This window comes from Pseudomonas indica NBRC 103045 (genome assembly GCF_002091635.1).
Classification (GTDB): Bacteria; Pseudomonadota; Gammaproteobacteria; order Pseudomonadales; family Pseudomonadaceae; genus Pseudomonas_M; species Pseudomonas_M indica.
On record NZ_BDAC01000003.1, the window covers coordinates 112,827 to 170,497 of the forward strand.

The 57,671-nt window shown below is 66.8% G+C and carries 41 protein-coding genes (2 of these 41 cut by a window edge); 27 read left to right on the top strand and 14 right to left on the bottom strand.

The annotated features are described in order from the left end of the window. Nucleotides 1–2,575, top strand: the 3' portion of a protein-coding gene (locus tag PIN01S_RS05245) for an HD domain-containing phosphohydrolase (protein ID WP_084334095.1). 425 nt of this gene lie to the left of the window's left edge; the window shows 2,575 of its 3,000 coding nt (coding positions 426–3,000); its start codon lies off the left edge, out of view; it ends in the stop codon at nucleotides 2,573–2,575. Between the two features lie 210 nt (nucleotides 2,576–2,785). On the opposite strand, the gene PIN01S_RS05250 is transcribed toward PIN01S_RS05245, so the two are convergent. Continuing rightward, the gene (locus tag PIN01S_RS05250) at nucleotides 2,786–3,130 is read right to left on the bottom strand and encodes a YggL 50S ribosome-binding family protein (protein WP_084334097.1); all 345 of its coding nucleotides are present in this window, start codon (nucleotides 3,128–3,130) and stop codon (nucleotides 2,786–2,788) included. Between the two features lie 210 nt (nucleotides 3,131–3,340). On the opposite strand from PIN01S_RS05250, the gene dacB reads away from it, so the two are divergent. Beyond that, nucleotides 3,341–4,801: a D-alanyl-D-alanine carboxypeptidase/D-alanyl-D-alanine endopeptidase gene (dacB, locus tag PIN01S_RS05255; RefSeq protein ID WP_084334099.1), complete on the top strand. Its 1,461-nt coding sequence runs from the start codon at nucleotides 3,341–3,343 to the stop codon at nucleotides 4,799–4,801. A 101-nt stretch (nucleotides 4,802–4,902) separates the two neighbouring features. Here the strand turns inward: dacB and PIN01S_RS05260 are convergent, their stop codons facing one another. Next, the gene (locus tag PIN01S_RS05260; protein WP_084334101.1) at nucleotides 4,903–7,719 is read right to left on the bottom strand and encodes a diguanylate cyclase; all 2,817 of its coding nucleotides are present in this window, start codon (nucleotides 7,717–7,719) and stop codon (nucleotides 4,903–4,905) included. Between the two features lie 117 nt (nucleotides 7,720–7,836). After that, nucleotides 7,837–10,020, bottom strand: coding sequence for a bifunctional 23S rRNA (guanine(2069)-N(7))-methyltransferase RlmK/23S rRNA (guanine(2445)-N(2))-methyltransferase RlmL (rlmKL, locus tag PIN01S_RS05265; RefSeq protein WP_084334103.1), 2,184 nt, complete (start codon nucleotides 10,018–10,020; stop codon nucleotides 7,837–7,839). Between the two features lie 421 nt (nucleotides 10,021–10,441). Between rlmKL and rmf the strand changes: the two genes are divergently transcribed. Continuing rightward, nucleotides 10,442–10,657 carry a ribosome modulation factor gene (gene rmf / locus PIN01S_RS05270; protein ID WP_084334105.1) on the top strand — a complete coding sequence of 72 codons (216 nt, stop codon included), beginning with the start codon at nucleotides 10,442–10,444 and terminating at the stop codon, nucleotides 10,655–10,657. A 103-nt stretch (nucleotides 10,658–10,760) separates the two neighbouring features. Here rmf and PIN01S_RS05275 read toward each other — a convergent pair whose 3' ends face one another. Both PIN01S_RS05275 and PIN01S_RS05280 read right to left on the bottom strand, forming a co-directional pair. Then, a complete protein-coding gene (locus tag PIN01S_RS05275) occupies nucleotides 10,761–11,786 on the bottom strand; it encodes a quinone-dependent dihydroorotate dehydrogenase (protein ID WP_084334107.1) in 1,026 nt (341 codons plus the stop codon). Nucleotides 11,787–11,838: 52 nt separating this feature from the next. Then, nucleotides 11,839–12,060 (bottom strand): DUF2835 domain-containing protein, encoded by a 222-nt coding sequence (locus PIN01S_RS05280; protein ID WP_084334108.1) that lies wholly within the window; start codon nucleotides 12,058–12,060, stop codon nucleotides 11,839–11,841. A gap of 145 nt (nucleotides 12,061–12,205) precedes the next feature. Here PIN01S_RS05280 and PIN01S_RS05285 point away from each other — a divergent pair, with 145 nt between their 5' ends. Next, nucleotides 12,206–13,081 (top strand): DUF6685 family protein, encoded by an 876-nt coding sequence (locus PIN01S_RS05285; protein ID WP_084334110.1) that lies wholly within the window; start codon nucleotides 12,206–12,208, stop codon nucleotides 13,079–13,081. A 61-nt stretch (nucleotides 13,082–13,142) separates the two neighbouring features. Here the strand turns inward: PIN01S_RS05285 and PIN01S_RS05290 are convergent, their stop codons facing one another. Next, a complete protein-coding gene (locus PIN01S_RS05290; RefSeq protein WP_084334112.1) occupies nucleotides 13,143–13,658 on the bottom strand; it encodes a helix-turn-helix domain-containing protein in 516 nt (171 codons plus the stop codon). 121 nt (nucleotides 13,659–13,779) lie between these two features. Between PIN01S_RS05290 and PIN01S_RS05295 the strand changes: the two genes are divergently transcribed. The 3 genes from PIN01S_RS05295 to PIN01S_RS05305 all read left to right on the top strand — a co-directional run bounded on the left by PIN01S_RS05295 (nucleotide 13,780) and on the right by PIN01S_RS05305 (nucleotide 15,351). Next, on the top strand, nucleotides 13,780–13,986 hold the full coding sequence (locus tag PIN01S_RS05295) for a helix-turn-helix domain-containing protein (RefSeq protein WP_084334114.1): 207 nt from the start codon (nucleotides 13,780–13,782) through the stop codon (nucleotides 13,984–13,986). Beyond that, the gene (locus PIN01S_RS05300) at nucleotides 13,983–14,240 is read left to right on the top strand and encodes a hypothetical protein (protein ID WP_084334116.1); all 258 of its coding nucleotides are present in this window, start codon (nucleotides 13,983–13,985) and stop codon (nucleotides 14,238–14,240) included. Before PIN01S_RS05295 ends, PIN01S_RS05300 begins: the two co-directional genes overlap by 4 nt. Nucleotides 14,241–14,337: 97 nt before the next feature. Continuing rightward, on the top strand, nucleotides 14,338–15,351 hold the full coding sequence (locus PIN01S_RS05305; RefSeq protein ID WP_084334118.1) for an alpha/beta fold hydrolase: 1,014 nt from the start codon (nucleotides 14,338–14,340) through the stop codon (nucleotides 15,349–15,351). Between the two features lie 71 nt (nucleotides 15,352–15,422). On the opposite strand, the gene PIN01S_RS05310 is transcribed toward PIN01S_RS05305, so the two are convergent. Further along, the gene (locus tag PIN01S_RS05310) at nucleotides 15,423–20,285 is read right to left on the bottom strand and encodes an NAD-glutamate dehydrogenase (RefSeq protein ID WP_084334120.1); all 4,863 of its coding nucleotides are present in this window, start codon (nucleotides 20,283–20,285) and stop codon (nucleotides 15,423–15,425) included. Nucleotides 20,286–20,728: 443 nt separating this feature from the next. Here PIN01S_RS05310 and PIN01S_RS05315 point away from each other — a divergent pair, with 443 nt between their 5' ends. Next, the gene (locus tag PIN01S_RS05315; protein WP_084334122.1) at nucleotides 20,729–21,925 is read left to right on the top strand and encodes an expansin EXLX1 family cellulose-binding protein; all 1,197 of its coding nucleotides are present in this window, start codon (nucleotides 20,729–20,731) and stop codon (nucleotides 21,923–21,925) included. Nucleotides 21,926–21,967: 42 nt separating this feature from the next. Here PIN01S_RS05315 and PIN01S_RS05320 read toward each other — a convergent pair whose 3' ends face one another. Continuing rightward, nucleotides 21,968–22,525 (bottom strand): Tll0287-like domain-containing protein, encoded by a 558-nt coding sequence (locus tag PIN01S_RS05320; protein ID WP_084334124.1) that lies wholly within the window; start codon nucleotides 22,523–22,525, stop codon nucleotides 21,968–21,970. 367 nt (nucleotides 22,526–22,892) lie between these two features. Between PIN01S_RS05320 and PIN01S_RS05325 the strand changes: the two genes are divergently transcribed. Genes PIN01S_RS05325 through PIN01S_RS05350 form a run of 6 tightly spaced genes read left to right on the top strand, consistent with a single transcriptional unit; the run spans nucleotide 22,893 to nucleotide 29,724 of the window. Further along, nucleotides 22,893–23,852, top strand: a complete 960-nt coding sequence (locus tag PIN01S_RS05325) for an AAA family ATPase (RefSeq protein ID WP_084334126.1) — start codon at nucleotides 22,893–22,895, stop codon at nucleotides 23,850–23,852. Between the two features lie 39 nt (nucleotides 23,853–23,891). Beyond that, the gene (locus PIN01S_RS05330) at nucleotides 23,892–24,833 is read left to right on the top strand and encodes a DUF58 domain-containing protein (protein ID WP_084334128.1); all 942 of its coding nucleotides are present in this window, start codon (nucleotides 23,892–23,894) and stop codon (nucleotides 24,831–24,833) included. Then, nucleotides 24,830–25,324: a DUF4381 domain-containing protein gene (locus PIN01S_RS05335; protein ID WP_084334130.1), complete on the top strand. Its 495-nt coding sequence runs from the start codon at nucleotides 24,830–24,832 to the stop codon at nucleotides 25,322–25,324. Before PIN01S_RS05330 ends, PIN01S_RS05335 begins: the two co-directional genes overlap by 4 nt. Further along, on the top strand, nucleotides 25,317–26,336 hold the full coding sequence (locus tag PIN01S_RS05340) for a vWA domain-containing protein (protein WP_084334131.1): 1,020 nt from the start codon (nucleotides 25,317–25,319) through the stop codon (nucleotides 26,334–26,336). Before PIN01S_RS05335 ends, PIN01S_RS05340 begins: the two co-directional genes overlap by 8 nt. Next, nucleotides 26,333–28,093 carry a VWA domain-containing protein gene (locus PIN01S_RS05345; RefSeq protein ID WP_084334133.1) on the top strand — a complete coding sequence of 587 codons (1,761 nt, stop codon included), beginning with the start codon at nucleotides 26,333–26,335 and terminating at the stop codon, nucleotides 28,091–28,093. The genes PIN01S_RS05340 and PIN01S_RS05345 overlap by 4 nt, the downstream gene beginning before the upstream one ends. Then, nucleotides 28,090–29,724: a BatD family protein gene (locus PIN01S_RS05350; protein ID WP_084334135.1), complete on the top strand. Its 1,635-nt coding sequence runs from the start codon at nucleotides 28,090–28,092 to the stop codon at nucleotides 29,722–29,724. Before PIN01S_RS05345 ends, PIN01S_RS05350 begins: the two co-directional genes overlap by 4 nt. A 22-nt stretch (nucleotides 29,725–29,746) precedes the next feature. Here PIN01S_RS05350 and PIN01S_RS05355 read toward each other — a convergent pair whose 3' ends face one another. The 4 genes from PIN01S_RS05355 to norR form a co-directional block, all read right to left on the bottom strand. Beyond that, nucleotides 29,747–30,928: an MFS transporter gene (locus PIN01S_RS05355; protein ID WP_084334136.1), complete on the bottom strand. Its 1,182-nt coding sequence runs from the start codon at nucleotides 30,926–30,928 to the stop codon at nucleotides 29,747–29,749. Between the two features lie 281 nt (nucleotides 30,929–31,209). After that, nucleotides 31,210–32,448 carry a molybdopterin molybdotransferase MoeA gene (locus PIN01S_RS05360; protein WP_084334138.1) on the bottom strand — a complete coding sequence of 413 codons (1,239 nt, stop codon included), beginning with the start codon at nucleotides 32,446–32,448 and terminating at the stop codon, nucleotides 31,210–31,212. Beyond that, the gene (gene moaB / locus PIN01S_RS05365) at nucleotides 32,445–32,999 is read right to left on the bottom strand and encodes a molybdenum cofactor biosynthesis protein B (RefSeq protein ID WP_084334140.1); all 555 of its coding nucleotides are present in this window, start codon (nucleotides 32,997–32,999) and stop codon (nucleotides 32,445–32,447) included. Before moaB ends, PIN01S_RS05360 begins: the two co-directional genes overlap by 4 nt. A 218-nt stretch (nucleotides 33,000–33,217) precedes the next feature. After that, the gene (norR, locus tag PIN01S_RS05370) at nucleotides 33,218–34,753 is read right to left on the bottom strand and encodes a nitric oxide reductase transcriptional regulator NorR (protein WP_084334142.1); all 1,536 of its coding nucleotides are present in this window, start codon (nucleotides 34,751–34,753) and stop codon (nucleotides 33,218–33,220) included. Between the two features lie 152 nt (nucleotides 34,754–34,905). Here norR and ytfE point away from each other — a divergent pair, with 152 nt between their 5' ends. The 4 genes from ytfE to PIN01S_RS05390 all read left to right on the top strand — a co-directional run bounded on the left by ytfE (nucleotide 34,906) and on the right by PIN01S_RS05390 (nucleotide 40,013). After that, nucleotides 34,906–35,592: an iron-sulfur cluster repair protein YtfE gene (gene ytfE / locus PIN01S_RS05375; RefSeq protein ID WP_084334144.1), complete on the top strand. Its 687-nt coding sequence runs from the start codon at nucleotides 34,906–34,908 to the stop codon at nucleotides 35,590–35,592. Then, nucleotides 35,585–37,861 carry a nitric-oxide reductase large subunit gene (locus PIN01S_RS05380; RefSeq protein WP_084334146.1) on the top strand — a complete coding sequence of 759 codons (2,277 nt, stop codon included), beginning with the start codon at nucleotides 35,585–35,587 and terminating at the stop codon, nucleotides 37,859–37,861. Before ytfE ends, PIN01S_RS05380 begins: the two co-directional genes overlap by 8 nt. Before the next feature lie 394 nt (nucleotides 37,862–38,255). Beyond that, on the top strand, nucleotides 38,256–39,200 hold the full coding sequence (locus tag PIN01S_RS05385; RefSeq protein ID WP_084334148.1) for an ABC transporter substrate-binding protein: 945 nt from the start codon (nucleotides 38,256–38,258) through the stop codon (nucleotides 39,198–39,200). 24 nt (nucleotides 39,201–39,224) lie between these two features. Then, complete coding sequence (locus tag PIN01S_RS05390; RefSeq protein ID WP_084334150.1) at nucleotides 39,225–40,013, top strand: exodeoxyribonuclease III; 789 nt, start codon at nucleotides 39,225–39,227, stop codon at nucleotides 40,011–40,013. Nucleotides 40,014–40,409: 396 nt separating this feature from the next. Here the strand turns inward: PIN01S_RS05390 and PIN01S_RS05395 are convergent, their stop codons facing one another. Continuing rightward, nucleotides 40,410–45,008, bottom strand: a complete 4,599-nt coding sequence (locus PIN01S_RS05395; RefSeq protein ID WP_084334152.1) for a DEAD/DEAH box helicase — start codon at nucleotides 45,006–45,008, stop codon at nucleotides 40,410–40,412. Nucleotides 45,009–45,360: 352 nt separating this feature from the next. Here PIN01S_RS05395 and PIN01S_RS05400 point away from each other — a divergent pair, with 352 nt between their 5' ends. The 8 genes from PIN01S_RS05400 (at nucleotide 45,361) to egtD (ending at nucleotide 55,253) form a co-directional block, all read left to right on the top strand. Next, nucleotides 45,361–48,330: an aminotransferase class III-fold pyridoxal phosphate-dependent enzyme gene (locus PIN01S_RS05400; RefSeq protein ID WP_084334154.1), complete on the top strand. Its 2,970-nt coding sequence runs from the start codon at nucleotides 45,361–45,363 to the stop codon at nucleotides 48,328–48,330. Nucleotides 48,331–48,355: 25 nt separating this feature from the next. Further along, a complete protein-coding gene (locus PIN01S_RS05405) occupies nucleotides 48,356–49,291 on the top strand; it encodes a fatty acid desaturase family protein (protein ID WP_084334156.1) in 936 nt (311 codons plus the stop codon). Between the two features lie 16 nt (nucleotides 49,292–49,307). Further along, complete coding sequence (locus PIN01S_RS05410) at nucleotides 49,308–50,141, top strand: metal-dependent hydrolase (RefSeq protein WP_084334158.1); 834 nt, start codon at nucleotides 49,308–49,310, stop codon at nucleotides 50,139–50,141. Then, nucleotides 50,138–51,181 (top strand): DUF2156 domain-containing protein, encoded by a 1,044-nt coding sequence (locus PIN01S_RS05415; protein ID WP_084334160.1) that lies wholly within the window; start codon nucleotides 50,138–50,140, stop codon nucleotides 51,179–51,181. The genes PIN01S_RS05410 and PIN01S_RS05415 overlap by 4 nt, the downstream gene beginning before the upstream one ends. 2 nt (nucleotides 51,182–51,183) lie before the next feature. Next, on the top strand, nucleotides 51,184–52,194 hold the full coding sequence (locus PIN01S_RS05420) for a fatty acid desaturase family protein (protein ID WP_084334162.1): 1,011 nt from the start codon (nucleotides 51,184–51,186) through the stop codon (nucleotides 52,192–52,194). Nucleotides 52,195–52,272: 78 nt separating this feature from the next. After that, nucleotides 52,273–52,581 (top strand): hypothetical protein, encoded by a 309-nt coding sequence (locus PIN01S_RS05425; protein ID WP_084334164.1) that lies wholly within the window; start codon nucleotides 52,273–52,275, stop codon nucleotides 52,579–52,581. Nucleotides 52,582–52,995: 414 nt separating this feature from the next. Then, nucleotides 52,996–54,291 carry an ergothioneine biosynthesis protein EgtB gene (gene egtB, locus PIN01S_RS05430; RefSeq protein ID WP_084334166.1) on the top strand — a complete coding sequence of 432 codons (1,296 nt, stop codon included), beginning with the start codon at nucleotides 52,996–52,998 and terminating at the stop codon, nucleotides 54,289–54,291. Next, complete coding sequence (gene egtD, locus PIN01S_RS05435) at nucleotides 54,288–55,253, top strand: L-histidine N(alpha)-methyltransferase (RefSeq protein WP_084334168.1); 966 nt, start codon at nucleotides 54,288–54,290, stop codon at nucleotides 55,251–55,253. Before egtB ends, egtD begins: the two co-directional genes overlap by 4 nt. A 247-nt stretch (nucleotides 55,254–55,500) precedes the next feature. On the opposite strand, the gene PIN01S_RS05440 is transcribed toward egtD, so the two are convergent. Further along, nucleotides 55,501–55,893: a transcriptional regulator gene (locus PIN01S_RS05440; RefSeq protein ID WP_084334170.1), complete on the bottom strand. Its 393-nt coding sequence runs from the start codon at nucleotides 55,891–55,893 to the stop codon at nucleotides 55,501–55,503. A gap of 151 nt (nucleotides 55,894–56,044) precedes the next feature. Here PIN01S_RS05440 and PIN01S_RS05445 point away from each other — a divergent pair, with 151 nt between their 5' ends. Then, nucleotides 56,045–57,671: the 5' portion of a S8/S53 family peptidase gene (locus PIN01S_RS05445; protein ID WP_084334172.1), read on the top strand. It continues 143 nt past the right edge of the window; 1,627 of the gene's 1,770 nt are visible here — the first part of the coding sequence; it begins with the start codon at nucleotides 56,045–56,047; its stop codon lies beyond the right edge, outside the window.

Genomic DNA, 57,671 nt, shown 5'->3' on the forward strand with positions numbered 1-57,671 from the left:
GGCGTTCCAGGTCTGGTCGATCGAGCGCAGCGGCGACGTCGTCGAGGCCTCGTACCTGTTCTTCGATGGCTCGCTGAACCTGCTCGCGCGGCGCCCACGCCTGCAGGAGACCTTCGACCCGCGCACCCGCCCCTGGTACCGCAACGCCCGTGACGACGGCGGACAGATCACCACCGCACCCTACGTGTTCTTCTCCACCGGCGATGTCGGCACCACCCTGGCCCGGCGTGCCGGCATGCGCGGAGTGATCGCCGCCGACCTGACCCTGGCCGATCTATCCGCCACCCTGGCCCGGCACCGGGTCACTCCGTCCACGGAGGTCGTGCTGTTCGACCCCCAGGGCAACGCCGTGGCCTATCCAGACGGCAGCCGGCTGGTGGTAGAGAATGGCTCCGTGCACCTGGCACGGGCGGAAGCCTTGAGCCCGGCGCTGACGGCCTTGCTGGCCAGCGACCTGCAGGGGCGCCGCCAAGGGGTGATGACCCTGGCCAAGCGTCGCTGGGTGGTCTCCCGCAGCCACTTGCAGGAAGGCGGTCCGCAGGGCCTGCATTTGGCGCTTCTGGTACCGGAGGACGAACTGCTGGCCGACGCCTACCGCATCCGCTGGCAGGGCGCGATGATCACCCTGCTGATCCTGCTCCTCTGCCTGCCCCTGGGCTGGCTGGCCTCGCGGCTGGTGGTCGGCCCCCTGGTCGCGCTGATGCGCGAAGCCGAAGCCATCCGCAGCTTCGATTTCAGCTACCCGGCCAGCGGCCGCTCGCCGGTGCTGGAGATCGACCGGCTGGCCGTGGCCATGGGGCGGATGAAGGAAACCCTCTCCAGCTTCCTCGAGATCACCGCCAGCCTGTCCGCCGAAACCCGCTTCGATGCCCTGCTCACCCGCGTCCTGCAGGAGACCCTGGACATTAGCGAAGCCAATGGCGGCCTGCTTTACCTGATCGACGACGATGGTCGGCTGGAGCCCCATGGCTTGTTCCTCGACGGCCGTGCCCATGCGCTGGAGACCCACGGCATTCCCGGCTACGCCAGGAACGCCCCCGACCTGCCCCACTGGCTCGGCCAGCCCGCCAGCGGAGGCGACACCGCGGTGGTCTCCCTCGGCTACGACAAGGCCGACGCCTTCCGCAGCCTGCTCAGTAGCCTCGACAGCCCGCGCGTGCACCTGGTCGGCGCCGGCCTGCACAACCGCCAGGGCGATACGGTGGGCGTGCTCGTCCTCCTGCATCGCGACACCGGCAACGAAGCCGACCTGGCAATGCTGCGCCCGGAGCGGATCGCTTTCGTCGAAGCGGTCTCCAGCGTCGCCGCCCTGTGCATCGAGAGCCAGCGCCTGCTGCGTAAACAGAAAGCGCTGCTGGACGCCTTCATCCAGTTGATCGCAGGGGCCATCGACGCCAAGAGCCCCTACACCGGCGGCCACTGCCAGCGCGTGCCGGAACTCACCCTGATGCTCGCCCGCGCCGCGGCGTCCAGCGACGAAGCGCCGTTCCGCCACTACCGGCCCAGCGAAGAGGAATGGGAGGCCCTGCACATCGCCGCCTGGCTGCACGACTGCGGCAAGGTCACCACCCCGGAATACGTGGTAGACAAGGCGACCAAGCTGGAGACGCTGTACGACCGTATCCACGAGATTCGCACCCGCTTCGAAGTGCTCAAGCGCGACGCCTGGATCAGCTACTGGAAAGGCCGCGCCGAAGGCGGCGACGCCGAACGGCTCGGCCAGTGGCGTGACGAACTGCTGGCCACACTGGACGACGAATTCGTCTTCGTCGCCCGCTGCAACCTGGGCGGCGAGGCGATGGACGAGGCGGATCTGCAACGGCTGCGGCAGGTCGCCCAACGCACCTGGACGCGCACGCTCGACGATCGCCTCGGGGTGTCCTGGGAAGAGGCCCGCCGCCTTGCGCGGACGCCGGCCAAGCCGTTGCCGGTGGAGGAGCCATTGCTGGCCGACCGGGAGGATCACCTGATCGAACGGCCCGACAGCGAGCGCATGCCGGACGGCAATCCCTGGGGTTTCAAACTGGATGTGCCGGCGTTCAAGTTCAATCGCGGGGAGCTGTACAACCTGTCCGTCGAGCGCGGCACCCTGACGGCGGAAGAGCGCTACATCATCAACCACCACATCGTGCAGACCATCCTGATGCTCGATCGCCTGCCCTTCCCGCCGCACCTGGCGAACGTGGCGGAAATCGCCGGTGGGCATCACGAGAAAATGGATGGCACGGGCTACCCGAAACGCCTGACCCGCGAGCAGATGAGCCTGCCGGCGCGGATGATGGCCATCGCCGACATCTTCGAAGCCCTGACCGCGGCGGACCGCCCGTACAAGAAGGGCAAGACGCTTTCCGAAGCCCTCGGCATCATGGCCGGCATGTGCCGCGGCGCACACATCGACCCGGAGCTGTTCGGCCTGTTCCTACGCTCGGGTATCCACGCCGACTATGCGCGACGCTTCCTCAAGAGCGAACAGATCGATGCGGTGGACGTTGCCGCCATCCTGGCCAAGGCTGGCCTGGGCGACGGCCAGCAGATAGGCGCGGCAACGGGTAGGGATGTGCCGACGCATCTGTAGCCCGGATTGCGCCAAGGCTTATTCGGGCTACGGGACTGGCTTTTCGTAGGAGCCAGCTCTGCTGGCGAAATTTCTACGTAGCCATTCGCGAGCAGCGCTCGCTCCCACAAGTCGCCGTCGCGGCAGACTCGTTGGGCGAATTCATTCGCCCAACGAAGCCCCGCCGGAACTACGCCGTTCCCGCCAAACGACGGAAGCGGCGGCTCGGACTCACGCCGGCTTGTTGATCGGATTTTCCGGGTACCACACATCCATCAGCGGGCTGACGGTGAAATCGGCCAATTCGCTGCGGCCCTTCAACCAGGCCTCGACCTGGCCCCGCTGCTCTTCGCTGACCGAACCACGCTTGCCCAGGCAGACGAAGCCATAGTCTTCACCGCCGACATAGCCCAGCCCGTTGCCTTCGATGGCCTGGCGCAGGAACGCTTCGAGGAAAGCCTCCAGGTCGGCGGGCGCCATCCCGTCCTTGTAATTCAGGGTCAACTCGAAACCCAGTTCCTGGAATTCGTCGACACAAAGCTTCTTGCGCAGGCGGCGGGAGCGGTTGGTGGCCATGGGGCTATCCTCTAGATGATGAACGCGCGGCACTCTAGCAGGTTGACCGGCGAGACGCCCGTTTCTTCGTCCGGTATCGACGTTACGCCGGTCGCAGAGCGGTCCCGTCGCCCTTGCGCTTGAGGCATAATGCTGCGCATTTCCCGAACCCTAGTGGGAACCCCTGATGCCTGCTGTTCTGTTTTACCCTCGCCTGGAGGGTGTCTGCCCATGATCAAGTCGCTCCGTCCCCTCGTCCTCGCCTGCCTGCTCCCACTGGCCCTGCCGGCCGCCGCCGCGCCGACCACCAGCGCCCTGCCGGCCAACGTGCAGAAGGCCCTGCAAGCCAACAAGCTGACCGCCGATGCGATCTCCGTGGTCATGCTGCCACTGAATGGTCCCGGTACGGCGACCATCCACAATGCCGACGTGTCGGTGAACCCGGCGTCGACCATGAAGCTGGTCACCACCTATGCCGCGCTGGAACTGCTGGGGCCCACCTACCAGTGGCAGACCGAGTTCTATGCCGACGGCCCGCTGCAGAACGGTGTGCTGAACGGCAATCTCTACCTCAAGGGTGGTGGCGATCCCAAGCTGAACATGGAGAAGCTCTGGCTGATGATGCGCGACCTGCGCGCCAACGGCGTGCAGAAGGTCACCGGCGACCTGGTGCTCGACCGCAGCCACTTCGTCCAACCGCAGTTGCCGGTCTTCGACGACGACGGCGGCGACGAGAACAAACCCTTCCTGGTGACCCCCGACTCGCTGCTGGTCAATCTCAAGGCGCTACGCTTCATCGCCCGTTCCGAAGGCGGCAAGGTGAACATCGCCGTGGAGCCGCCGATCGCCACGGTCAAGATCGACAACCGGGTCAAGGCCACCGCCGCGGCGAAATGCCCGAGCTGGCCCGACGTCCGCTACAACCCGGTGCAGGAGTTCGACGGCGTCACGGTGATCGCCACCGGCAAGCTGCCGGCCGGCTGCAGCGCCCAGACCTACCTGTCGCTGCTCGACCACCCGGCCTACGCCGCCGGCGCGGTGCGTGCCATCTGGCAGGAACTCGGCGGCAGCATCCTCGGCAAGGACCGTGTCAGCAACGTGCCGAAGAGCGCCCGCCTGCTGTCCCGCGCCTATTCGCCGGACCTGGTGGAAATCATCCGCGACATCAACAAGTACAGTAACAACACCATGGCGCGCCAACTGTTCCTCAGCCTCGGCGCGCAGTTCCGCACCTCGGCCGACCCGGACGACGCCAAGGCCGCGCAGCGGGTGATCCGCCAATGGCTGGCGCGCAAGGGCATCACCGCCCCGCACCTGGTGATGGAGAACGGCTCGGGCCTGTCCCGCGACGAACGGGTCAGCGCACGCGAGATGGCGATCCTGTTGAAGGACGCCTGGAACAGCCCCTACGCCGCCGAGTTCATCTCCTCGATGCCGCTGGCGGCAATGGACGGCACCATGCGCAAACGCCTGCGGCGTACTGCGCTGGTCGGCGAGGCGCACATCAAGACCGGCACGCTGAACAACGTGCGCGCCATTGCCGGCTACAGCCGCGACATCAACGGCAACACCTGGGCGGTGGTGGCCATCCTCAACCACCCGCGGCCCTGGGGCGCCTCGGCGATCCTCGACCAGGTCCTGGTGGATCTATACCGCCAGCCGAAGATCTCCAGCAACACCGCCCAGCGCTGACCCCGAAGGATCGCTAATGCTCCCCTCTCCCGTTCACGGGAGAGGGGCTGGGGGAGAGAGCCGAAAACACCACAAAACTGTCGAATCCCCCTTCAACGCCCTCAGAGCAGCTCCAGGCTCTCCTGCTCGATACGGTCACGGCCCTTCTGCTTCGCCCGGTACACCGCCACATCCACGCGCCGGAGCAAGGCATCCGCACCTTCTCCCTCATGCCAGTTGGCGATGCCGAAACTGGCGGTCACGATGCCGATGCCCTCGACCGGTTCGCGCCGCAGCGACTGCCACAATGCCTCGGCGAGCACACCGGCCTGCTCGGAGCCGGTATCGGGGCAGAGCACGATGAACTCCTCCCCGCCCAACCGGCAGAACACGTCGATCCGCCGTAGACGCTGGCTGATTCGCCGGCAGACTTCCCGCAGCACACGGTCGCCGGCTTCATGCCCATGGCGGTCGTTGATCTGCTTGAAGTGATCGATGTCCAGCATGATCAGCGCCAGCGGCCCTTCCTGACGCTCGGCGCGGGCGATTTCCGTTTCCAGTCGCTCTTGGAAATAGCGCCGGTTGTAGGTACCGGTGAGCGCATCGGTGATGGAGAGCGCCCGTAACTCTTCTTCCACCAGCTTGAGCCCGGTGATGTCGGAGATGTAGCCATACCAGAGCGTGGAGCCGTCCGGTTGGCGCTCCGGCACCGATTCGCCACGCACCCAGCGCAAGCCCTGGCGAGGCAGCAGCAACCGGTAGTCCTCGCGCCAGGGGGTCAGGTCGCGGGCCGAGCGCAGGATCGAGGTATAGACCCGTTCCTGATCCTCGGGATGGACACGCCGGAACATCGCCTGCACGTTCTGCCGCGCGTGTTCGGGCTCCAGCTCGTAGACGGTACGGACCGCCGCGCTGACATAGGGCATCCTGTCGCGGCCGTCCGGAAAGCGCTGATATTGGTAGATGACGCCGGGAACCCGCGAGGTGAGTTTCTCCAGCAAACGGTCCCGCGCCTCCAGCGCCTCGCGTACCCGCTTGCGCTCGGTGGTATCCAGCGCGATGGCCAGATAGCCGACCAAGCGGCCCTGCGCATCGTGCACACCGGTGACGATGAGGTTGACCGCCAGCCGGCTGCCGTCGCGCCGCAGCCAGGTCCATTCGCGCTCCTCGTGACTCCCCTCCTCGACGGCTTCCGCCACCAGGATTTCGAACCCCACCACCGTGCGGCCGTAGCGCTGGCTCAGCTCCAGACCACGGGCCTGCAACTCATCGGCGAGGAACAGCCGCTCCGGCGTCCACTGGCCGATCATTTCCAGCGCCCGATACCCCAGCATGCGCTCGGCGCCGACATTGAAGGTGAGGATCACGCCCTCCAGATCGGTCGCGATGATCGCCACCTGGGTCGCGGCGTTGAGCACGCCGCGCAACTGCGCGTTGGCGCGGGCGAGTTCCAGTTCGGCAGTCTTGCGCGCGCTGATATCGGTCTGGGTGCCGATCAGCCGACGCACCGCGCCCTCCTCGTCGCGCTCCACCGCCTTGCCGCGCTCCTGGACCCAAAGCCAGCGGCCATCCCGGGTGAGCATGCGGTGCTCGTCCTGATAGAACGCAGTCTCGCCGGAAAAGTAACGCGCCAGGCTGGCTTCGCAGTTCGACGCATCCTCGGGATGCAGCAGGCGCAGGTAGGCCTGGCGATTGTTTTCCACCTCACCCTCGGCATAGCCAAGCATCGCCCCCCAGGCGCGCGAGAAGAACACTTCGCCGCTGTCCAGGTTCCAATCCCAGACACCATGTCCGGCACCGTCCAGGGCGAAGCTCCAGCGCTCCTCGCTGACCGCCAGCTCTTCCTCGCGCAGCCGCAGATCGGCGGTGCGTTCGTCCACCAGCGCCAGGGCCCGCTGGCGCTGGCTCACCAGGCTGTAGCAAAAAGCACTGAACAGCAGGCTCAGCAGGGCCCCCAGCGTCGCGAGCAGCCCCAGGCCGGACGCCTGGTTCGCCAACAGGTAGCGCTGTGTAGGCCGCAGATTCAGTTCGTAGTAATGGTCAGCCAGGCGCAACGTCCGGCTGATCCGCAGCGGGCTGTCGGCAGGCTCTTGCAACGAGCGGTAGAGCGCCTTTCGTGACGAAGCCCCGTTCATGTCGGTCAATTCCGCGGCCAGGTGCAGGCTGCTCTCCTCGGTCAGCCCTTCCTCCATCAGTTGCTCCAGACTGATGCTCGCCATGACGAAACCGCGCAACTGTTCGCGACGCTGTTCGGCCGTCGCTGGCGCTATCGGCCCCGGGTATAGGGCAACCAACATGATCAGTCCCGAGCGGTCGTCACCCGTCGATTGCGCCAGGTGAACCGGATCGGATACCACCATCTCGCCGCTCGTCACCGCCCGTTCCAGAACGGCGCGCCGCGCGGCTTCCGAGGCCATGTCGACACCGATGAGTGGAAGAGCCCTCCGCCGGGCGGTATTGAACAGAACCGGGAAATACTCCGCTCGCTCCGGCATGGCATAGCGGGCGCCCGCTTCGTCCAGCCCCTCGATGGCGAACCCGACAATCCCCTCGTCGCGCACCTGCTTCTCGAACGCGGCGCGCTCGCCAGCGAGGACACGCGGCCCCCAGGAATAGGACAGCGTGCCGTTGAGCAACGGCCTGGCGTAACCGGTGAAATCCGCACGGACGATCCCGCCCGCGTACAACATGAAGCGCCGCAGGCTATCCAGCTTCAAGATCTGATCGTCGAAACGCTCCTGGGTACGACTGAAGCGTTCGCTGGCCACCAGTTCGAAACGCTGGCGAATCTGGCGTTGATGGATGTCTAGGGTGACGACGATGACGCTGGCGGTCAGCAGAGCGCCCCCCAGCAAGGCAACACTGGCCACCAGCCAGGCAGCGCGGGGCCGTCGAATGAAACGCTGGTTTTTTTCACCAACGGCCGGAAGGACAGGCATGGGACAGACTCGCGACAGGCCTGTCCGTGGCAACTACTTGTTAAAAGACTTTCCGTTCTTATAGCCAATTGCCAGCATTTTGCCTAGATTCCGAGTCGCGTAATCCCCGCCGTTCGTCTAGCGCGCCGTGAAACGCCAGGCGCGATGGATTTTCGGGTTACGGGCGAAATCCGGGTCCAGCGTGGACGCGCTGATTTCCTCCACCGCGTAGCGGGCCACCAAACCTTCGTCCAGCTCGAACTTGCGGAAGTTGTTGGAGAAATACAGCACTCCGCCACGGGCCAGGCGAGCCATGGCCAGATCGAGCAGTGCCACGTGGTCGCGCTGCACGTCGAACACGCCTTCCATGCGTTTGGAGTTCGAAAAGGTCGGCGGATCGATGAAGATCAGGTCGTACTCGCCGCGGTCCTCCGCCAGCCAGGCCATGACATCGCCCTGCTCCAGCCGCTGCCTGTCGGAAAAACCGTTCAGCGACAAATTGCGTCGCGCCCAGTCGAGGTAGGTCTTCGACAGGTCGACGCTGGTAGTGCTGCGCGCGCCGCCCTTGGCCGCATGCACCGTGGCCGTGGCGGTGTAGCAGAACAGGTTGAGGAAGCGCTTGCCCGCCGCTTCGCGCTGGATGCGCAGACGCAGGGGGCGATGGTCGAGGAACAGGCCGGTGTCGAGGTAATCGGTGAGGTTGACCAGCAGCTTCACGCCGCCCTCCGTCACTTCGAGGAACTCACCCTTGGCCGCCTGCCGCTCGTATTGGCGGGTGCCGCTCTGCCGCTCGCGGCGCTTCACCACCACCTTGCCTGGATCGATGCCGAGTGCCTGGGGAATGGCGGCCAGAGCGTCGAGCAAACGGGCCTGGGCCTTCTCCGGGTCGATGGAGCGCGGCGGTGCATACTCCTGCACGTGTACCCAATCGCGATACAGATCGACGGCCAGGGCATATTCCGGCATGTCCGCGTCATACAGGCGATAGCACTCGATTCCTTCACGCCGGGCCCATTTGCCCAGTTGCTTGAGATTCTTCTGCAGCCGATTGGCGAACATCTGGCCGCCCTCGCTGAGACGCGCCGGCTCGCTGGGCGCTGCCGCACCCACTTCCTGCGGGCGGGTTTCGCTGCGCCGCTCGCCGGTGACGAACTGATCGGGCTGGACCTTGATCAGCAGCAGCTTGCATGGCAGCGCGCCGTTCCAGAAGGCGTACTGCTTGTGGCTGCGGATGCCCATGCGCTTGCCCAGCTCGGGCGCGCCGGTGAATACCGCCGCTTCCCAGTTCAGGCAGGACTGGCGCAAGCGTTCGCCGAGGTTCTGGTAGAGATAGAGCAGGCTCGCTTCATCCCCCAGGCGCTCGCCGTAGGGCGGGTTGCACACCACCAGGCCGGTCTGGTTGCGATCCGGGCGCGGCTCGAAGGTGGCCAGTTCGCCTTGGTAAATGCGAATCCACTCGCCCAACCCGGCACGCTCGACGTTGTTCCGCCCCGGGGTGATCAGGCGCGGGTCGGCCTCGTAGCCACGAATCCACAGCGGCGGCCGGGCGAGACCGGCCTCGGCACGGGCACGGGCCTCTTCGTGCAGCTTCTTCCAGATGGCGGGCACATGGCCGAGCCAGCGGGAAAAGCCCCAGTGCTCGCGCTTGAGGTTCGGTGCGATATCGGCCGCCATCATCCCGGCCTCGACCAGGAAGGTGCCGACACCGCACATGGGGTCGGCCAGCGCCCCGCCGGCGGCGGCGATGCGCGGCCAGCCGGCGCGGATCAGAATGGCGGCGGCCAGGTTCTCCTTCAGCGGCGCGGCGCCCTGCTGCAGGCGATAGCCACGCTGGTGCAGGCTGTGCCCGGAGAGATCGAGGGACAAGATTGCCTCGCCCCGGTCCAGGCGCAGGTGGATGCGCACGTCCGGGTTCAGCTTGTCCACCGACGGACGCTGGCCGGACAGGCTGCGCAGCTTGTCGACGATCGCGTCCTTGACCTTGAGCGCGCCGAAATGGGTGTTATCGATGCCCGCGCCGCGCCCGCTGAACTCCACCGCCAGCGTACCGCTGGGCTCCAGATGGTCAGCCCAGTCCACGGCCAGTACGCCGCGATAAAGCGCCTCGGCGTCCGCCACCGGGAAGCGCTTGAGCATCAGCAGCACCCGGTTGGCCAGGCGCGACCACAGGCACAGGCGATAGGCCGTCTCCAGCGTCGCGTATCCCCGTATCGCCGCGCTCTGCTCGCGCGCCTCTTCCAGACCCAGGGCGGTGGCTTCCTCGACCAGCAGGCCTTCCAGGCCCTTGGGGCAGGTGAGAAAGAGTTCGTAACGATCCGACATGGAGATCAGCAGCCTCGACAATGAGGGCGTGCGGAACGGTCCGCGACGCCGGAAATAGTGCGACAAAGGGTCACGAGCGGCCCTTCGTCGGAATTGGTTACATCTGCAACCGCTAGGTATTCGCGATGGCAAAAGGCGCCCACGAAACCCTGCAGCCCTTCTAGCATGGGGCCTCGCCCTTTCAGGCCCTGATCGAGGGCCCGGGCTTATGGCCCCAACCCCAAAAGCGTTACGTCCTTATGACAAAACGATCATTCACAGGTCTAAGGGCTTTCGTTAGAAATCAGCTTAACCGACGCCGCAACGGTGTCGTCAGGAGACCCGCCACGCCGGCAGCGGGCTCCGTTGGCAGAGCCATTCTCTGCCGGGCCTCGGCATGAGGCCAACGGGACATAACAGTCAACAGTGAGGGCAATACCCTATGAGAAGACTTAAGCGTGATCCGTTGGAACGAGCATTTCTGCGCGGCTATCAGCACGGCATCCATGGTAAATCCCGGGATCTTTGTCCTTTCACCCATCCGTCCACCCGCCAAGCCTGGATAAACGGCTGGCGCGAAGGTCGAGGCGACCAGTGGGACGGCCTGACCGGCACGGCCGGCATTCATCGACTCAACGAACTCCACGCCGTAGGCTGATATAGGATCACTCGATTTCATCAAGCGCGCCCCATCCGGGCGGCGGGCGCAAGCCCAGAAGGGCTCCTCCGAGGAGCCCTTTTTTATGCCTCCGACTCCAGCCTCACACCTTCGGCAGCGCCGCAATCGCGTCCACCGCCTCGCGAATCAGCGCCGGCCCCTTGTAGATGAAACCGGAATAAATCTGTACCAGGCTCGCACCGGCGGCGATCTTCTCCGCCGCATGCCGGCCCTCGGTGATGCCGCCCACGGCGATGATCGGCAAACGCCCACCCAGGGCATCGGCCAGCACCCGGACCGTGTGCGTGCTCTTGTCGCGCACCGGTGCGCCGGACAAGCCGCCCGCCTCGTCGGCATGCAGCATGCCCTGGACGCCTTCGCGGCCCAGGGTGGTGTTGGTGGCGATCACCGCGTCCATGCCGGCATCACGCAGCGCCTCAGCGACCTGGACGGTTTCCTCGTCGCTCATGTCCGGTGCGATCTTGATCGCCAGCGGCACGCGCCGGCCATGTACCTGGGCCAGGTCTTCCTGGCGCTGGCGCAGGGCTTCGAGCAGTTGCTTCAGCGACTCGCCGAACTGCAGGCTGCGCAGGCCGGGGGTGTTCGGCGAGCTGACGTTCACCGTCACGTAGCTGGCATGCGGGTAGACCTTGTCCAGACACAGCAGGTAGTCATCCACCGCGCGCTCGACCGGTGTGTCGAAATTCTTGCCGATGTTGATGCCGAGCACACCCTTGTATTTCGCCGCCTTGACCCGCGCCAGCAGGTGATCGACACCCTGGTTGTTGAAGCCCATGCGATTGATGATCGCCTCGGCCTCCGGCAGGCGGAACAGGCGCGGCTTCGGGTTGCCCGGCTGCGGACGCGGCGTGACGGTGCCGATCTCGATGAAACCGAAACCCAGCTGGGCGAAACCGTCGATGGCATCGCCGTTCTTGTCCAACCCCGCCGCCAACCCGACCGGATTGGGGAAATCCAGGCCCATCACCCGCACCGGCAGGCTCGGCACCGGCTTGCTCAGCAGGCGATTGAGCCCCAGGCGTCCGCCGGCCCCGATCAGGTCGATGGACAGTTCATGGGAGGTTTCCGGGGACAGTTTGAACAGGAGATCGCGGGCCAGGCTGTACATGGGCGAGCATCGTTGGACGAATGGGCCGGGGATTATAGCCGCCCCCTCCCGCTCAGGCGAGGCGCCGCAGGGCCAGAAGCTCGCCGTCGGCGTTGAATTCCAGGGCAAAGGAACCGTAGACGCCTTCGTGAGTCAGAAAGGGGCGCAGGTGATGGGCCGGCAGGCTGACCCGCCGACCATCGCGACTGCGCAGCAGCACCCGATTGGCATGGCCCTGGTAGACAGCGCGCAGCCGCTCGGCGGACAAGGCGATATCCAGCAACAGGCTGGGCATGGATGGAGGTTCCCCTCGCAATGATTGCGTTCAGTTTGCCACAACCCCAGGCGTTGTCAGGTTACTATTCGCTTCGCGAAGCCCGTGCGTCCCGCGTAACCCTCTGCCACACTGGCATACATGCCCCTGGAGTTTCCCTCTGGCCATGAGTCTGCCCGAGCCGATGCCATCCCTGTCCTCTCGCCTTGCCGCACTGACCCAGCGTCTGGGGCTGACCGGCCGTGCGGCACGTCATATCCTGGAACGCGCGCATGCCTTGCGCCTGCCGTTCCAGGCCCTGCCGGCCGTCAGCGACAGCATCTGGTGGCAAGCCGGGCCGCCCCTGCAATGGCTGGTTGACTTACCGCGCGGCGCCCTCTCCGGCCCGGTTCAGGAAGACAAGGCTCAGGCCCATGCCGTGCTGGTCCGGGTGGTCGAACAGAGCCAAAGCCACCTGGACGCCATCGACCTGCGCCGGATCGACGGCCTCGGCGGCGGCACAGCGGATTCGCCACCCTGCCGCACCCTCGAAGACTACGCTGCGACCCAGGCATGTCGCTGCGTGCGCATCATCAGCTACAAGGATTTCCTGCGCGCCCTCGGCCAGCCGCTGCCCGGTTTCTCGAGCGGCGAACCGATTGCGCTGCGCCAGGCCACCTGGCGGGGGGAACGGTTGTTCTGGGCGGGCGAGCACCATGGCGAAGCCTTCGCCTGCGCCATCGCTTATGCCCGCCGCCGCGGACTGGAGATCAGCCTGCCAGCGGAGCTGACCCGCTATCGCCTCAGCGAAGAAGGATTGGACGCCCTGCGCCTGAACTATCACGCGCTGGCCATGCCGGTTCAGTCCTGGAACGATCCGGGCTTCATGGGACTGCTGCTGGATAACGGCCTGCCCTATGCCCGCCTGTCCCTGCTGCGCACCCCAGGAGCCCCCGAAGTGTTGCTGCTGCCCCGGCAGAACCCCGAGGCCAACGCACTGGGCGAAGGACTGCACCTGGCCGGGGCTGCCGATGTGATTGCTTATCTGAAAACGTTGCTCTGATCGGCCGGCTGCCCACAAGAGAGGCGGATTCCGTCCGGCAGGCCGGAGTCCACCTCGCTCGTCACGTCGGCTCGCTGTCCTTTGCCTTGGCTTGAGCTTCAGCCAGGGCCTTGGCTCTTTTCGCTCTGGCCTTGCTCCTGGGCTTGGCCTCCGGCACTTCCTCTCCCTCACGCAGTGCTTCGGCTGCCTGCTGTGCTTCGGCCTCCTGCAGTTCGTTGAGGATATTCTCGTGACGCTGCTGCCACTCCTCGAAGGTCAGGTCGCTGCCCTCGAGCAACTCCGGATTGCGATTGACCAGGTAGACCGCGGCCTTCTGCGCCGAATCGGCCACCTTCAACTCCATGGGCTTCGGGTCGAGCGGCCCTTCGTAGGAAATCCAGCGGCTGAACTCCGGGAATACACTGCAGACCTTCTGGAAATCCTCGTCATGCATGCGCTGCCAGCCGTTCTCGATATTTTCCAGCCGCTTCGGTTTGATGCCGACGACCATGGAGAATTTTCGACGGCTCAGCCCCGCCAGTTCGCGCAGACCCCGCATGCGTTCGCCGGCCGAAAACATGAAGTATTTCTTATTCATGAAAATCCCATCCTGGGTACATCACTGAAAGCATTGACTTACTAAATATTAGTAAACAAGAATGACGATGTCCGACCTGCCCGAGGTCGGAAATGGACTTGCTCATGTTGCAGGAAGCCGCATGAAACTGGAAGAACTCTCCCCAGCGCAGTTTGTTGAATACCCCCGCTACATCAGCGTGACGCGCTTCGCAGAACTGATCGGTCTGGGCGAACAGCAGGAGATCGTGGCGACATGGATAGAAAGCGGAAAATTGCCCGTCCGACGCTTCGGCAAGCAGATCCTGGTGGATCTGGAGGAGCTGGAAAGACGCATCCAACAACCTTGACACCCGGCGAGGTCAGCCTGCCTCGCCTCTGCCATCACGCCGTCGATCTCGCACGCGGCAAACCCATCTGGCTGAACCATGCCGAACAGGAAGCCTTTCGCTCCCTGGCCGAATTGGGTTACCTGCGTTTCCGCGATCCACAAGGTGGCCAGACGCTCTGCACCTGCCTGCACCCGGCCTTGTTCGAGTTCCACTTCTATTACCGCTGGCTGCCGGAGCATTCGCACCGTTTCAGGCCCCGGCGCGCCACCTGATCGCGACCGCCTCATGTGAAACCTCAGGCCGGTTCGAGGCTCGAATCCTGAGCCTGCCGACGAATCGGCCGGCTCGGATGCCTGAAGGAGAAATCGCATGCCACGCTGGCCACTCTGCCTGATCCCGTTTCTTTGCCTGCCCACCCTGGCGAACGCCGCCCCGACCGCCGAAACGCCCAGCTATGGCGAACGGCTGGAGGGGTTCGACTATCCCTTCCCGGTCAAGACCTTTGCCTTCCAGTCCCAGGGCGAAACGCTGGAGATGGCCTACCTGGACGCCCAACCGGAACGCCCCAACGGCCGCACACTCGTGCTGCTGCACGGCAAGAACTTCTGCGCCGCCACCTGGGAAGGCAGCATCCGCGCCCTGACCCGGGCCGGCTACCGCGTGGTGGCGCCGGATCAGGTCGGCTTCTGCAAATCGACCAAGCCGAACCACTACCAGTACAGCTTCCACCAGCTCGCAGCCAACACCCGCGCCCTGCTCGACAGTCTCGGCATCAGCCGTTTCGGCCTGATGGGGCATTCCATGGGCGGCATGCTCGCCACCCGCTATGCCCTGCTCTACCCGGAGCAGGTCGAGCAGCTCATCCTGGTCAATCCGATCGGCCTGGAAGACTGGAAAGCCCTGGGCGTGCCGTACCGCAGTGTCGACGAGTGGTTCCTGCGCGAACAACGGACCAGCGCCGACAGCATCCGCGCCTATCAGCGCACCACCTACTACGCCGGCGAATGGCGGCCCGAATTCGAACGTTGGGTCGGCATGCAGGCAGGTCTGTTCAAGGGGCCGGGCAAGGACAAGGTGGCCTGGAACTCGGCGCTGACCTACGACATGGTCTTCACCCAGCCGGTGCTCTACGAATTCGAAGGATTAAAAATGCCGACCCTGCTGCTGATCGGCGAACGCGACAACACGGCCATCGGCAAGGACGCCGCGCCCGAACCGTTGCGCAAGAAGCTCGGCGATTATCCGCGCCTCGCCCGGGAGGCCACCCGGCGCATTCCCGGTGCCACCCTGGTGACCTTCGCCGACCTCGGCCATTCGCCGCAGATCCAAGACCCGCAGCGCTTCCACGAAGCCTTGCTGAAGGGATTGGAAAGAGCGCAGTGATCGAAAACGCAGGATAAAAAAAGCCCCGCACGAGGCGGGGCTGAGCACAAAGCCAATGACGCAGACGTCGATCAGGGAATGCAGACGCCCTGCTTGTCGCTCTGCGCCAGATCCATCAGCTCGCGGTTGGCGACGGCATACATGGCGTAGTCGGTGCCGGTAGCCGCCCGCAGCTCGGCCAGCATGGCGCGCCAGCGCTCGACCAACGGACGGTGCTGCTCCAGCCAGAGCGCAACGCGCTCCTCGATGTCTTCCGGAGCATCGGCCAGTTGCAACACCGACACGGTGATCGCCCGCTGCTGCCAATCCAGATCGTCACGGAAGGCTTCCCGCGCCAGGGCCTGCCAGTTGTTCTCCACCGGCAGACTGGTGATCTGCTGCAGATACCAGGTCAGGTCCAGGGCACCGCCGACGGCGAAGTAGGCCGCCGCGACCTGGGCCGGGTCCTGCCCGGTGAGGTCCGCCGCTTCGAGAATCGGCAACAGGGTGTACAGGTGGCTGGTACCGGCGACCATGCGCGCCAACAGCTCCGGCACACCGGCATCCACGTAGGTCTGGAAGCGCGCCTGCCACAACTCGCGGGTCGGGCCCTCGAGCAGTTCGTCGAGCTTCAGGCCGAGCGCGGCGATGCGCGGGCCGAAGTGGGCGACGTCACGGGCGGCATCCAGCTCGTTGCGACGGTTGCGCAGGAACCAGCGGGTCGCGCGACGGCCCAGGCGCATCAGCTCGTCCATCAGGCTCAGTTGCAGCTCGGCGGGCACTTGGTAATCCAGGGCTTCGATCTGACGGAACCAGTGCGGCAAGTGGAAGATGTCGCGCACGATCACGTAGGCGCCGGCCACGTTGGCGGCGCTCATGCCGGTGGACTCCTTCAGGCGCTGCACGAAGGTGATGCCCATGTGATTGACCAGATCGTTGGCGATCTGGGTGCTGACGATCTCGCGCTTCAGGCGATGGCGGCGCATGGCCTCGCCGAACGTCTCGGTCAGCAGCGCCGGGAAGGCGGTCTGCATCTCGCGGGCGAGGTAATCGTCGTCCGGCACCTGGGACTTCAGCAGCGCTTCCTTGAGGTCGATCTTGCTGTAGGAGATCAGCACCGACAGTTCGGCACGGGTCAGGCCGTGGCCGTTGGCGGCGCGTTCGATCAACTGCTCGTCGGTGGGCAGGAACTCCAGGGCGCGGTCCAGCTTGCCGGCCGCTTCCAGCGCGGCGATCAGGCGGCGGTACTCGCCGATCCGCTCGCGGGCGCGGCGTTGCGCCAGGGACAGCGCCTGGGTCTGCTTGTAGTTGTTGTTGAGCACCAGTTGACCCACGGCATCGGTCATCTCGGCCAGCAGCTTGTTGCGCTGCTTCTCGGTCATGTCACCTGCCGCGACCACTTCGTTCAGCAGGATCTTGATGTTGACCTCATGGTCCGAGCAGTCCACGCCGCCGGCATTGTCGATGAAGTCGGTGTTGCTGGCGCCGCCATTGAGGCCATATTCCACGCGGCCCAGTTGGCTCATGCCGAGGTTGCCGCCCTCGCCCACCACCTTGGCACGCAACTCGTTACCATTGACCCGCAGGGCGTCGTTGGCCTTGTCGCCGATGTCGGCGTGGCTTTCGGTGCTGGCCTTGACGTAGGTACCGATGCCGCCGTTCCAGATCAGGTCGACCGGCGCCTTGAGCAGCGCGTTGATCAACTCGGTCGGGGTCAGCTTGTCGGCAGCGATGTCGAAGCGCTCCTTCATCTCCTTGCTGATCGCGATGCTCTTGGCGCTGCGCAGGAAAATCCCGCCACCGGCGGAAATCAGCTTGGCGTCGTAGTCGGTCCAGGACGAACGCGGCAGGTTGAACAGGCGCTGGCGCTCGGCGAAGCTCTTCTCCGCATCCGGATTCGGATCGATGAAGATGTGCATGTGGTTGAAGGCAGCCACCAGTTGCAGCTTGTCGGACAGCAGCAGGCCGTTGCCGAACACGTCGCCGGCCATGTCGCCGATACCGATGACGGTGATGTTGTCCTTCTGCACGTCCAGCCCGCGCTCGCGGAAGTGGCGCTGCACCGACACCCAGCCGCCCTTGGCGGTGATGCCCATGGCCTTGTGGTCGTAGCCGGCGGAGCCGCCCGAAGCGAAGGCATCGCCCAGCCAGAAGCCGTATTCGGCCGCGATGCCGTTGGCGATGTCGGAGAAGGTCGCGGTGCCCTTGTCGGCCGCCACCACCAGGTAGGGGTCATCCTCGTCGTGGCGCACCACGTTGGCCGGCGGCACCACCTCGCCTTCCTTCAGGTTGTCGGTGATATCCAGCAAGCCGGAGATGAAGATGCGGTAGCAGGCGATGGCCTCGGCCTGCACCTCGTCACGCGAACCACCGACGGGCAGGCGACGCGGCACGAAGCCGCCCTTGGCGCCGACCGGCACGATCACTGCGTTCTTCACCTGCTGGGCCTTGACCAGGCCGAGCACCTCGGTGCGGTAGTCCTCCTCGCGGTCGGACCAACGCAGGCCGCCACGGGCGACCTTGCCGCCACGCAGGTGCACGCCCTCGACGCGCGGCGAATAGACGAAGATTTCGAACTTCGGCACCGGACGCGGCATTTCCGGAATGGCGCGCGGGTTGAACTTGAAGCTGAAGTAGCTCTTCGCCTGGCCGCTGGCGTCCGGCTGGTAGAAGTTGGTGCGCAGGGTGGCCTTGATCAGGTCCAGGTAGCGCCGCAGGATGCGGTCTTCGTTGAGCACCGCGACATTGTCCAATGCGCTGAGGATGGCCTGTTCGAGCTTCTGCTGCTTGTCGTCCAGATCCTCGGCGGACAGCTTGCGCGCCAGATAGAAGCGGGTGCGGAACAGACGCACCAGTTCCTTGGCGATATCGGTGTGGTTGATCAGGGTGCTGGCGATGTAGCCGAGGTCGAAGCCCAGGCGGATCTGCTTCATGTAGCGCGCATAGGCACGCAACAGCGCCACGTCGCGCCAGGCCAGGCCGGCGGTCAGCACCAGGCGGTTGAAGGCATCGTTCTCCGCCGCACCGTTGCTGATATGGATGAAGGCATCCTGCAGGGTGTCGTTGAGCTGCTGGATATCGATGTCCACGCCTTCGGCATAGGTGAAGGCGAAGTCATGAATCCAGAACTCGCGGCCGTTCTGCTGGCGCATGCGATAGGGGAACTCGCCGAGCACGCGCAGGCCGAGGTTCTCCAGGATCGGCAGCACGTCGGACAGCGGCAGCGGGCTGTCGGCGTGGTAGAGCTTGCAATGCAGCGTCTGGCCGACCTGCGTCAGCGGCTGGTAGAAGCTCATCACCAGCGGGCGCTGGTCGCCCAGGCTGAGCAGGTGCTGCATGTCGACCACCGCCGAGTGCGGGGCGAAACGCTCGCGGTAGCCGGCCGGGAAACCGCCCGGGAACTGAGCCAGGATCGACGTGCCCTGGGCTTCGCCGAAGCTTTCCACCATCAGGCTGGTGTAGTCGTCCTTCCACGAACGGCAGGCCTGGATCACTTCCTGCTCGAGGCGCAGCGGATCGATCTGCACCTTGTTCTTCGGATCCACCCGCAGGATGAACTGCACCCGCGCCAGCACCGACTCGGAGAAATAGGTCCAGAACTCGCAATCGCTGGCCTGCAGGCGCTCCATCAGCACCTGCTGGATCTTTATGCGGATTTCCGTGGAATAGACATCACGCGGCACATAGGCCAGGCAGTAGCAGAAGCGACCGTAGGGGTCCTTGCGCAGGAACAGGCGCAGCTTGTTGCGCTCCTGAATCTGCACGATGGAAATGGCGGTGCTGAACAGCTCGTCCACCGGGGTCTGGAACAGATCGTCGCGCGGCAGCACTTCCAGCACCTGGGCCAGCTCCTTGCCCAGGTGGGCGGAGCTTTCGAAGCCGGAGCGGCGCTTGATCTCGGCGACCTTGCGGCGGATGTAGGGGATGTGATGCACGCTTTCGGCATACACCGAAGAGGTGTAGAGGCCCATGAAGCGGCACTCCTTGACCACATTGCCCTTGCTGTCCAGCTCACGGATGGAGACGAAATCCGGGTAGGCCGGACGGTGCACGCGGCTCGGCACCGCCGCCTTGGCGAAGGACAGCAGCAGCGGCTCGCGCAGGTAGGCCACGGCTTCCGGCTCGATGTGCAGGTCTTCCGGCTTGAGCCCGGTGCGCAGGCGCCTGGACAGGCCCAGCAGGGATTTTTCGTCGTAGACCATGTGGCCGCCGCCGGGCTGTTCGGCGACGGTGAATTCCTCATAGCCGAGGAAGGTGAAATGGTTGTCCAGCAGCCAGCCGAGGAAGACCTTGACCTCTGCCAGCTCGTCGGCGTCGACCTTCAGCTTGCTCTTGTCCAGCGCAGCCAGCAGCTCCTGGGCCTTGGCCTTCATCGGCTGGAAGTCGGTCACCGCCAGGCGTACTTCCTCGAGCACTTCCTGCAAGGCGCTTTCCAGGGCCCGCAGCTCGCCTACGTTGGCGCAGCGGTCGATCTCCAGGAACATCAGCGCTTCCTGCTGCACGCCCTCCTCCTGACTGCCCTTGGGCAGCAGTTCGAGCAATTCGCCGGCAGCGTTGCGGCGCACGCTGAGCACGCTGTTCTGCAGGGTGTGGATGCTATAGCCGCGGCGGTTCAGCTCCATGCGCACCGAGTCGACCAGGAACGGCAGGTCGCGATGCAGCACTTCCACCGCCGTGTGGGTGGACTGCCAGCCGTGCTTCTCGTAATCCGGATTGAACACCCGCACTTCGGGCTTGGCGGGATCGAAGTTCTCCAGCAGCCGCCAGGACGACAGCGTGCAGCCGACCAGGTCGGACAGCCGGCGCTGGATCAGTTCGTCGAGGGCGATGATGCCGAAGAATTGTTCGGCGAACAGACTCACTTGTGGCAGTGCCTGCTCGCTGACGTGCTGCGCCAGGGCCGCTTGCAGTTGATGCTGGAAGTCGGCTTTGCTGGCCGCCGTAAAGAACGCCATGGTTTAACTCCAGTTGGCTGTGTGTTCGATCGAAAGTGCCCAAAGGCTGACGGGTGGGAAGACCGGTGCGCGACGCCATGGTTCAACATCCGGCCCCTGCGGAGCACCGCCTGTGCGTACTCCGTACAGAGCCTAGTCCAATGCATCGAACCGGCACCCATGGAACTCAGGCGCGTCCCACGACCCATCAGTCACATCCGCGCCAAAGCTTAGCGAGTGACGGCGCTTTGCAGCTTTCCAGGCTGCGACATATTCGTTCAGGAAATAGGGCTGCTTCGGGTTATCGCCGAATCGAAACAACTGCCAACCACGTATCGCATGACCTGCGAATCAATTGACAAAACAGGCACGACCGTACCGCTTAGACTGCGGTTTCGCCTCGGGAAGGCGCGCCCAAACGAAACGCCAGGGAACCGGCCCCACCAACGGATGAAGGTGTGGACATGAAAACAACGATGAAACGCCGCTTTACCCTCCTGGCTGCCGGCCTGCTGCTCAGCACGTCGCTGCCCTCCCTGGCCGACGACCTCGGCTACGATCAGACCCACTACGGCGAAGCCACCGGCTACGGTGGCGGCCCCGGCGGGCAGTGCAGTTTCCCGCTGCCGGACGACCTGCCCATCGTCGCCATGAACCACACCGACTACGCCGGTTCCCAAGCGTGCGGCGCCTGCGTCGAGATCACCCGGCCGGAAACCGGCAAGACGGTGATCGCGCGGGTCGACAACCGCTGCCCGGAATGCGCGCCGGGCGACATCGACATGAGCGACCCGGCGTTCCTCCAGATTGGCACCTACCAGGAAGGGCGCTTCCCGATCAGTTGGAAGTACATCCCCTGCTCCTACGCCTCGATGTCGCTGTTCTTCAAGGAAGGCTCCAGCCAGTGGTGGACCGCCGTGCAAGTGCGCGACGCGCGCTACCCGGTGAAGAGCCTGGAGTATCGTCGCAGCAACGGCGACGCGGCCTACAAGACGCTGCCACGGGAGATGTACAACTACTTCCTCGAAGCCGGCGGCATGGGCGAAGGCCCGTATGACTTCCGCATCACCGACGTCTTCGGTCACGTCGTCGAGGCCAAGGGCATCGCCCTGGTGGTGACCACGCCCATCGTGCTGAACCAGCAGTTCGAGACCAGTCCGCAGCCCGTCCCGGCGGCCTGCGCCGATGGCATTGACAACGATGGCGACGGCAATACCGATTACCCGGCCGACAGCGGCTGTACCTCCGCCAGCGACGATGACGAAGCCGGCACGGCGGAAGAACCGGCGAAGGCCTGCTTCGACAACATCGATAACGACGGCGACGGCCTGATCGACTACCCCACCGACCTCGGTTGCGACTCGGCGGACGACGACGACGAAAGCGGCCCGACGACCACACCGCCGGCCAGCGAAGCGACTGTTTCCCAGCGCATCGACAACGACTGGGGCAACGGCTACTGCGCCACCGTCACCGTCGCCAACCCCGGCAGCGCTGCGCTGACCTGGAACATCGCGCTGAACGTGGCAGGCACTCTCTACACCGCCTGGAATGCCACCTGGAGCCAGGACGGCGCAACCCTGACGGCCTCTGGCGTCAACTGGAACGCCACCCTCGCCGCCGGTGCCAGCACCGAGTTCGGCTACTGCGCCAACCGCTGATGCCCTCTCCGCCCGTTGCTTGCCGCAACGGGCGGAATCTCCCTATTCCACCGACGACTCCAGCAGGCGCCGCAGAGTGAAGGCGCCGCGCAGATCGCCCACGGCAAAGCCACGGGCCTGATCGTCCGGGTAACGCTGGTCGATCAGCGCCGCCAGGGCCGGCTCGATCTTCCGGCCATGGCACGCCAGGCAGGGCTCTCCGGTGGGAATGGCCTTCATCAGCCGCACCTCACCACCCACCACCTCGGCCTGCTGCATCGACGCCAGCGGCTCGCCGGCCGCCGCCCGTTCAGCGAAGCGTTCGAGCACGGCACGCTCCCAGGCATCCGGCGCATTGTCCGGGTTACGCACCTTCAACGCCGTCCGCCCCACCGCCCAGCCATCGCGCCAATGGGCGGACGCGATACCCGGCGCCAGCAACTGGCAAGCTTCCACCGCCTTGGCTGGCCCACCGCTGGCCATGGCGGCCTTCACCGTCTCCAGCAATTGCTGCTGGAACGGCGGGATCAGCGCCGCGCCTTCGGCGGCCATTTCCTCCCACGGCTCGGCGGCGACATGCACACTGAACAGGACACAGCAAACAGCGATGAGGTGGCGCATGAAGACTCCTTCGGCCCAACGACCTTTTGCAAAGAACAGAAACGGCGGTGCATGCGAACCCTGCTCTGCCCCGGGCAAGCGCACTGCGGACACTCCGGCCGATGCACCGGAGGCCCGCCCGCCAAACGGATCGAATGCTGATGCCCCGAGGCGAATGCGCGGGATACACTTCAACAAACAATATTATGTATTTTTATATATTGTTATTGGGTAATTTGTCCAGCGGAACGGCGTTTCCAGGCGCCACCGACAACTCCGCTAACGCTCTTCGTGCGCTGGCCGTTAGTTTCCACACCACTCTTGGATTAAAGTGATCGCCCGACCATGACGGTCCACCCCGTCGGAACCCTTGAACAAGAGCCCCTCGATGGAACACCGTGAAGCGCTCGTCGCGCTGCGACACTTTCTTTCAAGCCAGATTCTCGGCCAGGAAAAACTCATCGAACGCCTGCTGATCGCGCTGCTCGCCGACGGCCACCTGCTCGTCGAAGGCGCCCCCGGCCTGGCCAAGACCAAGGCAATCAAGGACTTGGCCGAGGGGCTCGAAGCCGAGTTCCACCGCATCCAGTTCACTCCCGACCTGCTCCCGGCGGACATCACCGGCACCGAGATCTATCGTCCGGAAACCGGCAGCTTCGTGTTCCAGCAGGGGCCGATCTTCCACAACCTGGTGCTGGCCGACGAAATCAACCGCGCCCCGGCCAAGGTGCAGTCGGCGCTGCTCGAAGCCATGGCCGAGCGCCAGGTCAGCATCGGCCGCAGCACCTACGAGCTGTCGCCGCTGTTCCTGGTCATGGCCACTCAGAACCCCATCGAGCAGGAAGGCACCTACCCGCTGCCGGAGGCCCAGCTCGACCGCTTCCTTATGCACGTCAGGATCGGCTTCCCGGATGCCGGCGTAGAGCGGCGCATCCTCCAGCAGGCCCGCGGCGAGGCGCTCAACGGCGAGACCAAGCCGGAACGCCGCCTGAGCCAGCAGGCGATCTTCGCCGCACGCAAGGAAATCCTCGGCCTGTACATGGCCGACGCGGTGGAGGAATACCTGGTGCAACTGATCATGGCCACCCGCACGCCGGCCAAGTTCGATCCCGAGATGGCCGAGTGGATCGCCTACGGCGCCAGCCCACGCGGCTCCATCGCCCTCGACCGCTGTGCGCGTGCCCATGCCTGGCTGGCCGGGCGCGATTTCGTCAGCCCCGAGGACATCCAGGCGGTGCTGTTCGACGTGCTGCGCCACCGCATCATTCTGTCCTTCGAGGCGGAAGCCGCCGGCATCGACCAGGACCGGGTCATCCAGCGCATCCTCGACGTGGTGGCGGTGGCCTAAATGCAACAGCACGCCGTAAGCGACCAGCCGTAGCCCGCCATGCACAGCCTCGCCCCGCAACCCGGCATCTATGCCAGCCTGGCCGAACTGATCGAGATGCGTCACCGCGTGCGCGAGGTGCCACTGTTCTCCACGCCCGGCCGGCGCAGCCCGCTGATCGGCTTGCACCACTCTAAGCTGCGCGGGCGCGGCGTCGACTTCGACCAGGTGCGCGTCTACCAGGCCGGCGACGACGTGCGCAACATCGACTGGCGCGTCACCGCGCGCACCCAGGAACCGCACACCAAGCTGTTCCACGAGGAGCGCGAACGGCCGATCTTCGTCCTCGTCGAACAGAGTCGCCAACTGTTCTTCGGCTCCTCGCTGATGTTCAAGTCGGTGCTCGCCGCCCAGGCCGCCGCGTTCATCGGCTGGGCCGCCCTGGGCCACAACGACCGCATCGGCGGGCTGGTGTTCAGCGACAGCGAACACCACGAAATCAAGCCCCGACGCAGCAAGCAGAGCCTGCTGCAACTGCTCAACCGCCTGGTCCGCGCCAACACCGCCCTGCACACTGAAATCCAGCCCAACCGCGACGCCTTCGCCCTGGCCCTGCGCCGCACTCGCGAAGTGCTGCGCCCCGGCAGCCTGGTGGCGGTGCTGTGCGACGAACGCACCCTGAACGACAACGCCGAACGCCAGCTCGCCCTGCTGGCGCGGCACATCGACTTACTACTGCTGCCGATCGCCGACCCACTCGACCGTGCCATGCCCGCCGCCGGCCTGTTGCGCTTCGACCAGCGCGGCGCCCTGCTCGAACTGGATACCCACGCCGCCGAACTGCGCCGCACCTACCGCGACCGTGGCGAAGAGCGCGGCGCCCGCTGGCAGCGCCTGGCGCAAAAGCTGCGCGTACCGCTGCTGCCGCTGAGCACGCAATACGAGCTGGTCGATCAGTTGCGCGACCACCTCGCCGTGCAACGCCAGGACATCGCTCCATGAATCCGCTGGACCAGTTGCAACCGCTGATTCCGCCACCGCCGGTGAGCTGGTGGCCGCCAGCGCCCGGCTGGTGGCTGCTGGCCGTGCTGCTGCCGCTGCTGGTCGCCGGGCTCTGGCGCCTGCGTCGCCGGCTGCCCTGGCCACGCCGCAAGGTCGCCGCCGAACAACCACTGGACCCACTGCGCCTGGCCGCCCTCGCCGAACTGGCGCAATTGCGCAAACCCTACGACGGCGTACCGGCCGGTCCCTGGCTGCAACAGCTCAACGCCCTGCTCAAACGCCTCTGCCGGGCCCATTACCCGGACAACCACAGCCACACCCTCAGCGGCCGCAGTTGGCTCGCCTTTCTCGACAGCCGCTGCCCGGCCGCCGGCCTGACGCGCTGGATGATTCTGGTGGAAGGCGCCTACCGCGCCGAATGCAGGCTCGACGACAAGGCCGTGGACGGTCTCAACCAGGCCGTGGACACCTGGATTCGCAAGCATGTTTGAGTTCGCCTGGCCCTGGGTCTTCCTGCTCGCCCCGCTGCCCTGGCTGCTGCGCATCCTGCTGCCGGTGGCCGACAGCGGCGAAGCGGCACTGAAGGTCGCCTACCTCGACGAGCTGGAAGGGCTGGCCGGCCGCCGCGCCCGTGCCAACCTGCCGGCCTGGCGCCAGCAGGCGCCCTTCGCCCTGCTCTGGCTGCTCCTCCTGCTCGCCGCGGCCCGCCCCGAGTGGGTCGGCGAGCCGCTGCCGTTGCCGGCCAGCGGGCGCGACCTGCTGCTGGCGGTGGACGTGTCCGGCTCCATGGACTACGCCGACATGGAGTGGGAAGGCACCGAAGTCAGCCGCCTCACCCTGGTCAAGCACCTGCTCGGCGACTTCATCGAGGATCGCCGCGGCGACCGCGTCGGCCTCATCCTGTTCGGCAGCCAGGCCTATCTGCAATCGCCGCTGACCTTCGACCGCGCCACCGTACGCACCTGGCTCGACGAGGCGCTGATCGGCATCGCCGGCAAGAACACCGCCATCGGCGACGCCATCGGCCTGGCGGTCAAGCGGCTACGCGAACGCCCGGCCAACAGCCGCGTCCTGGTGCTGGTCACCGACGGCGCCAACAATGGCGGCCAGATCGAGCCGATCACCGCGGCCCGCCTCGCCGCCGAAGCCGGCGTGACCATCTACCCCATCGGCATCGGCGCCGACCCGCAGCAGAGCGGCGCCCTCGGCCTGCTCAGCTTCAACCCCGGCGTCGATCTGGATGAACCGACCCTGCGCGAAATCGCCGAACTGACCGGCGGCACCTACTTCCGCGCACGCTCCAGCGAAGAACTCGAAGCCATCGAAGAAACCCTCGATCGCCTGGAGCCGGTCGCCCAGCAACCCACCCAGGCGCGCCCGGCCCTGGCCCTGTATGCCTGGCCGCTGGCCGCCGCCCTGCTGCTCAGCCTGCTGCTGGTCGTCCGCGAACTCTGGCCGCAGGCGCTGCACCGGCCGCCGCGCGGATTCTGGAGGCGTACATGATCGCGCTCTGGCCTCACTGGCTGCGCCCTTACTGGCTGGTCCTGCTGCCATTGCTCGGCTGGCTGCTCTGGCAGCTCTGGCACCGCGAACGGCGTAGCGGACACTGGCAACTGCTGCTGCCGCCCGCCTTTCATGCGGTGCTGCTGTCCGGTGGCCGTGGGCGCGGCAGCCGGCTGCCCTGGATCGCCCTCGGCCTGGCCTGGCTGCTCGCCCTTCTGGCCCTGCTCGGGCCGAGCTGGCAGCGCGTCGAGCAACCCGCGCAGAAACGCGCCGACCCGCTGGTGATCCTGCTCGAACTGACGCCCGCGATGCTCGCCACCGATGCCGCGCCAAACCGCCTGGAACAGGCCAAGCGCAAGCTCCTCGACCTGCTGGAAGCACGTCGCGACGCACAAACGGCCATCGTCGTCTTCGCCGGCAGCGCCCACACGCTGGTCCCGCTCTCCGACGACCTCGCCACCACCCGCAACCTGTTGGAGTCGCTCAAGCCGTCAATCATGCCGGTGCCGGGGCGGCGCGCCGACCTCGCCGTGGAAAAGGCATTGGCCCTGCTCCAGCAAGGCGCCCAGGGCAACGGCCAGATTCTGCTGATCGGCTCGGAACTCGACGAACAGGAACGCCAGGGTATCCGTCGCGTCCTCGAGCAGGGTGAGCGCCTGCGTATCCTCGGCATCGGCACCCCCCAGGGTGCCCCCATCGCCGCCGAGAACGGCGGGTTCCTCAAGGATGCCCAGGGCGCGATCCTCCTGCCGCGCCTGGATAGCGCCGGGCTCAAGCGTTTCGCCAACGAACTGGGCGGCAGTTACCGGCAAGCGCGCCTGGACGACAGCGACCTGCGCGCCCTCGGCCTGCTCGATGGCCCGCAAAGCCTGCGCAGCGACGGCGAACCGACCCGCCTGCAAGCCTGGGCCGACCAGGGCTACTGGCTGCTACTGCCGCTCCTGCTGATCGCCGCCTGCGCCGGCCGTCGTGGCTGGCTGTTCTGCCTGCCGCTGCTGATGCTCAGCCTGCCGCAACCCGGCTATGCCTTCGATTTCGACGACCTCTGGCTGCGCCGCGACCAACAGGGCCAGCGCCTGCTCGACGCACAGCGCCCGGCCGAGGCCGCCCAGCGTTTCGAAGACCCGCGCCGCCAGGGCCAGGCGCTCTATCAGGCCGGCGACTACGCCGGCGCCGCCGAACGCTTCGCCCAGGGCGATAGCGCTGCCGATCAATACAACCGCGGCAATGCCCTGGCCCGCAGCGGTGAACTGGAAGCCGCGCTGGATGCCTACGATCAGGCCCTGGAGCGTCAACCGGACCTGGAGCCGGCGCGCAAGAACAAGGCACTGGTGGAAGAGTTGCTGCGCCAACAGAAGCAAAAACAGCAGCAACAAGGACAGGACGCGCAGCAGAACGGCGATTCCAATCAAGGACAATCCTCCCCACAGAGCGCCGGCGACAGCCAGAACGGCGATGAGGCAGAGAAACAACAAGCCGGCAACGAACCGCAGAACGGCGAGAAGAAGGACAACGGGAATACCGGCGAGCAGAAGCCTTCGGAGCAACAGGCCGGCCAGCCGCAAGGCAACGGCCAGGAAAACGGCGACGGCGATCCCGCCAAGGCCAGCCAGGCCGAAGAAGCCCTCGACTCGCTCGACACCGAGCGCCGCCAGGCCCTGGAACAATGGCTGCGACAGATCCCCGACGACCCGGGCGAGCTGCTGCGGCGCAAATTCTGGTATGAACAGCAACAGCGTCAGGAACAGAACCGATGATCCGCCTGCTTTGTGCCCTTTTGCTCAGCCTGCTCGCCTTGCAGGCCGGCGCCGCGGGCTTCTCCGCCAGCGTCGACCGCACGCGCCTGAGCGAAGGCGAAACCGTCGAATTGATCCTGGAGTCGACCGACGCCACGCTGTTCGGCAAGCCCGACCTGAGCCCGCTCGAAGAGCGCTTTGACGTGCTCGGCACGCGCCAGGTCAACCGGCTCACCACGCTCAACGGCGAAGCCCGCGCCACCACCCGCTGGATCGTCACCCTGCAGCCGAAACAGAGCGGCGAAGTGCAAGTCCCGCCCCTGCGCCTGGCCGACGCCGAGACCCAGCCCATTACCCTCCACGTCCAGCCCAGCGGCAGCGCGGACACCGCCCAGTTGGCCCCGGTGTTCATCGATGCCAGCCTGGACCAGGACAGCATCTACGTGCAGGCACAGGCGGTACTGACCCTGCGCATCTACCATTCGGTCTCGCTCTACGACGACAGCAGCCTGACCCCGCTGCAGATGCCCGACGCCCGCATCGAGCCTCTGGGCGAACCGCGTACCTACGAGAAGACCATCAACGGCGTGCGCCACGGCGTCATCGAACTGCGCTACGCCATCTTCCCGCAGCGCAGCGGCGAGATAACCATCCCCGCGCAGACCTTCAGCGCCACCCTGGTGGACCGCTCGCAGCGCGACGACTTCCTGCCCTTCGGCCCGCGACCGGGCAAGCTGACCCGGGTGAAATCGCCGGAGATTCCGCTGGAGGTCAAACCGATCCCGGCCGGCTACCCCAACGACGCGCCCTGGCTGCCGGCTCGTTCCGTGGGTCTTGCCGAGTCCTGGAACCCTGACCCCAGCCACGCCATGGTCGGCGACTCGCTGACCCGCAGCCTGATCCTCAAGGCCGAGGGCCTGTCCAGTGCCCAGTTGCCGCCGATCCGCACTGGCCAGGTGGAGGGCCTGCGGCGCTACCCCGACCAGCCGCAACTGTCCTCGACGGCGGGCGAACGGGGCCTGACCGGCAGCCGCGAAGAACGCGAAGCACTGGTGCCCACCCGCGCCGGGCGCATCGAGTTGCCGCCGGTGGAAGTCGTCTGGTGGAACACCCGCGAAGACCGCCTCGAACGCACCCAACTGCCCGGCCGCAACCTGGAAGTGGCGGCCAACCCGAGCCTGGAAATGGACAGCCCGCGTGGTGCGGAGCCCAGCCCGATCCTCGTCGAAGGACCGGCCGTATGGCCGTGGCAGCTCGCCACCGCACTGCTGGCCGGTACCACCCTGCTCGGTTTCGGACTCTGGTGGCGCGCCCGCCGCCAGCCGGCGATCCCACCCAGCGCACAGAGCGGCCCGAGCCCACGCACGCTGCTCGACGACCTGAGGCGCGCCTGCCTGGCCAACGATCCCCAGGCGACCCGCCAGGCCCTCGACGCCTGGGCCCGCCAGCAGCCGGAGACCCTGGCCGACATGGCGGCGCGTTTCGTACCCCTGTCGGATGCCCTGGATGGCCTGAACGGCGCGCTCTACAGCGAGAGCGGCCAGCACTGGCAGGGCGATGACCTGTGGAAAGCGATCCGCGCCCTGCCCGCCGCCGAAGCGCCCAGCGGCCCGCAGGAACCGAGCCCGCTGCCGCCGCTGTATCCGCGCTGAGAGTCAGACGTCGGGGAGAGTTCTACAGGCGCCGCGCACGCCACGCCGCGAGCACGAAGACGGCGGCCAGCAGGCCGAGCAGCGGCAGCCAGCCGGCGTGCTCCCAGACATAGCCGCCGGCATAACCCACCAGACTGGAGCCCAGGTAATAGGCGCACAGGTAGAGCGCCGACGCCTGCGCCTTGGCTCCCTGGGCGCGCTGGCCGACCTGCCCGCTGGCCACCGCGTGGGCGGCGAAAAAGCCCAGGGTGACCAGCGCCAGGCCGATCACCGCGGCGCTCAGCCAGGGCAGCGCGCAGAGCGCCACGCCAGACAGCATGATGCCGATACCGCCGAGCATCACCCGCCGTGCACCGAAGCGCGGCACCAGGCGCCCACCCCAACCGGCGCTGAGGATGCCCACCAGGTAGACGGTGAAGAGCAGGCCGATCACCGTCGAAGACAGGCCGAACGGCGGCCCGGCGAGGCGGAAACCGACGTAGTTGAACAGCGCGACGAAACCGCCCATGAGCAGGAACGCCAGCAGGAACAGGCCGCGCAGGTCAGCATTGCCCAGGTGAGCCCGGAAGTTGCCGAGCAGCCCGCCGAGGGACAGCGGGTGGGCCTTGAAATGCCGCGACGGCGGCAACAGCCAGACGAACAGCGCCAGGGCCGCCAGCCCCACCGCAGCGATGCCGCCGAGGGCCAGTTGCCAGCCGCCGAGGTCGCTGAGCAGACCGGCGAGCAGACGGCCGAGCAGCCCGCCCAGCGCGGTGCCGCCGATGTACAGCCCCATCGCCGCCGGCAGCGCTTCCGGGTCGAACTCTTCGCCGACATAGGCCATGGCCAGCGCTGGCAACCCGCTCAGTGCCAACCCGAGCACCGCACGCAGCACCAGCAGCAGATGCCAGGACTCCACCAGCGCACAGGCGATGCCGAGCACGCTGGCCAATCCCAGCGCCGCCGCCATCACCGGCTTGCGTCCCCAGCTTTCCGCCAGGGCCCCGGATACCAGCAGGCAGATCGCAAGGCTCAGCGTGGTGAGCGACAACACCAGACTGCTGCTCGCCGCCGACACCTGGAAATGCCCAGCCAGAAGGGGCAGCAAAGGTTGCACGCAGTACAACAGGGCGAAGGTGGCGAAACCGGCGCAGAACAGCGCCAGCGTGGCGCGCCGGTAAGCGGCGGTACCGCGCTTGAGGAAGGTATCGGGCGTGGGGGACATCGACAGGGCTCGCAACGAACGGGGTCCTGATTGGACCGCGCGGCAGCCTAGCATGTGCCCGCTCGGCCGGCTTTGCCGATCCTGCAAAGGGCCTTTGCGGGGATTACAAAGACCGAACTCGCGACGCGGAGCGTCGCAGGCGGCATTCCCACGCGGAGCGTGGGAACGATCACGGCCATCTCTTGTAGGGGCGAATTCATTCGCCCCTACCACGGGCCCAGCTCCTCGTTGGAACCGGCTCTGCTGACTGGTTCGCGACGTAGAGCGTGGGAATGATCGATCTATCCCCGCAACAACCCATCGAACGGCAGGAACGCCACCGTCTCGCCCCGGGCCAGGGTGGCGCCCCGCTCCACCACCGCCAGGCCATCGGCCCAGCTCGCGGCGGTGAGCATCGCCGAACCCTGCTGCGGATGCGGGATCACCTCCAGCCGTCCGTGATCGCCGCGCTCCAAGCGGGCGCGCAGGTACTGGCGACGCGGACGCGGCTCCGGCCAGTCGAATCCAGCGGGCAACGGCATGGCCTTGGGCAGCACATTCCGCTGGCCCTGGGCGCGCAACAGAAACGGCCGCGCCACCACCAGGGCAGTGATCAACGCCGCCGCCGGGTTGCCCGGCAGCCCCAGCCAGGGCTTGCCGCTCACTTCGCCGAAGGCCAGCGGCTTGCCCGGCTGGATCGCCAGGCGCCAGAGGTGCAGCTGACCCAACTCGCGAATCGCCTGCTTGAGGTGGTCTTCCTCGCCCACCGACACCCCGCCCGAGGTGATCAGCAGGTCCCACTCGGATGCCGCCAGGCTCAGGGCGTCGCGGCTGGCGGCCAGTTCGTCGACCATCACCCCATAGTCTTCCACCTCGACGCCGAACCCTTGCAGCACCGCGCCCAGGCTGAAGCGATTGGCGTTGTAGATCTGCCCCGGCCCCAGCGGCTCGCCCGGCTCCCGCAGCTCGTCGCCGCTGCTCAGCAGGCCGACGCGCAGGCGCCGGTAGACCGGTACCTCGGCCTGCCCCAGGCTGGCCAACAGCCCCAGCTCCTGCGGCCGCAGGCGATGGCCGGCGTCCAGTACCGGCTGGCCCTGCCGCAATTCCTCGCCCTGAGGGCGCACATGGGCGCCGCGCCGCACCGGAGGCAGCCAGACGGCCTCCGCCTCGGCCCGGCAGTGCTCCTGCGGCACCACGCTGTCCGCTCCCGGCGGCAAGGGCGCGCCGGTGAAAATGCGCACGGCGTGGCCCGCCGGCAACGGCGTCAGGCCCGTATCGCCGGCCGCCACGCGCCCGGCCAGCGGCAACCGGCCGCCCTGGGGTGGCAGATCGGCGGCGCGCAGGGCGTAGCCGTCCATGGCACTGTTGTTCCAGGCCGGCACGTCGGCCGGCGCCAGGATCGGCTCGGCCAGGACCCGGTCCAGCGCATCGGCCAGCGCTACACGCTCAATGGGCGGCGGCCCCGATACGCGCCCAAGCAGGTGTTCGATGGCTTCGTCGACCGGCCGCAGCTCGCCGCCGTCGCAGCCGCAGGCGCTCATGACCGGCTCCCGCAGGCGACCGTCGGCTGCTCCGGCAACGCCTTGAGATGCGGCACGAAGTTGCAGGGCCGGGTGCGGCTGTCCAGTTGCTGGCGGAGGATGCCGGTCCAGCCGGTGCGGCAAGCGCCCGGCGAACCCGGCAGGCAGCAGACCAGGGTGCCGTTGGCCATCCCGGCGAGCGCCCGCGATTGCAGGCTGGAGGTGCCGATCTCGTCGGTGGAAATCTGCCGGAACAGCTCGCCGAAGCCTTCGACGCGCTTGTCCAGCAGTGGCTCCACCGCCTGCGGCGTGTTGTCCCGCGCGGTGAAGCCGGTGCCGCCGGTGATCAACACCACCTGCACCAGCGGATCGGCGATCCACTGCGAGAGTCGGGCGCGGATGCGGTAGATGTCGTCGATGACCAGATCGCGTTCGGCCAGGGCGTGGCCGTCCTGCTCCAGCAGATCGATCAGGGTCTGTCCGGACGTGTCGGTGGCGAAGGTACGGGTGTCGCTGACGGTCAGCACGGCGATGCGCAGCGACTGGAAGTCCTGCCGGGCCAGGTGAGCCATGGTGAAATCCTCGGGTGTAACGGTTTCGCCAGAGCCTGAACCGGCCCGGTCGCCCGGCCTATTCCCCGAAGGAGGTAAGGACGGGGCGAAAGGCATACGCGGCGGCCTTGCGGGCTGCGGTGTTTTGTCTCAGGGGGCATATAGGGGTGCAGGGAGGCTTCGCCAGCAGAGCTGGCTCCTACCAAAAACACAAGCTCCGTAGCCCGATAGGACGCGACTCACCCCTGCTTCACCCCCAGCCGCTTCGCCAGTTTGTGCAGGTTGCTCGGGTCCAGGTCGAGCAGGCGGGCGGCGCTGGCCCAGTTGTCGTCGCAAAGCTCCAGAGCACGGCGGATGCTTTGTCGCTGGCAATCCTCCACGGCCTGGCGCAACGGCACCGGCTGCGTCGCGGACGGCCGTTCGCCCGCCACCCCGACGATGGGCGCCACGGCGGCCGGCACGGTGTCGAGGTCGAGCAGTTCCGGCGGCAGGGTGAGGATTTCACTGCGCGACGCGCCGCTGCTGAGCAGCTTGAGCGCGGCACGGCTGATCACGTGTTCCAGCTCACGCACGTTGCCCGGCCAGGGATAGGCCAGCAGCGCCCGCTCGGCGGCCGGCGACAGGCGCACGCTGCGCAACCCGAGGCGGGCACGGTTGAGTTCGAGGAAGTGACCGGCAAGTATCAGCACGTCGTTGTCGCGTTCGCGCAGCGGCGGGATCGGCGCCGGGTAGACCGAGAGCCGGTGGTAGAGATCGGCACGGAAATGACCGTCGCGCACGCTGTCGCCGAGCTGGCGGTTGGTCGCGGCGATGATGCGCACGTCCACGTGGCGCGGCTTGTCGGCGCCGAGCCGCTGGATTTCGCCGTTCTGCAAGGCGCGCAGCAGCTTGGCCTGCACCGTGAGCGGCAGTTCGCCGACTTCGTCGAGGAACAGGGTGCCGCCATTGGCCGCCTCGAAGCGTCCGGGGCGGTCGCTGGCGGCGCCGGAGAACGCACCCTTCACATGGCCGAACAACTCGCTCTCGGCCAGGGATTCCGGCAGCGCCGCACAGTTCACGTGGACCAGTGGCTTGTGCCGGCGCCGCGAGTGGCGGTGCAGCCAGCGGGCGAACAGCTCCTTGCCGACGCCGGTCTCGCCGAGCAGCAGCACCGGCAGTTCGGAATCCGCCACCACTTCCAGTTCCTGCAACAGGTCGCGGATCGCCTTGCTCTGGCCGAGAATCTCGCCTTCCCCGGCGACATGCTCGATCTCCACCACCTCGCTGCGCGCCTGGCGCAGGCTGCGGTTCTCCCGCTCCAGACGGGTGATACGCACCGCCGCTTCGATCAGCAGCGTGTATCGCTGCAAATCGCGCCGGGCCTGGTCGTCAAAGGTACCGGCATGCAGCGCATCGAGGGTCAGCGCGCCCCACAACTGGCCTTCGACGAACAGGCTCACGCCCATGCAATCGTGCACCGGCAGGGGTTCGCCGACGTGTTCGTCGAGCAGGCCGTCGTAAGGGTCGGGCAGGCGGCTGTCCGGCTCGAACCAGGTCGGCTCGCGGCGCGCCAGGATCGCCGCCAGGCGCGGATGCTGGGCGACCACGAAACGCCGGCCGAGGGCTTCGTGCACCAGCCCCACCGCCGCCACCGGACGCAGGCTGTCGTCGTCCAGGCGCAGCAGGCCGACGGCGCCGCAATGAAAATGCTCGCGCAGTGTCTGCACCAGCCGTTGCAGGCGCACGGCGTTCGGCAATTCGGTGATCAAGTCGGCCAGCAGGGCTTCTTCCATCATGGTTATTTTTACCCTCAATGGTTTTTTTAACCCTATCTCGGAAGGGTATTTTTAACCACTTAAAATTTAAAACCCTTTATTTTCAGCAACTTAAACAGTGGCACAGCGCTTGCCCTGTATCAGGTGTCCTTTCCCCGACCGGAGATACCTGAATGAGCAACGCCCTCCTCGACGAAACCCTGGGCAACCTGGCCTGTGAAATTCCGGGCGCTACCCGGGTATTCCACGAATACAACCTGGACTTCTGCTGCGGCGGCCAGAAGACCCTGCGCGAAGCCGCCATCCGCCGCGGTGTCGATCCGTCGACCATCGCCGCCCGCCTGGAAGAACTGCAAGCGCAGCCGGGCCAGGGTACCGACTGGCGCAGCGCCGATACCGACAGCCTGATCAGCCATATCCTCTCGCGCTTCCATGCCCGCCATCGCGAACAACTGCCGGAGCTGATCCGTCTGGCCCGCCGCGTCGAGCAGGTGCACGGCCATCGCCGCGACTGCCCGCACGGGCTGGCCGACCACCTGAGCGACATGCACCAGGAGCTGGAGAGCCACATGCTCAAGGAAGAACAGGTGCTCTTCCCCATGCTGCTGCGCGGCCAGGGTGCCTTCACCCAGGGACCGATCTCGGTGATGCGCTTCGAACACGACCAGCACGGTGCCGCCCTGGAACGCCTGCACGGTCTCACGGCCGGCATCACTCCGCCGGAAGACGCCTGCAACACCTGGATGGCGCTGTACCGCGGGCTGACCGAGCTGCGCAACGATCTGATGCAACACATCCACCTGGAAAACAACGTCCTGTTCGTCCAGGCCCTTGCGCCGCAGGAGGTGCATCATGGGTGAATACCGCAAACTCTGGGGCCTGCTGATCCTGGTCCTGGGTATCACGTTCTGCCTGCTCGGCTGGTTCGGCCGGGAAGTCTATCGGCAGGCACCGCCGATTCCGCAGCAGGTTATGACGCTTGACGGCGAACGGCTGTTCGGCGTCGACGACATCCTCGACGGCCAGACCGCCTGGCAAAGCGTCGGCGGCATGCAGCTCGGCTCGGTCTGGGGCCATGGCGCCTACCAGGCGCCGGACTGGAGCGCCGACTGGTTGCACCGGGAGCTGGTCACCTGGCTCGACCTGGCCGCCGACGAAGCCTACGGCAAGCCGTTCGCCGAACTGGACGACGAGGCCCAGGCCCTGCTGCGCCATCGCCTGAAGCGCGAGTACCGCGACAACGACGTCGATGCCGCCGGCAACCTGCTGCTCTCTCCGCGCCGCGTCGAGGCCGTGCGCCAGACCGCCGCCTACTACGACAGCCTGTTCGGCACCACGCCGGACCTGCAAGGCACCCGCGAAAGCTACGCGATGAAGGAGGGCACCCTGCCCGACGCCGCCCGCCGCGAACAACTCACCCGGTTCTTCTTCTGGACCTCGTGGGTCGCCGCCACCGAGCGCCCGGACAGCGACGCCACCTACACCAACAACTGGCCCCACGAGCCGCTGATCGACAACAAGCCCACCGCGGAGAATCTGATGTGGTCGATCGTCAGCGTGGTGCTGCTGATCGCCGGCGTCGGTTTCCTGGTCTGGGCCTGGGCCTTCCTGCGTGGCCAGGAGGAAGAAGAACCGGCCGCACCGGCCCACGACCCGCTCAGCCTGGTCGGCCTGACCCCGTCGCAGAAGGCCCTGGGCAAGTACCTGCTGCTGGTGGTCGGGCTGTTCGTCTTCCAGGTCTGCCTCGGCGGCGCGACCGCCCACTACACGGTGGAAGGCCAGGACTTCTACGGCTTCCCGCTGTCCCAGTGGTTCCCCTACTCGCTGCTGCGCACCTGGCACATCCAGAGCGCGCTGTTCTGGATCGCCACCGGCTTCCTCGCCGCCGGCCTGTTCCTCGCCCCCATCATCAACGGCGGCAAGGACCCGAAGTACCAGAAGCTCGGTGTGGACGTGCTGTTCTGGGCGCTGGTCGCCGTGGTGGTCGGTTCCTTCATCGGCAACTACCTGGCCATTGCCCAGTTGATGCCGGCCGAATGGAACTTCTGGCTCGGCCACCAGGGCTATGAATACGTCGACCTCGGCCGCCTGTGGCAGATCGGCAAGTTCGCCGGCGTCGCCTTCTGGCTGCTGCTGATGCTGCGTGGCATCGTCCCGGCCTTCCGCCAGCCCGGCGACAAGAACCTGCTGGCCCTGCTCTCTGCCTCGGTGATCGCCATCGGCCTGTTCTACGGCGCCGGCTTCGGCTACGGCGAGCGTACCCACCTGTCGGTGATGGAGTACTGGCGCTGGTGGGTGGTGCACCTGTGGGTGGAAGGCTTCTTCGAGGTCTTCGCCACCACCGCCCTGGCCTTCATCTTCTCCAGCATGGGCCTGGTCTCCAAGCGCATGGCCACCACCGCCAGCCTGGCATCGGCCTCGCTGTTCATGCTCGGCGGCGTGCCGGGAACCTTCCACCACCTGTACTTCGCCGGCACCACCACCCCGGTGATGGCGGTGGGCGCCACCTTCAGCGCCCTGGAAGTGGTGCCGCTGATCGTGCTCGGCTACGAGGCCTGGGAGAACTGGCGCCTGAAGAGCCGTGCGGCCTGGATGGAGCGGGTCAAGTGGCCGCTGCTGTGCTTCGTCGCCGTGGCCTTCTGGAACATGCTCGGCGCCGGGGTGTTCGGTTTCATGATCAACCCGCCGATCTCGCTCTACTACGTGCAGGGCCTCAACACCACGCCGGTGCATGCGCATGCCGCGCTGTTCGGGGTCTACGGCTTCCTCGCCCTGGGCTTCACCCTGCTGGTGCTGCGCTACGTCCGTCCGCAGATGCAGTTCAACGAACGGCTGATGAAGACCGCCTTCTGGTGGCTCAACGGCGGCCTGGTCCTGATGATCGCCACCAGCCTGCTGCCGATCGGCATCATCCAGTTCCACGCCAGCGCCAGCCAGGGCCTGTGGTATGCCCGCAGCGAGGCCTTCATGCAGCAGGACATCCTGGAAACCCTGCGCTGGGTCCGTACCTTCGGCGACGTGGTGTTCATCGTCGGCGCCCTGGCCATGGCCTGGCAGGTGGTCTCCGGTGTGCTCTTCGGCAGCCGCCAGGAGGAACCGGCAATCCTCGGCGCCAACCAGCGCGCCTGAAGCACGCGGGCCCCAGGGAGGGGGCCCTTCCTCCGCCGTCCCGTCATCCCCTCCCTGATGGGAACGGCGGTTCCCCTGCCCCTCGGCCACGGATTGGCCGGGGAGTTTTCCGTTCGGACAGCGCAGCCGCTCCAATCCACGCACTGAAGACGGGCGAACGGAATGCCTGTTCAAGCCAGGAAAGCACACCAGGCAAAACGGTGTCAGACACCGAATTGTGTCTACCTGTTCTCATCCCAGGTGCTAAATGTGCGGTGAAGGTCTGTTTTCGGCACGTCGAAGTCGCATTTCGCCATCATCGCGCCCCGTTTCTTGCTGTGTACTAACGTGCCCGGTCCTTCAAGGAAGTTTCTCACCCAGGCGCCCCGCTCACTGACAGAGGCAGGTACGGTTGATGAACAGATTCACGCACTGGCTGCTCGCACTCCCCTTCCTTTTCGCCGGTAGCCTGCAGGCTGCCGAGGATGCCCGCTGCGAACTGGTACGTCTCTCCGACGTGGGCTGGACCGACATCACCATGACCACCGCCGTGGCCCGCCTGGTGCTCGGCGAGATCGGTTACCGTACCCAGATCAAGCGCCTGTCGCTGCCGGAAACCTACCGCACCCTCGCCGAAGGCCAGACGGACGTGTTCCTCGGCAACTGGATGCCGGCGCAGAGCGAGCTGGTCCAGCCGCACCTGGACAGCGGCCGCATCGAGAAGCTGCAGACCAACCTGCCGACGGTGCGCTACACCCTGGCCGTACTCACGCCCGGTTATGAGGCCGGACTGCACGATTTCGCCGACATCCACAAGTTCAAGGAGCAGTTGAACGGCCAGATCTTCGGTATCGAGCCCGGCAACGAAGGCAACGCGATGATCAAAGGCATGATCCGCGACAACACCTTCGGCCTGAGCGGCTTCACCCTGGTCGAATCCAGCGAAAGTGGCATGCTCAATCACGTCGAACGTGCCCAGCGCATGGGCAAATGGGCGGTGTTCCTCGGCTGGGAACCGCACCCGATGAACGAACGCCTGCGCATGAACTACCTGTCCGGCGGCGACAAGTTTTTCGGCCCCGACTATGGCGCCGCACAGGTCAACACCGTCGCGCGCGGCGGTTTCAGCGACGAATGCCCGAACCTGGCGCGGCTGTTTCGCAACATGACCTTCACCATCCCCGCGGAAAACCAGCTGATGGGCGCGGTGCTGGAAGGCAACACCAACCGGCGCCGGGTAGCCAAGGCCTGGATCGAGGACAACCCGCAGACCATCGCCGCCTGGCTCGACGGCGTGACCCATCGGCAAGGCGGGCCCATCACCGGCATTTTTGGCCTACCTTTGGGTCGAAAGGACTGAACAGTCCCGGTGAGAGGTCCTTCGATGGACACACTGAAAATCGCCACCTTCAACATCAACGGCATCCGCTCGCGCCTGCCGGCGCTACTGGAATGGCTGGAGCGCGAAGCACCGGACGTGGCCTGCCTGCAAGAGCTGAAGGCACCGGACACGGCATTCCCCATCGACGCCATCCAGGCAGCCGGCTACGGGGCGATCTGGCAGGGCCAGCCGTCTTGGAACGGCGTGGCCATCCTGGCGAAGAGGGCCGAGCCGCTGGAAATCCGTCGCGGACTCCCCGGCATGGAGGACGACAGCCATAGCCGCTACCTGGAAGCGGCCGTGCAAGGCGTGATCGTCGCCAGCCTCTACCTGCCCAACGGCAACCCGCAGCCGGGGCCGAAGTTCGACTACAAGCTGGCCTGGTTCGAGCGCCTGATCGCCCATGCGGCCGGGCTGCTGGAAAGCGGGCATCCGGTGGTGCTGGCCGGCGACTTCAACGTGGTGCCCACCGACGAGGACATCTACAACCCGCGCTCCTGGCTGAAGGACGCCCTGCTCCAGCCGGAAAGCCGTGCCTGTTACCAGCGCCTGCTCGCCCAGGGCTGGACCGACGCGATCCGCGCCCGCTACCCGGACGAGCGCATCTACACCTTCTGGGACTACTTCCGCCAGCACTGGGAGAAGAACTCCGGCCTGCGCATCGACCACCTCCTGCTCAGCCCCGACCTCGCCCCGCGTCTGCGCGATGCCGGCGTCGACCGCTGGGTCCGCGGCCAACCCCACGCCAGCGATCACGCGCCGACCTGGATCACCCTGGAGCGAAGCCTGTAGGCCCGCCGGGCAAATGAATTCGCTCCTTGCGTCGCAAGCCCAGCGGAGTATTCGGCGAGCGCGAAAACTGCAAGCCCGCCCCCTCGCCCCTCTGGGGAGAGGTAGGGTGAGGGGGCGAGTCGTCGAACACACCGGGAATCCCGGAAAAACATCGATGCCCCATCGCGAGCAGAGCTCGCTCCTACAAGCACCGGACCTCTTGTGTGGGAGCGAATTCATTCGCGATGGACCGAAAGGCTGCATTCGCGGATAAATCCGCACAGGCTGCATGTCACCCGACGGTTTCCGTAGGAGCCAGCTCTGCTGGCGAAGCCTTTTCGCGGGTTCGTTTCACGCGTTTTTACAGGGCAACACCAAACCCGTAGGGGCGAATTCATTCGCCCCTCTCACCCCACCTCAAGGCCGCTGCACCAACCGCGCCTGGACCTGGCGGGCACTGTCGGCGTCCAGCTCCAGCCAATACTGCGGCTTGCCGGACACGATGGCGGCGGCCGGCACACCGTCGCGGTAGAGCACCCGGTTGCCGGCCACGGCCGGGACCTTGGTGCCGGGGATCAGGCTGCCTACCAGGTTCAGCGGGTCGGCAGCGGACACGCAGACCAGGCTGCCGTCCGCCGGGCGCTTGCGCACGTCGCGCAGCAGGCCCACCGCTTCCGGCAGGGCGAACTGTTCGCCGGCCAGACCGCTGACGAAGCGCCCACCGCGAATCTCGCCGCGGGCTTCCAGGCGGTGGTAGACACGCAGCAGATCGCGCCAGGGCGGCAGCCAGTCCGCCTCGCGCTCCAACAGCCGCCAGAACACCACGCCGTAACGGCGCAACAGGCAGCGGGCGATATGCTCCAGCGCCTCGTCGGCCAGCGCCGGGCGCCGCCCACCCACCGGCTCGGCCGGCTCTGCCGTGGGGCGCCGTATCAGCGCCCAGCGTCCGGCATCGGCCATGCCGCCGATGAACGCCCCACCCCGTGCCCGCCGTCCGGCACGCACCCGCTGCTTGCTCGCCGGCATCAGCAAGGCGCGCAGGCCAGCGAAGCTGTCGGCATTCACCAATCCGACCGCCACCAGCTCGCCGAGGGCGTTCTCCAGTTCGGTGCGCAACAGGCGCACCTCATCCAGCAACTCGTCGAAGAACAACGCACCGTGGCGACCCAGCGCATCCAGCACCAACTGCGCCCGGGACGACAGTTGCGGCGCCGGCGCATCCGCCGCCAACGCACTCCAGGCCCCCAGGTGGCGACGCGGCAGCAACACGATGGGCGTACCGCGCACCGGCCCACCGCTGGCGCGCAGGCGGCCGGCCAGGCGCAGCCAGACCACCCGGCCGGAGCGGCACAAGTCGTCCAGCCAGGTGATGCCGTAGTCCTTGACCCGCGCCGGCAGGATCTCGCTCTCCCAGGCCCCGGCCGCGGCCTGGAAGCCTTCCAGTTGCCCGACCACCCCGGCCAGGGCCTCGGCGCCCTGCACCCGGGTCGTCGGCGTGACCCGCTGCCAGTCGAACAGGAAGCGCAGGAAATCCACCCGCTCCACTGGCTCGATCTCACGGCGCAAACGCTTGACCGTGTAGCGATGGATGCGTGCCAGCAGGTGCCGCTCGCACCATTCGTCCTCTGTCGCGCCGGGGGTGAAACGGCCACGCAGCACGTAGCCTTCCGCCTCCAGGCGTACCAGCGCCTGGGCCACCTGCGAGGCGGGCAACGCCAGCGCGCGGGCGATCAGGCCCACCGGCAGCGGGCCGAAGCCGGTCAGGCGGGCGCGGACGATATCGACCAGCGCCTCCTCCTCGCTCCACGTCTCGGCGAACTCGGCGGGCGGCTGCACCGTCGGCTCGATCGGCGCCACCGGATAGACGGCACGAAAACTATGCAGACGCTCCACCGGCAACCACAGCGCCGTCTCGCGCGCCACCTGCATGCGCGTGGCACGCCCAGCCCCGGCCAGCGCCGCCAGCCAATCCGGCCAACCGTCCTGGCGCTGCGCCTCGACCTCGGCGATGCAGGCCAGCCCCATCAGTGCCTCGTGCATTTCGTCCGCATCGCGGGCCTCGGGCCAGGCTTCGGCAGCCACGGCGGCGATGGCCTCGGCGTCCAGCGCGCCGAGGTCGTCGGCCGATTCCGGATCGGTCCAGCGGCGAGCGAGCACCGCCTGGGTGCGGCGCTCTTCCAGCGGCGCGTCGTCGAGGAAGGCATAGGGCCGGGCATTGAGGATTTCCGCCGCCAGCGGCGACGGCGCCGGCAGGTCGCGGGCCACCAGGCGCACCTCGCCGCGCTCCATGCGCTGCAGCAGGGCCAGCCAGCCCTCGCTATCCATGGCGTCGTGCAAGCAATCGTCGAGGGTCTGGGCGACCAACGGGTGCTCGGGAATTTCGCGCTCGCCGACGATATTCTCCAGACACGCCACCTGGTCGGGGAACACCGTGGCCAGCAGGTCTTCGCTGCGCATGCGCTGCAGTTGCGGCGCCACCTTGCGCCCACCGGCCATGCGCGGCAGGGCCAGCGCGGTGGTGGCGTTCCAGCGCCAGCGCACGCCGAACAGCGGCGCGTCGAGCAGGGCCTGGATCAGCACGTGCTCGGCGGAGTTGGAATGCAGGTAGCGCCAGACGTCCTCCAGCGGAAAGCTGTGGCTGGTGGACAGCGACAGCACAATGGCATCCTCGGTGGCCGCCGCCTGCAATTCGAAGTTGAAGGTGCGGCAGAAGCGCTTGCGCAACGCCAGCCCCCAGGCGCGGTTGAGGCGGCTGCCGTAGGGCGAGTGGATCACCAGTTGGGTGCCGCCGGACTCGTCGAAGAAACGCTCCATCACCAGGGTCCGCTGGCTCGGCAGCACGCCCAGGGCGGCGCGGGCACGGGCGAGGTATTCGACGATCTGGCGGGCGGCGGCCTCATCCAGGCCGAGTTCGCCGGTCAGCCAGTAGAGGGCGGGTTGCAGGGGGTTGTCCGGGCCCATGGACTGTGGGAGCGAATTCATTCGCGATGCGGACTCGACCGAGTACTCCTTGTCGCGAATGAATGCACTCCCACTCGCCAGCAGCTCGTCGATCCGCTCGCGCAGGCGCGCCACTCCTGCCGACAGCTCGTCGCTGCGCCCCGGTGCCTCGCCGAGCCAGAAGGGAATGTTCGGCGGCTGGCCCTGGGCGTCCTCGACCCGCACCCGTCCCGGCTCGATGCGCAGGATGCGGTAGGAGGCATTGCCCAGTTGGAAGACGTCCCCGGCCAGGCTTTCCACGGCGAAGTCTTCGTTCACCGTGCCGATGTTGTGCGCCTGGGGTTCGAGGATCACCGCGTAGTCGGCGTTGTCCGGGATGGTCCCACCGGAGGTGACGGCGGTCAGCCGGCCATTGCGGCGGCCGCGCAGGGTGCGGCTCACCGTGTCGCGGTGGATGTAGGCGCCGCGTGCGCCGTGGCGACTGCTGTAGCCCTCGGCGAGCATGCGCAGCACGGCCTGGTAGTCCTCGCGGCGCAGTTCGGCATAGGGCGCGGCGCGGCGGAACAGGGCGAAGAGCGCGTCCTCCGACCATTCCTGGCAGGCCACTTCGGCGACGATCTGCTGGGCCAGCACATCCAGCGGGGCCCGAGGGATCGCCAGGGCATCCAGCTCGCCGCGCCGCACGCAGTCGAGCAGCGCGGCACATTCGATCAGGTCGTCGCGGGAGTTGGGAAACAGCCGGCCTTTGGGCAGCCCGCCGACCTGGTGCCCGGAGCGGCCGACGCGCTGCAGGAAGGCCGCGATGGAACGCGGCGAGCCGAGCTGGCAGACCAGCTCCACGTCGCCGATATCGATGCCCAGCTCCAGCGAGGCAGTGGCGATCAGCACGCGCAGCTTGCCGTGCTTGAGGCGCTGCTCGGCATCCAGCCGCTGTTCACGGGCCAGGCTGCCGTGGTGTGCCGCCACCGCCTCGGTGCCCAGGCGTTCGGACAGATGCCGCGCGGCGCGCTCGGCCATGCGCCGGGTGTTGACGAAGATCAGCGTGGTGCGGTGCTGCCGGGCCAGTTCGGCGAGGCGGTCGTAGACCCGCTCCCAGACGTCGTTGGCCATCACCGCTTCGAGAGGGACCGGCGGGACTTCCAGGGCCAGGTCGCGGGCACGGGTGTGACCGATGTCGACGATGGCGCAGGGGGTTGGGGCGTGCAGGGATTTTGGGGTGGTGTTTGGCTTGGACTCCGCCCCCTCACTCCTACGCCGGACGCCCCGGCCCTCTCCCCAGAGGGGCGAGGGGGTTTGGACGTGCGGGGGTTGGAGGGCGGTGCTCGATCGGGACTCCGCTTCCTCACCCCTTACATCCTCACTCCTCCCCTCTTCCCCCCTCACCCCCACCAAAAACGCCGCCACGGCTTCGATGGGCTTCTGCGTCGCCGACAGGCCGACCCGCACCAGGCGGCGACCGCAGAGGGCTTCGAGGCGCTCCATGGAGAGGGCCAGGTGGCTGCCGCGCTTGCTGCCGGCGATGGCGTGGATTTCGTCGACGATCAGGCTGCGGGTGGTGGCGAGCATGCGTCGGCCGGATTCCGAGCCGAGCAGGACGTAGAGCGATTCCGGGGTGGTCACCAGGATGTGCGGGGCGCGCTTTCGCATCGCGTTGCGCTCGGTTTGCGGGGTGTCGCCGGTGCGCACGGCGGTGCGAATTTCCAGTGGCGGCAGTCCCTGGCGCACCAGTTCGGCGGAGATGCCTTCCAGCGGCGCTTCGAGGTTGAGGTGGATGTCGTTGGACAGCGCCTTCAGCGGAGAAACGTAGACCACCACCGTTTCGTCCGGCAGCGTGCCGCCGCGCGCCAGGCCCTCGCGGACCAGTTCGTCCAGTGCGGCGAGGAAGGCGGTCAGGGTCTTGCCGGAACCGGTCGGCGCGGCGACCAGCGTCGGCCGGCCTGCACGGATCAGCGGCCAGGCGGCGACCTGCGCCGGAGTGGGCGTGGGAAAGGTGCGGCGGAACCAGGCGCCGACGGCGGGATGGAAGCCGGCCAGCACGTCGTCCGCGAGCGTGGTGTCGAGGGTCGATTGGCTCATTCGCGGACTATGGCGGGAGCCCGCCCAAGGCACAAGCCACAAGACTTGCATGGGCCAGAACCTGACCATCCGGTCGTCGCGAAGCGGGTACCGCACCCGCCGTTTTTTGTGATCAGTTTCACACCTGAAACATGAGCGAAAAAACTTTCCGCAAAACTCTACTTCGATAGGAACGTTGCGCATCAGCCACAAGAACAACGCCGCGATGTCGCTCCGAACGTGCGCGAACGTGTGCGCTGATGGCGCTTTCTTGCCCGGTTTCCAGCAGTAGCCAGGCCCAGGTTCATGGAACGCACGTGACCGTTCCGGTCACGCCTTGCAGGACGGCTTCGCGCCGCCACGGGAGAAGTGCATGCTGGCCGAGAACAGACTGGCGTTCGCCACCACCACCGACGACAACCGTCTCAACTACCAACGCTTCGTCCGCCCACTCACCGGGCGTCTGCTGGAGGCCCTGCGCCTGGACGTGGAATACGTCTTCGGCGAAGGCGACACCCTCGAATACTTCGACGAGCACGGCGAGCGCGTGCAGGTCTACGACTTCCTCGGCGGCTACGGCGCCCTGCTGTTCGGCCACAACCATCCGCAGCTGGTGGATACCGCCATCGACCTGCTGCGCGCCGGCCGGCCCTTCGCCGTGCAGGCCAGCCTGCGCGGCTACAGCGCCCAGCTCGGCCGCAAGCTGAACGACATGCTGCAGGCGCGCCTCGGCCGGGAATACGTCACCACCCTGGCCAACAGCGGCACGGAGGCCGCCGAGGCGGCGCTCAAGCACGCCCAGTTGGCCCATCGCAACCGCAAGCAGGCGCTGCTCGATCGCCAGGAGGCCCGCCTGCTCAAGCTGCGCAACCAGCAGCACCCCGAGCGCCTGCCGCTGGCGCCGGAGTCCGCGCGGCTGTTGCGCAGCCTGCTCGGCGAGAAGATCGAGACCTTCGCCCAGGCCGTAACCGCCGTGCGCCGGCTGAACCGCGAACGCTTCCTCGAAACCGGGGCGCTGTTCTGTTGCCTGAACAAGTCCTACCACGGCAAGACCGCCGGCGCGGTGAACCTCACCGAGAACGAGCTGTACCGCAGCCCGTTCGTCTCCATCGGCCCCTCGGTGCTCTTCGTCGATCGCCGCGACCCGGCCGATTTCGAGCAACAGGCACGAGCCAACCGATTGCGCTACTTCAGCCTCGCGCTGGACGAACAACGTCGGGTGACGGTGCAGAGCCACGACTTCTGCAACATCGCCGCGCTGTTCGTCGAGCCGATCCAGGGCGAAGGCGGCGTGCATGTGCTGGACGGCGACTACCTCGCCGCGCTGCGACGGATATGCGACGAACACGGCATCCACCTGGTGTTCGATGAAATCCAGAGCGGCATGGGCCGCACCGGCCACTTCCTCGCCTCCGAGCCCAGCGGCGTGCGCGCCGACTGCTACCTGCTGTCGAAGAGCCTCGGCGGCGGCCTGGCGAAGATCGCCAGCGTCAGTATCGCCCGCGACTGCTTCGAGGAAGACTTCAGCCTGATCCACACCTCCACCTTCGCCGAGGACGACTTCAGCTCGGCCATCGCGCTGCGCGGCCTGGAGCTGCTGGAGAGCGACCGGTCGATCCTGCGCAACTGCCGCGAGGTCGGCGCGGAGATCAAGGCCGCCCTGCTCGACCTCCAGCGACGCTACCCGGAGGTGATCGCCGAGGTGCGCGGCGAAGGGTTGATGCTGGCCATCGAGTTCGCCGACCAGGGCGAGGCCGAGTCCCATGGCCTGCGTGCCCTGGCCTGCAGCGAGCTGATCGGTTTCGTCTACGCCGGCTACCTGCTGCACGAGCACCGCATCCGCGTGGCGCCGCTGCTATCGAACAACAACGTGCTGCGCCTGGAACCAGCCGCCTGCGTCGGCCGGCAGGCACGCCAGCAGCTCTACGCCGCCCTCGACCGCCTGTGCTTGGCCCTGCGCCAGCAGCATTTCCACGAACTGGTGAAGTTCATCGTCGGCCAGGCCACGCCCGGCCGGCACGGCCCGTTGGCCGACTATCGCGGGCGCTGCTTCAGCACCCCGCCCGAAGAGGTCGTGGACCGCACCGTCGGCTTCCTCATGCATTTCGTCGACGCCAGCAACATGCACCTCTTCGACCCGAGCTGCGAGCAGTTCAGCCTGGCCGAGCTGGAAGACCTGCTGGAGCGCTGCTACCTGTTCCTCAAGCCGTTCCGCATGCACGCCCACGTGCTCTATTCGAAGACCGGCAAGAAGGTGCGCCTGCAACCGTTCGGACTGGCCATCACTTCGGAAATGATCCAGCGGCACATGCAGGCGCGCGACCTGGAACCGGTGCAGACGCTGATCGAGACCGGCATCGACAAGGCCGTTGCCGCCGGCTGCGAAGTGCTCGGCTTCGGCGGTTTCACCTCCATCGTCATGCAGAACTGCAAGGCGGTGCGCGAAGAGACGCTGGCGGTGACCACCGGCAACTCGCTGACCGTCGGCATGGGCTACGAGGCCCTGCTGCAAGCTGCCGCCGAGGCCGGCATCGACCTCGACAGCGCCTGCTTCGCCGCCATCGGTGCCAACGGCAACATCGGCAGCCTCTACTGCGAGCTGATGGCGGAGAAGGTGCCGAGCCTGGTCCTGATCGGCCGCCCCGGCCGCGAGCGTGCCTTGCAGGCCCTCGCCGCACGGCTCTACGCCCAGGCGTTCCGCCGCCTGCGCGCGGCGCTGGCGCGCAAGGGCGGGTTGGTCCGCCTGGCCGAGGAACACACCCTGGCCGCACGACTCGCCGAACTGCCGGCGGCTCGCCGCTGGCTGGAGGACGAGACCGATGACGCAACGATCGGCACCCGCCTCTACCACGGCCTGCTGGACGCCCTCGGCGACGAGGCTCCGGTGCGGATTTCCACCGACCCGGCGGACATCCGTCATGCCGACCTGATCCTCGGCGCCAGCAACCAGACCGGCAGCCTGATCCTGGCGGAGTACCTGAGGCCGGGACCGGTGGTGATCTGCGACGTTGCCCTGCCGGCAGACACCCACCCTTCGGTGGCCAACCAGAGGCCGGACGTACGGGTGATCAAGGGCGGCCTGGTACGGGTGCCGCCGGCGCCGGATTACGTGGCGGCGCGCAACGCCCACCTGGGCGTGCGCGACTTCCTGCTGGAAGGGCTGCCGATCCCGCCGGAGCACGTCTTCGCCTGCATGGGAGAAACCCTGCTCATGGGCCTCACCGGCATCACCAGCCATTACAGCCGCGGCGACGTGCGCCAGGAGCAGGTTCGGGAAATGCTCGAGCTGGCGCGGCTGCACGGCTTCACGCTGGGCGACTTGAAGACCGGGCGCAGTTTCTGACCCCAACCCCTCGTCGGAGACAGACATGAACATCACGGACCCCGTTGCCCGTCACGGGCACTCCCTTGCCGGCTACCCGGCCACCGAGGGCGATATCCGCCAGGACAACCTGCGCCTGGAGGGCGGTTGGCTGTTCCGCCACAGTGCCCTGGACGGCCTGCTGGTGCTGCTCTCGCTGGGCAACGCCACCGCGCTGGTGGCCACCGCCCTCGCCTTCGAACACCTGGGCGGCTGGCCGCTGGCCGGGCTGGCGCTGTTCTTCATGGCAATGATCTGCACCAACTACCAGTGCATTGCCCACAACCACATCCACAACCCGTTCTTCCGCCACGAGGGCCTGAACCGGCTGTTCGCGGTGCTCAACTCGCTGTCGCTGGGCATGCCGCAGACGCTCTACCGCGTACACCACCTCAATCACCATCGCTACAACAATGACCTCAAGGACCCGCTCAGCGGCCTGACCGGCGACCTGTCCTCGCTGTACCGCTTCTCCCGCCGCGAGGGCCAGCCGGAGAACATCTGGTGCTATTCGCTGCTCGGCCCGCTGCGCACCGACTTCGCCCTGCTCTACCGCATCGCCCGACGACGCCGGCTGGATGGCCAAGTGCGCCTGGAAAGCGCCGCCCTGCTGGCGTTCTACTCCGGGCTGGCCTGGCTCGACTGGCGCTTCGCGCTGTTCTATTTCCTGCCAGTGCTGTATGCCGGCCAGGCCCTGGCGCTGGCGGAGAACTATCTGGAGCACTACGGCGCCGACCCGCGCGACCGCCGCACCGATTCGGTGAGCTGCTACGGCCGGCTGTACAACCTGCTCTGGTTCAACAACGGCTACCACCAGGAACACCACTTCCGCCCCGGCGTGCATTGGCGGCGGGTGCCGCGCCTGCGCCCGGCCATGCTGCCGGAGGACCGCCGCCGTGTGGTTCGCGGCGCGCACTTCTTCAACTTCTTCCGCCAATCCTGACCATCCGGGGGACACCATGAGCGAACCCGTCAACGCCTCGATCCGCGCCCGCCACTTCGCCGTCGACTATGCCGAGCCCAAGCCGGCGCGGCTGTGGGCCGGCGGCAGCCCGTTCCTGACCCATTGGCTGAACGCCTACACCATGACCATCCCGGACGGCGAAGCCTTCATCGTCCAGACCCTGCGCACCTTCCTCGACCGTATCGAAGACCCGCAGCTCGCCCGCGACGCACTCGGCCTGATCGGCCAGGAAATCTCCCACTCGCGGGGCCACCTGAAGTTCATCGAGGCGCTGCGCGAACAGGGCTTCAAACTGGATACCTATCTGCGCTTCACCCGTTTCATCTCCTTCCGCATCCTCCAGCCCACCGCCACCCCGCTGCAGCAACTCGCCTTCGTGGTGGGCATCGAGCGGGTCAACGAGCTGTTCGCCGAGATCACCCTGGGCAGCGGCAAGCTGGCCGGCGCGGAGCCGTCGGTGCGGGCGCTCTACGAGTGGCATTTCGCCGAGGAGATCGAGCACAAGGCGGTGGCCTTCGACGTCTACCAGGCGGTCTCCGGCAAGCGCTTCTGGCTCGCCTATGGGGTGCTGTTCTGCTACGTGGTGAACATGAGCTACCTGTTCCTGGCCTGCGCCACCTTCCTGCGCCAGGACGGCCAGTTGTTCAAGTGGCGGGTGTGGAAGGAGGCGTTCCGCTACTTCTTCCGCGACGAGCGCTTCCTGCCGCGCATGACCCGTGGCTGCCTACAGGCGATCCGCCGCGGCTTCCACCCCTCCCACAGCGACAACCGCCCACTCGCCGAGCATGTCCTGCGCCGGCAGGTGATCAGCGTGGAGGTGGCGCCATGATGAACGGCACCTCCTTGTTCCTCGGTGAGTCCCAGGAAGACATCGCCAGCGAGCGCGATGCGCGCCTGCGGCACTTCCTCGGCCGCCACGGGCGCGGCTGCATGGCCTACTCGACGCTGCAACCGGGCCTGGAATATTTCATCCACGACGCGCTCGGCTACCTCGCCTACCTGCCCTTGCACCATCCGCTGTTCGCGCCGGGCCGGCTGCATGTGGTGATCGGCGACCCCATCGCCGCGCCCGCCGACTACGAAGCCCTGCTGGACGCCTACCTGGCCGCGCCGGGTGCGGCGGCCACGGTGTTCCTGGAAATCGGCGCGGCCTTCGCCGATATCCTCGCCCGACGCGGCCTGCCGGTGAACGAGATGGGCATCGAGTGGGAAATCGACCTGCCGGCCTTCGACAGCGACCTGCGCGGCCCGGCCTTCGCCCATCTGCGGCGCTGGCGCAACAAGGCGCGCAAGGAAGGCGTGGAAGTGGCCGAGGGACGCATCACCGACCTCGACGCCGACGAGTTGATCGCCCTCAGCCGGCAATGGCTGCAACGCAAGGGCGGTCACGAGTTCATCGGTCTCAACCGCCCGCTGTTGCTGGAGAACGAGCCGGACGCCCGTTATTTCTGGGCGACCCGCGAAGGCCGCCTGCTGAGCCTGGCGATCTTCGACCCGCTGTACCGCGACGGCCAGGTGATCGGCTACCTGCACAACCTGTCGCGCACCCTCGCCGAGGCACCCCACGGCACCAACGATCTGATCGTGCTGGAGGCCATCCGTCGCTTCCAGGCCGAGGGCCGCGAGGTGCTGTCCCTCGGCCTGTCGCCTTTCGCCGAGGTGGAAAACGGGCCCTACCCGCACCGCGCCTACCTGACCGGGCTGTTCCGCTTCATGTTCCGCCACTGCCCGTTCATCTATCCATTCCAGGGCAACTACTTCCACAAGGACAAGTACCGCGGCCGCTCCTTCAAGGTGTACCTGGCCTCGGTCCCGGCACTGAACCTGTACCGGGTGCTGGGGGTGTTCAAAGCGCTCAAGGTGTTCTGACCATGACCAGCCTGACCGTCCGCCACCCACAGCTGCGCAGCCAGTTGCTCGCACTGCGCGATGCCTATGCGCAGCCCCGCCCCTGGCGCTCCACCTGGCAACTGGCGAGCACCCTGGTGCCGCATTTCGTGCTGACCTGGCTGACCTACCGCCACTGGAACGGGCCGCTGTGGATCACCCTGGCCCTGCTCTATGCCAACAGCCTGTTCCTCAACCGCCTGTTCGTGCTGTTCCATGACCTCATGCATGGCTCGATGTACCGCTCGCGGCGGCTGGGCAACCTGCTCGGCACCCTGGCCAGCCTGTTGCTGTTCATGCCGGCCCATCACTGGCAGTACGAGCACAACTTCCACCACGCCAGCTCCAACGACCTCGGCCGGCGCGGCTACGGCGACATGCCCCTGCTGACGGTGCGCGAGTATCACGCGCTGAGCCCCTGGCGGCGGCTGTGCTACCGGGTACTGCGGCACCCGCTGTTCCTCTTCGGACCGCATGCGCTGTACAAGCTGGTGCTGTTCCCAAGGGTGGTGGCCAACCCGGCCTGGCCGGCGCGAGTGAAGCGCTCGGTGTATCTGACCAACCTGGCGCTGCTGGCGATCTTCCTCGGCCTATGGGCGGCCGGGCTGGAGCGGCTGTTCTGGATCCAACTGGCGAGCTTCGCCATCAGTACGCCGACCACGGTGTTCCTCTTCTACATCAACCACCACTTCGAGCAGTCGCAGTGGCGCGCACCGGCCCAGTGGAATTTCGTCGACGCGGCGCTGCGCGGCACCTCGGTGCTGATCTATCCGCCGTGGATGCGTTGGTTCGCCGCCGGCATCGGCATGCACTGCATGCATCACCTGGTGCCGAAAATTCCCAACTACAACCTGGAACGCTGCTGGAAGGAGAGCCCGCTGTTCGACCAGGCCACGGTGATCCCCTTCCGCGACAGCCTGGCGGCGACCCGGCTGCGCCTGTGGGATGAGGACAAGCAGCACTACGTGGGTGTCGAGGGCTATCGGCGGGGTTGATACCGGTCGTCAGCGCGGCTCTTTTCCGCCGGGGAGCTGTCTACCGTTAGACATGTTCAAAGCAGGAGGCAAATCCCAATGACCACCCCGCTGGATATCGACGCCGCCATGAAGCTCGCGTCCGAAGCCTTCCAACCCTACGGGTGCGTGACCAGCGCCAACCCCGAGGACGACAGCTTCGGCTTCACCGTGATGAGCAGCGCCGGCGCGGAGGTGCTCGCCGTGCCGCACGTGCCGCGCACCCAGTACGCCAACCCGCTGCGGCTGTGCGGCGTGATCGAACAGGCGCGGCTGGACCTCCTGCACAAGGGCTGCCATCTCGATCCCTGGACCATGCCCTACATCACCGATCCCTCGGCGATTCCGGAGACGCCGCCGAATTACTAGGCGAAGGTGCCGGACCGCTTTTCGTAGGAGCCAGCTCTGCTGGCGATGCATCCGCGTAGCCACCTTCGCCAGCAAAGCTGGCTCCTACACAAGCGTGCTCGGCGACGCATCCGGGCGAATTCATTCACTTAGAAAGCCCTGGAGCAGGCGAATGAATTCGCCTCTACACAAGCAACAGCGCAAAGCCTGACGCTCTGTAGGGGCGAATTCATTCGCCCAAGGGCTCGATCCATCGAACAAACAGTCAGCCGACACCGTTCGTCATCCCGTGGTTCCGCCGCCGCCAATCGACCTGCCGATACTGTGAGCCAATACCCAGCCTGGCTCATTCCATCCGAAACTTTCGATATTCCTCCCGGTCGGTTCTAGGAAGCGGGCCCGTCCGCGCCCGACCTGCCGACAGGAGGATGCCGCATGCCCAATCTCGCCCGCGAGCCACAGGAACGGCTCGCCGCGGATCGCTTCCACGAGCTGTTCGTTCGATTCCAGGCCGTCCGCGCCACCAGCGAGGCGATCTGCGCGCCGCTGGCCATCGAGGACTTCGTCGTCCAGAGCATGCCGGACGTCAGCCCGCCGAAGTGGCACCTGGCGCATGTGAGCTGGTTCTTCGAGGCCTTCATCCTGCAACCCTACCTGCGCGGCTATCAGCCGCTCGATCCGCGCTACGACCACCTGTTCAACTCCTATTACCAGACCCACGGCACACCCTTTCCCCGCGCCAACCGGGGCCTGCTGTCGCGGCCGACGGTGAGCCAGGTCTACAGCTATCGCCAGCACGTCGACCTGGCCATCGGCGACCTGCTCGCGCATCCGCCTGCCGAGTATGCCGAGGAGATCGCCCGCCGCGTGGAGCTGGGCCTGCAGCACGAGCAGCAACACCAGGAACTGCTGCTGATGGACATCAAGCACATCCTGGCGCAAAACCCGCTGCTGCCGGCCTATCGCAGCGACCTGCGCCCCGCCCCGTTGCAGGCGGCCGGGATGACGCGCTGGCAACGCTATCCCAGCGGCCTGCGGCAGATCGGCCACGGCGGCGACGGCTTCGCCTTCGATTGCGAGACGCCCCGTCACCGCCAGTTCCTCGAGGATTTCCGCCTGGCCAGCCGGCCGGTGACCAACGGCGAGTACCTCGCCTTCATCGAAGACAAGGGCTATGAGCGTTCCGACCTCTGGCTGGCCGACGGCTGGACGCTGAGCCGCCAGGCCGGCTGGCAGGCGCCGCTGTATTGGCAGCGCGTGGACGGCGCCTGGTGCGAAATGACCCTCGGCGGCCTGCGCCCGCTGGATCATGAGGCGCCGGTCTGCCACGTCTCCTTCTTCGAGGCCGATGCCTTCGCCAGTTGGGCCGGCGCGCGTCTGCCGAGCGAGGCGGAGTGGGAGGTCGCCGCCCAGGGCATGCCGGTGCGCGGCAATTTTCTCGAAACCGACCATCTGCAACCGGTCGCCGCCGCCCCGCTCGGCGAAGGTCCCGAGCAGTTGTTCGGCGACGTCTGGGAATGGACCGCCAGCGCCTACCGCCCCTACCCGGGATTCCGCCCGTTGCCCGGCAGCCTGGGCGAGTACAACGGCAAGTTCATGTCCGGGCAGATGGTCCTGCGCGGCGGGTGTTGCGCGACGCCGCAGAGCCACGTCCGCGCCAGCTACCGCAACTTCTTCTATCCCGGCATGCGCTGGCAGTTCGCCGGGCTGCGCCTGGCCAGGGAGGCATGAGCATGACCGTGCACTTCCATGACCAGCGCCAGCGCGCTGCCTGCACTTCGCTGCGCGAGGAGACGCTGGCCGGCTTCGCCGCCGATCCCAAGGCCGTGCCGCCGAAGTTTTTCTACGACCGGCGCGGCTCCGAGCTGTTCGAGGCGATCTGCCGCCAGCCGGAGTACTACCCGACGCGTACCGAGGAAGCCCTCCTCGCCCGCGCCGCCCACGACATCGCCGAGATCGCCGGGCGGGACGCCAACCTGGTGGAGCTGGGCAGCGGCGCCAGCCGCAAGGTGCGCCTGCTGCTGGAAGCGCTGCATCCGGCCAGCTACCTGGGGATCGACATTTCCAAGGACTTCCTGCTCGACAGCACGCAGCGCCTGGCCAACGACTACCCTTGGCTCGACGTGCATGCGGCCTGTGCCGACTTCTCCCAACCGATGGCGTTGCCGGAAGGCTTCGATGGCCATCATCCGCTGGCTTTCTTTCCCGGTTCCAGCATCGGCAACTTCGACCCGGAAGACGCCCAGCGCTTCCTCGGCAACATCCACGAACTATTACCGGAGGGTGGCGGCCTGTTGATCGGCGTCGATCTGGTGAAGGACAAGGACATCCTGGAGGCCGCCTACAACGACGAGGCGGGCGTCACGGCGGCCTTCAACCGCAACCTGCTGGAACGCATCCGCCAGGAACTGGACAGCGACATCGACCCCAGCCGGTTCGAGCACCATGCGTTCTACAACGAAGGCGCCTCACGCATTGAAATGCACCTCATCAGCCCGCAAGCCCAGCAGGTCCGCATCGAAGAGGCCCATTTCGACTTTGCCGCCGGCGAGAGCCTGCACACGGAGAATTCCTACAAATACACCGCCGCCAGCTTCCGCGACCTGGCCGGCAGCGCCGGTTTCGACACCGTCGCCACCTGGACCGATCCGAGGGAATTGTTCAGCGTGCATTACCTGCAGCGCGTGGCGTGAGCAGGGCCTCAGCCCCGCCGGGCGAATGAATTCGCCCCTACGCCACCGATCCATGCTGGCGACTCTTCCGCACCGCCCATTCGCGGGCAGAACTCGCTCCTCCAAATAAAGCAAAGCCGGACTGCCCGTAGGGGCGAATTTATTCGCCCAACCCGGCCCCGCCGGGCGACCGGCCCAGACGCTTCCCGTAGGAGCCAGCTCTGCTGGCGATGCTTCGCAGCCCAGCCGCCGCACCACACCCTTTCCGCTACACCGCGCCCATGCCGTTCGCCAGGTCGTCGAAGATTTCCGGCACCAGCGCCGCCGTATCCTTTTCATCCAGGCGCCGACGGGCCTCGGCACTGGATTCGGTGGTGCCGCCGATCAACCGCAACAGCCGCAAGCCACGCTCGGTGAGGACGAAGTTCTCTCCGGTACCGCCACGTTCCTCCGGGCGGGGTTCGATGAAGCCGCCGTTGAACAGCACGGCCTCGTAATCCGCCGCGTCCTGCTTCATGGCGTCCAGATTGCCTACCGGCAACCCGGCAGCCGAATGTTCCTGCGCCAGCTCTTCGGCATAGGCGCGCGGCGCGAAATTCTTGCCCGCGGACTCCTGGACCTTGAGCAGCAGGCGTTCGATGAGATCCCAGTTGTAGGCCATACCCGATCTCCTCCGGTTGCCGGTCTGCGGCGCCCGAACGGCGCCCTCTATGCATTCCGACCCACCGGCGGCCGGGATGGTTCGAGACGAACGAGCCCCGGCACGGCCGGTCTGAACACACAGGCCCGGTCATCACGAGGATTGCCGCAACATGCCGCTCATCGCCCCACGTTGCCCCATCTGCTTGCTGCTCGCCCTGCTGCCTTCCCTCATCCCCGCCGCCCATGCCGAAAACGCGCTGCGTATCGAGCAGTTGCAACGCTGCGGAGACCTGCTGGAGCAGGAGCGCCAGGAATTCTGCCTGCGCATCCGGGGGCTGGAAGACGGGGACCTGCGCGTGTCGCTCGGCGAGCGGGAACTGCCCGCCGCGAGCATCCGCCGCGAGGGCGAACAACTCCGGCTGAGCCTCGCCAGTGCCGATCACCGGAGCGCTCCGCTCTGGCTGGAACAGGGCGAACGCCGCAGTAACCCGGTATGGCTGTCGTTACGCGGCAGCCACGTCCTCGCAGCCACTCCGGCTGAGGTGGCGAAGAACATGGACGGGCTGACCACCTATGTCGATCTGGTCAGCCTGATCATCGAAGAGCGCTTCGATGGCCTCAAGGAGGCCCGGCGCCTGGCGGACAAGTACGGCGCCCGGGTAGTCGGCGCCATCGCCCCGCTGAACACCTACCAGTTGCGCCTGCCGGTGAAGAATCTCACCGAACGCGACGCCCTGCTCCTGCGCCTGGGCAGCGAGACCAGCGTCGATGCCGTGATAGTCGAGGAATCCGCAGCGGAGGGCGAAGCCGAGGCGGAGCCGGCGCAGGAGAAACCGGACCAGGACGAATGGGCCGCCAATCGCTTCGTCGATGCGGTGAACTACTATCGCCGACGCATCCCGGCGGGCGAGTCGCCGATCAAACCCACACCGATCCGCATCGGCATCATCGAACGCAACGTCGATTTCGATGCCCCGGATTTCGCCCGGTATCTCGGCGATTGCCGCCCGCAACAGCCACGCACCTGCCTGTATGCCCGCGACGCGGACAAGCCGGACAACCACGGCTCCACCGTGACCGGGATTCTCGCCGCGCACTGGGACAAGGGTGGCAACACGGGCTTTCTCAGCGGCCTGGAAAAGGCCAGTGGTGGCTTCGAGGTGATCGTCGAACGCAACTCGGACGCCGGCATCACCGCCAACATCGCCGCCTCGGTGAATCTGGTGGAAGACGGCGTGCGCGTGCTCAACTGGAGCTGGGGCATCCACCGCGTCGGCGCCAAGGACATCCAGGGCGACGAGGTCGATTCGCTGATCCGCTCGGGGCTGGCCATGAGCGGCTATGAAGAGCTGCTGGAGGAGTTCTTCCTCTGGCTGCGCAGCAAGCACCCGGACGTAGTGGTGGTCAACTCGGCCGGCAACGGGTCGTCCTTCTCCGGCACCGACGAGTACCGCCTGCCCTCCTCGTTCGTCACCGACCAGTTGCTGGTGGTCGGCGGCCACCAGCGCAGCGGTCGCACCGATGTGGCGGTGGACGACCCGGCCTACGTGACCAAGCGTAGTTCGTCGAACATCGACATGCGGGTCGACATCACTGCCTCGGCCTGTGCCCACGCCTCGACCCTGCGCGCCGACCAGCGCGGCGAAGTGCACTGCGGCACCTCCTACGCCACGCCGATGGTCACCGGCATCGTCGCCGCCATGCTGTCGATCAACCCGACCCTGACCCCGGAGCAACTGCGCATGCTGCTCCGGCGCAGCGCCATGACCATCGGCGGCGACTACGACTTCGAGCCGA

Excerpts from the sequence above, each read along its gene's own strand:
- PIN01S_RS05330 (WP_084334128.1), top strand. The coding sequence starts at position 23,892 with ATGCACAGCCTCGCCCCGCAACCCGGCATCTATGCCAGCCTGGCCGAA.
- PIN01S_RS05250 (WP_084334097.1), bottom strand. The coding sequence starts at position 3,130 with ATGGCCACCAACCGCTCCCGCCGCCTGCGCAAGAAGCTTTGTGTCGAC.
- dacB (WP_084334099.1), top strand. The coding sequence starts at position 3,341 with ATGATCAAGTCGCTCCGTCCCCTCGTCCTCGCCTGCCTGCTCCCACTG.
- rmf (WP_084334105.1), top strand. The coding sequence starts at position 10,442 with ATGAGAAGACTTAAGCGTGATCCGTTGGAACGAGCATTTCTGCGCGGC.
- PIN01S_RS05340 (WP_084334131.1), top strand. The coding sequence starts at position 25,317 with ATGTTTGAGTTCGCCTGGCCCTGGGTCTTCCTGCTCGCCCCGCTGCCC.
- norR (WP_084334142.1), bottom strand. The coding sequence starts at position 34,753 with ATGATGGAAGAAGCCCTGCTGGCCGACTTGATCACCGAATTGCCGAAC.
- egtB (WP_084334166.1), top strand. The coding sequence starts at position 52,996 with ATGCCCAATCTCGCCCGCGAGCCACAGGAACGGCTCGCCGCGGATCGC.
- PIN01S_RS05325 (WP_084334126.1), top strand. The coding sequence starts at position 22,893 with ATGGAACACCGTGAAGCGCTCGTCGCGCTGCGACACTTTCTTTCAAGC.
- PIN01S_RS05310 (WP_084334120.1), bottom strand. The coding sequence starts at position 20,285 with ATGGCGTTCTTTACGGCGGCCAGCAAAGCCGACTTCCAGCATCAACTG.
- PIN01S_RS05350 (WP_084334135.1), top strand. The coding sequence starts at position 28,090 with ATGATCCGCCTGCTTTGTGCCCTTTTGCTCAGCCTGCTCGCCTTGCAG.
- PIN01S_RS05355 (WP_084334136.1), bottom strand. The coding sequence starts at position 30,928 with ATGTCCCCCACGCCCGATACCTTCCTCAAGCGCGGTACCGCCGCTTAC.
- PIN01S_RS05415 (WP_084334160.1), top strand. The coding sequence starts at position 50,138 with ATGATGAACGGCACCTCCTTGTTCCTCGGTGAGTCCCAGGAAGACATC.
- moaB (WP_084334140.1), bottom strand. The coding sequence starts at position 32,999 with ATGGCTCACCTGGCCCGGCAGGACTTCCAGTCGCTGCGCATCGCCGTG.
- PIN01S_RS05280 (WP_084334108.1), bottom strand. The coding sequence starts at position 12,060 with ATGCCCAGCCTGTTGCTGGATATCGCCTTGTCCGCCGAGCGGCTGCGC.
- PIN01S_RS05440 (WP_084334170.1), bottom strand. The coding sequence starts at position 55,893 with ATGGCCTACAACTGGGATCTCATCGAACGCCTGCTGCTCAAGGTCCAG.
- egtD (WP_084334168.1), top strand. The coding sequence starts at position 54,288 with ATGAGCATGACCGTGCACTTCCATGACCAGCGCCAGCGCGCTGCCTGC.
- PIN01S_RS05285 (WP_084334110.1), top strand. The coding sequence starts at position 12,206 with ATGAGTCTGCCCGAGCCGATGCCATCCCTGTCCTCTCGCCTTGCCGCA.
- PIN01S_RS05295 (WP_084334114.1), top strand. The coding sequence starts at position 13,780 with ATGAAACTGGAAGAACTCTCCCCAGCGCAGTTTGTTGAATACCCCCGC.
- PIN01S_RS05390 (WP_084334150.1), top strand. The coding sequence starts at position 39,225 with ATGGACACACTGAAAATCGCCACCTTCAACATCAACGGCATCCGCTCG.
- PIN01S_RS05400 (WP_084334154.1), top strand. The coding sequence starts at position 45,361 with ATGCTGGCCGAGAACAGACTGGCGTTCGCCACCACCACCGACGACAAC.
- PIN01S_RS05345 (WP_084334133.1), top strand. The coding sequence starts at position 26,333 with ATGATCGCGCTCTGGCCTCACTGGCTGCGCCCTTACTGGCTGGTCCTG.
- PIN01S_RS05420 (WP_084334162.1), top strand. The coding sequence starts at position 51,184 with ATGACCAGCCTGACCGTCCGCCACCCACAGCTGCGCAGCCAGTTGCTC.
- PIN01S_RS05395 (WP_084334152.1), bottom strand. The coding sequence starts at position 45,008 with ATGAGCCAATCGACCCTCGACACCACGCTCGCGGACGACGTGCTGGCC.
- PIN01S_RS05385 (WP_084334148.1), top strand. The coding sequence starts at position 38,256 with ATGAACAGATTCACGCACTGGCTGCTCGCACTCCCCTTCCTTTTCGCC.
- ytfE (WP_084334144.1), top strand. The coding sequence starts at position 34,906 with ATGAGCAACGCCCTCCTCGACGAAACCCTGGGCAACCTGGCCTGTGAA.
- PIN01S_RS05410 (WP_084334158.1), top strand. The coding sequence starts at position 49,308 with ATGAGCGAACCCGTCAACGCCTCGATCCGCGCCCGCCACTTCGCCGTC.
- PIN01S_RS05275 (WP_084334107.1), bottom strand. The coding sequence starts at position 11,786 with ATGTACAGCCTGGCCCGCGATCTCCTGTTCAAACTGTCCCCGGAAACC.
- PIN01S_RS05320 (WP_084334124.1), bottom strand. The coding sequence starts at position 22,525 with ATGCGCCACCTCATCGCTGTTTGCTGTGTCCTGTTCAGTGTGCATGTC.
- rlmKL (WP_084334103.1), bottom strand. The coding sequence starts at position 10,020 with ATGTCGGATCGTTACGAACTCTTTCTCACCTGCCCCAAGGGCCTGGAA.
- PIN01S_RS05305 (WP_084334118.1), top strand. The coding sequence starts at position 14,338 with ATGCCACGCTGGCCACTCTGCCTGATCCCGTTTCTTTGCCTGCCCACC.
- PIN01S_RS05405 (WP_084334156.1), top strand. The coding sequence starts at position 48,356 with ATGAACATCACGGACCCCGTTGCCCGTCACGGGCACTCCCTTGCCGGC.
- PIN01S_RS05425 (WP_084334164.1), top strand. The coding sequence starts at position 52,273 with ATGACCACCCCGCTGGATATCGACGCCGCCATGAAGCTCGCGTCCGAA.
- PIN01S_RS05290 (WP_084334112.1), bottom strand. The coding sequence starts at position 13,658 with ATGAATAAGAAATACTTCATGTTTTCGGCCGGCGAACGCATGCGGGGT.
- PIN01S_RS05360 (WP_084334138.1), bottom strand. The coding sequence starts at position 32,448 with ATGAGCGCCTGCGGCTGCGACGGCGGCGAGCTGCGGCCGGTCGACGAA.
- PIN01S_RS05380 (WP_084334146.1), top strand. The coding sequence starts at position 35,585 with ATGGGTGAATACCGCAAACTCTGGGGCCTGCTGATCCTGGTCCTGGGT.
- PIN01S_RS05260 (WP_084334101.1), bottom strand. The coding sequence starts at position 7,719 with ATGCCTGTCCTTCCGGCCGTTGGTGAAAAAAACCAGCGTTTCATTCGA.
- PIN01S_RS05335 (WP_084334130.1), top strand. The coding sequence starts at position 24,830 with ATGAATCCGCTGGACCAGTTGCAACCGCTGATTCCGCCACCGCCGGTG.
- PIN01S_RS05315 (WP_084334122.1), top strand. The coding sequence starts at position 20,729 with ATGAAAACAACGATGAAACGCCGCTTTACCCTCCTGGCTGCCGGCCTG.